This window comes from Burkholderia sp. ABCPW 11 (assembly GCF_001523445.1).
In the GTDB taxonomy this organism is placed as follows: domain Bacteria; phylum Pseudomonadota; class Gammaproteobacteria; order Burkholderiales; family Burkholderiaceae; genus Burkholderia.
Map to the genome: position 1 here is coordinate 229,426 of NZ_LOVM01000033.1, position 43,312 is coordinate 272,737.

Genomic DNA, 43,312 nt, shown 5'->3' on the forward strand with positions numbered 1-43,312 from the left:
TTCGTCCATGCGCTCGGCGAGCGAGCGCTGCAGGTCGTTGAGCATGTGCCGCACTTCGTTCATCGACGCGAGCATGCCGGCGTCGAGATCGTCGGCGTACTGCTCGTACATCAGGTCGAGCGAACGGGCCGCGTCGCGCTGCGCGCGCTTCACGCGCAGCATCGATTCGGCGAACGGCTTGAGCCAGCGCGATTCGACCAGCGATTCGCCGGACAGGCTCAACAGCCGGTTCAGCGTATCGGCGCGCACGCGGCGCATCGCACCGGCGCCCGCCACGCGGCCGGCCTGGACCGGATCGGGCGCCGTGCCCGACACGGCGAGCGGCGGCACCGCGGCACTTGCCCCGACCGGCTCGTTCGCGGCGCCGTCGTGTTCGCGATACGGCACCAACGACGGCGGCACCGGCGGCGGCACGGCGGCCGGCGCCTGCATCGTCTGCGCGCCGTCGGCGCCTGTCAGCGCCGCCGCGAACCCGTCGATCTCGGTCTGGGACACGGGCTGCCCCTGCGGATCGCCGACGCGCACCAGCAAATCGACACCGGCCAGCAGCACGTCGACGTGCGTGGCCGTCAGCGCGATCGTGCCGGCCTGCGCGGCGACGAAGCATTCCTCCATCCGCCCGGCGATCTCGACGCCGAGCGGCACGCCGACGATGCGCGCGGCGCCCTTCAGCGAATGCGCGGCGCGCATGCACGCTTCGAGCGCGACGGAATCGGGCTCGCCCGATTCGAGCGCGAGCAGCCGCTCCGACAGCGCCTGGGTCTGCGTGCGCGTCTCCTCGCGATACAGCTCGAGCAGCGACAGGTGGCTCAGGTCGTCATCGCCGCTCATCGCATGCTCCGTGTCACGGCGTCGAACAGACGATCGTCGTCGAGCAGCCCCACCGACTTGCCGCGCCACGACAGCACGCCGCGCGACAGGCCGGCGCTCGCGCGCCCGACCGTGGCAGGCACCGGCACCCAGTCGGAGGCGCCGAAGCGCAGCACGCCCTCGACTTCGTCGACCGGAAACACGACCGGTTCGCCCTGGTGCGCGGCCACCAGCAGCCGCGTGAAACGGCCGTCGCCGCCACTGCCGCTGCCGGTCTTGCCGGCATCGAGGCCGAGCAGCGCACCGATCGAGATCGCGATGCGCAGCGTGCCGCGGATGTTGACCACCCCGCGCACGGCCGAATGGCGGCGATGCGGCAGGGAATGGATCGGGCGCGTGCCGGCGATCTCGCGCAGCACGCCGATCGGCAGCGCGAGCCATTCGTCGGCCACCCGGAACGCGAGCGCCGCATGGCGCGTATCGCCGTCGTCGTCGCGCGCATGCGCGGTGCCGAACGCGCTCATCCGGCGCGTGACGTCCGTCATCTCGGCGACGTCGAGCGGACGCTCGAGCAGCTTCGCCGCGTGACTGGCGTAGACCGGGCAGTTCAGGCAGCGCAGGCAGTCGTTCAGCCGCTCGCACGAGCGGTCGCCGCGCGTGCCGATCCGGTTCCAGCAATCGTCGACGTCGAGCGTCGCGTCGTCAGTGGCAGCGGCGGCGCGGTTCATGAATTCCTCTGGTCATCGCGGTGTCGGTCCCATTCCCGTCGTCGTGTCAGCCGGCCGAACGCCGGGCGCGTTCGAGCAGCCATTGCGCGCCCGCACGATCGCCGCCGACGTCGAGCAGCGTCGCAAGATGCGTCAGCGCCTCGTGATGCGTGGGGCGCAGGTACAGCGCCTTCCGGTAGAAGTCGCTCGCCTCCGCGGCGCGCCCGCGCGCATCCGCGATCAGTCCGTTCAGGTAGAACGCGTCGGCATGCGGGCCGACGCGCGCCGAGAACTGCGCGAGCACGCGCTCGGCCTCGTCGAACGCACCCGCGTTCGCCAGGGCCTGTGCATCCTCCAGCGTCGGCGCGTCCTCCCGCGTCGGCGCGTCGTCGATCGTCGGCGCGATGCCGTCGTAGGCCGGCGCGGCCGCCACGGCGGTTGCCACGGCAAGCTCGGCCCGTGCGTCGATTGCGGCCGTCGGCACGGCCGGCGCCGCCGCGAACGGCTGACGCACGTCGCCAAGCCAGGCGGGCGGCTCGACGGCCGCCACCGGCTGCAGCGCGGCGAGCGATGCGACCGTGACGCGCTCCGCGCGCCGGTACGGCACCGCCGCGGACAGCGACGCTGCCGGCCGGGCCGCGCATGCATCGGCCGCCGCCGCGCCGGCCGACTCGCGATGAAACGCGAACGCCAGCGGCACGCGCGCCGAGCGCATCCCGTGCCGCATCGCGACGCCCGTCTCCGCCGGCCCGACGAACAGCATGCCGTCGTCGGCGAGACGCGCGTCGAGCGAGCGGATCACGCGATCCTGCGCGTCGCGGTCGAAATAGATCAGCACGTTGCGGCAGAACACGAAGTCGTAGCGAATGCCGTTGTCGGCAACCGGTTCGACGAGGTTCGCGTGACTGAACTGCACGCACGCGCGCACGCGCTCGTCGAGCAGCCAGCCGTCGCGGGTCGGCGTGAAATACCGCGTACGAAACTCCGTCGCCGTCCCGCGAAACGCATTGCGTCCGTAACAGCCGAGCCGCGCCTGCTCGATCGCGCGCGCGCTCAGGTCGATCGCGTCGATCGCGAAGCTGGACGGCTCGAGCCCCGCATCCAGCAACGCCATCGCCGCCGAATACGGCTCCTCGCCCGTCGAGCACGGCGCGCTCAGCACGCGGATCACGCGGCCCGGCATCGCGGCGAGCCGTTCGGCGGCCTGCCGCGCGAGCGTGGCGAAGGCTTCGCGGTCGCGGAAGAACCACGTCTCCGGGACGACGAACAGCTCGATCAGCGCGCGCCGTTCGTCAGCCGACGCGTTGAGGTGCTGCCAGTACGCGTCGAGCGCTTCCGGCGTCACGGTCGGCCGCGCCGCCGACGGCACGCGTTCGCCGTCCGCCTGCAACGCATGCACGCGATCCGTCAGCGCCCGCATCAGGAAATCGTTGCCGAGCGAATCGGGGTCGATGCCGGTCTCGCGCAGCAGCCAGCCGCGAAATCGCGATTCGGACGCGTTCATGCGGATTCCTCCCCGTGGCCCGACAGGCCGTCGAACAGATACAGGCGGGCAACGTCGTCGATCAGGTCGGACACGGAGATCTGCTGCACGACGCCGTCGGGCGTGTTCGCGACCTGCCCGAGCCAGCGCGTGCGCGCGGTCGAGACACCGCTGGCGCGGAACGCCGCGCGGTCGATCCGCATCGTCTGCGTCGCACGCTCGACGATCAGGCCGATCGTGCGCTCGCCATCGGCGTGACCGGCGCGATGGCGGACCATCACGAGCCGCGTCGAGCGCAGCGCCTGCGCGCGCCGCCCGAGCGCCAGCATCGGCACGTCGATCACCGGCACCGGCTGGCCGCCGCGCATCAGCAGCCCGGCGATCCAGTCGGGCGCGCCGGGCACCGCCTTCGTGACGGCGAGCGGCAGCACCTCTTCGATGCCGGCCGCGTCGAGCGCATAACGCTCGCCGTCGAGCTCGAACATCAGGAACAGCGCATGGGCGCCGTGCTGCGGATCGGCGCGCGTCACGCGTCGACCTTGAAGCGCGACACGCTGGTGCGCAACTGGTTCGCGACGAGCGTCAGGTCGTCGATCGCCTGCGACGACTGGCGCAGCGACTCGGCCGTCTGCTGCGCGGCCTCCGACAGTTGCGACAGCGCCTGCGTGATCTGCTCGGCGCCGTTCGCCTGCGTCTGCATCCCTTCGTTGACCATCTGGAAGCGCGGCGCGAGCGTCTGCACCTCGGCGATGATCTGCGACAGCTGCCCGCCGACCTGCTGCACGTCGAGCATCCCGCGGCGCACTTCCTCGGAGAACTTGTCCATCCCCATCACGCCCGCCGACACCGCCGACTGGATCTCCTTCACCGTCTGCTCGATGTCGTAGGTCGCCACCGCCGTCTGGTCGGCCAGGCGGCGGATCTCGGTTGCGACGACCGCGAAGCCGCGGCCGTATTCGCCGGCCTTCTCGGCCTCGATCGCCGCGTTCAGCGACAGCAGGTTGGTCTGGTCGGCCACCTTGGTGATCGTCGCGACCACCTGGTTGATGTTCAGCGCCTTCTCGTTGAGGATCGCGAGCTTCGCGTTCACCGAGCCGGCCGCGTCCATCACGCTGCGCATCGTCTCGCCCATCCGCGTGAGCCCGCTCTGGCTCACGCCCGCGAGCGTCGCCGACTGCTCGGCCACGCCGGCCACCTCGTTCATCGTGCGCAGCAGGTCGCGCGACGTCGCGAAGATCTCGCGCGAGGTCGCGCCGATCTCGGTGGTCGTCGCCGCGGTCTCGTTCGCGGTGGCCTGCTGCTCGCGCGACGTCGCGGCGATCTCGGCCACCGACGTCGTCACCTGCATCGACGACTGCTGCGCGCGCGCGACCAGCTCGGTCAACTCGTCGGCCATCCGGTTGAAGCCCGTCTCGAGCGTGCCGAATTCGTCGCGACGGCGCAGGTCGAGGCGACGCGTCAGGTTGCCGGTGCGCATCACGTCGTGCACTTCGACGAGCCGCGCCATCGGTACGGTGACCGAACGGTACAGCACGTAGCCGAGCCCGAGCGCGGACAGCAGCACGAACGCCAGCGCGGTCGCGAGCACGATCTCGGTATCCTGCACCGATTCGCGGATCAGCTTCGCGGATTGCTCGGCGAACTTGCGGTTCTCCTGCACCAGCACGTTCGCGTTGCGCACGACCTCGGTCCACGCGGGCTGCACCTTCGCGTAGGCGGCGACCGCTTCGTCTCGCGACGCGCGGCTCTTCCGTACCGCTTCGTTCAGCAGCGGCACGTAGTGATCGTAGGCGCCGCGGAACGCCGCGAAGCGCTGCCGGTCGTCGTCGCGGAACGTCGTGTTCTGGTAGTCCACCGACAGCGATTCGATGTCCTTCAGCACGTCGGGAATCCTGGCGAGATCGCGCTGCACGGCTTCGGGTTCGGTATCGACGAAGGTCGCCTGCTGCAGCAGCGTGAACGATTCGTTGACCGAGCCGCGCAGCGTCGACGCGAGGTAGACGCCGGGCAGCGAGTCGCGCTCGATGCTGACGGCTTCGGCGTTGATCGCGCGCAGTCGCTCGTACGACACGCCGGCTGTCACCAGCATCAGCACGAACAGCACGCCGAAGCTGAGCAGGATGCGATTGCCGAGCGTCAGCCGGGCAGCGCCGATCGTCGGATGCAGGCTTTCATTGGTCGTGCGGGGCGTCACGGTGGCCATGTTCGTTATGGGCTTTCTAAATTCAGCGTTGAAAAAATCCGCGCCCGCCTGCGCGCCGGGTGGCGCGCCACGAGCGCATCGGGGTCTCGCGGGCGGCGCGGCGCCGGCAGGCCGCGCCGCGAAATCACCGCTCCGCTTGCGCCGGCAGCCGAAGCGCGACCATGAAGCCGCGCGCCGTATTGCGCATCAGGATCTGGCCGCGATGCCGCGCCGCCGTCGCGCGGACGAACGCGAGGCCGAGGCCGAAACCGCTGCGCGCCGCGCCGTGCGCGGATTCGAGCTGCACGAACGACTCGGTCGCGGCCGTGCGCTGTTCCGGCGCGATGCCGGCGCCGGCATCCTCGACGCCGATCAGCCAGGCGCCGTCGTCGCCGCTCAGCGTGCAATGTACGTCCATCCCGGCCGGGCCGTACTTCAGCCCGTTGTCGATCAGGTTCGCAACCGCGCGCGTCAGCATCATGCGGTCGCCCATCGTCACGCACTCGGTATCGGGCACGTGCGCGATCACCCGGCAGCCGAGCCCGGCCGCCTTCTCCCACAGCTGGTCGACGGCGTCGAGCACGATCTCGTTGAGACTCACGACCTCGGGCGCGCGGCGCTCGGACTGCGCGCGGGTGAGGTGGATGAAGCCGTCGGCGAGCGCGAGCGCGCGCCGCGCGTGGCCGGCGATGCGCTCCATGATCGCCGGCATGTCGCCGTGTTCGGCCCGGTAGACGTCGAGCAGCGCGAGGATCGACGTCTGCGGCGAGCGCATGTCGTGCGACAGGAAATCGAGCGCCTCGTCACGCTGCCGCGACATCAGGTACGAATTCGAGTGATAGCGGATGCGCGCGGTCAGCTCCATCGCGTCGGGAAGCTTCACCAGATAGTCGTTCGCGCCGGCGATGAACGCCTCGCGCTTGACGATCGGCTCCTCCTTCGCGGACAGCACGATGATCGGCACGCGTGCGGTGCCGGCGTCCGCGCGCCACGCGCGCACGAGATCGAGGCCGTCGATCTCCGGCATCACGAGATCCTGCAGGATGACCGTCGGCTTCACGTCGCGCGCGACCGCCATCGCCCGATGTGCGTCGGTGCACACGTGCAGGTCGATGTCGTGCTCGCTGCGCAACGCGCGACGGATCACCTCGCCGACGAACGGCTGGTCGTCGACGAGGAGGACCGATAACCCCGATTCGAGGCAATCCGAGGCATTATCACTGCTCGATTCTTTCATAAATACAGTTTCAAACGCCGAATCTCCAATCGATTCTTTCATAGGAGTTGTTTATCCGACTTGGACACTATCTTATATTGGCAGTTGTAAAACCCGCCTGATTTCGCCGATTTGGCCTGTCGGCACTGCCTTGCAGGGCTTCGGACGCCGCTTGTTTCCCCGTCGACGACCGTATTACCTCTGCATTCTTTCTCTCAATAAACATAACCGGCTGATTCTAAATGAAATTAGAACACAGCATCTATCTCCTTCCGGTTTAGTTTTGCCAAATATGCAGAAAGAGACGGAAACAGATAAATCAGATCATTTCCGGATTCGAAAGACGATAACGTTTGCGTGACCGCCACGACGAGGTTTGCATGCGCTGCAAGGCTCGGAGTCGGTCATATTGAGGGCCGGATTCGGGTGCACCGAATCGGCGGACGGGAGGGAAAAATCGCGCGACGGGTGGCTCGACCCGCGCGTTTCGGGGCCGGCACAACGCCGACTCGTGCGATGCGTGAGCTGGCCGCCCTAGCCGCGCGCGTGCTGCGCGGACACTTCCTGCAGGTCGAGATCGCGTTCGAGCGTGTGCAGCATCTCGTCGTGGATGCGCCCGGATCGGTGCAGGCGCAACAGTTCGGCGCGCCCGGCCCGGATCGCGGCCAGCACCACGTCGTAGTGCGCGGCGCGCACTTCCGCCGGATACGCGGGCTCGTTCTTCGTGCGTTCGGTCAGCTCGGCGCGATACGTGTATTGCTCGAGCAGGCGCGGATGGATCACGACCCCGTTCTCGTCGCGCACGAGCGGCTGGATCGCCGCGAGTTGCGCGGCCTCGACGTACGCCCACGTCTGCGGCTCGCTCAGGTGGTGCGCGGCACGCTCGTCGCGCTGCGGCATGCGCAGCAGCCGGATCAGCGGCCCGATCGTCGTGCCCTGCAGCAGCACGGTGACGAGAATCACCGCGAACGATGCGACCAGGATCACGTCGCGGCCGGGCAGCGCCTCGGGCAGCGACAACGCGATCGCCAGCGTCACCACGCCGCGCATGCCGGCCCAGCTCATGACCGTCGCGGCCTTCCAGTCGGGCGCCGGCCCGCGCCGTGCGAGGCCGCGCACCGGCCACTTCAGCGCCTCGACCGCATAGATCCACACGAAGCGCGACACGATCACCGCCGCCAGCACCGCGAGCACGGGCGGCACCATCGTGCCGAGCACCTGCTCGAAGCCGCCGAGCCGATGGATCGCGCCGCGCAGCGACAGCCCGATCAGCACGAACACCATCGCCTCGAGCAGGAACACGATGACCTGCCAGAACGCGGTGCCGCGCGTGCGCACGGCCGCCGAGAACACCTCGTGCTGATGCCAGCCGACGATCATGCCGGCCGTCACCGTCGCGATCACGCCCGACACCTCGACCATTTCGCCCGCGATGTACGCGATCCATCCGGCAATCACCGCGACGGTGATCACGAGGTAGTCGTCATCGAGCAGCTTCAGGAACCACACGACGAGCTTGCCGATCACGAAGCCGACCACCACGCCGCCGAGCCCGAGCTCCGCGAAGCGCACGACCGCGTGCTCGAGGCTGAACGCGCCGGTGAGCGCGGCCGCGACCGCGAAGCGGAACAGCACGAGGCCGGCCGCGTCGTTCAGCAGGCTTTCGCCTTCGAGCAGCACCATCAGCCGGCGCGGCAGCGCGACGCGTTCGAGCACGGCCTTCGCGGCGACCGCGTCGGGCGGCGACACGATCGCGCCGAGCGCGAAGCACGCGGCCCACGGCAGCGCCGGCACCACCCAGTGCACGGCGAAGCCGACCGCGAACGTCGTGAACACGACCGCGCCGATCGCCAGCATCAGAATGCCGCCGACGTTGCACTTGAATTCTTCCCACACGGAGAAGTACGCACCGTCCATCAACAGCGGCGGCAGGAACACCAGCAGCACCAGTTCCGGATCGAGGTTGATCGGCGGCAGACCGGGGATGAACGCGATGCCGATGCCGCCGATCAGCAGCGCGGCCGCGGGCGGCAGCCGCAGCCGCTTGGCGATGCATTCGAGCGCGACGATCGCGAGGAATGACAACAGAACCAGCTTGAATGCCGAGACGGGGGACATGAATCGACCTCGTGAAGAATGAATTCGCGCGTTCCGGCGTCGTACCCCGGTCGGCAGTTTCGCGCGATTACATCACGAGGCGACGCCCGTAGTCGAGCCTGTTTCCGGCGAACGCGCAGGGTACGCGGACGACACGCGCGGCGCCGTGCCGCCCCGCGCGCCGCCATGAAAAACGGCACGCGGGCCGGCCCGATCGCCCGCCCGCGTGCCGTCGCGGCGCCGCGCCGCCTGCCGCGCGTTACCGACGCCGCACCACCATCAGCCGCGGCTCGGTCATGTCTTCGATCGCGTAGCGGACGCCTTCGCGGCCGAGGCCCGAATCCTTCACGCCGCCGTACGGCATGTTGTCGACGCGGAACGACGGCACGTCGTTGATCACGACGCCGCCGACCTCCAGTTCGTCCCACGCGCGCTGCGCATGCGTGAGCGAATCGGTGAACACGCCGGCCTGCAGCCCGAAGTCGCTGTCGTTCACGCGTGCCAGCGCGTCGTCGAAGCGGTCGAACTTCTCGAGGATCGCGACCGGGCCGAACGCCTCCTTCCGGTACAGGTCCTGCTCGCGGCCGACGTTTTCCAGCAGCGTCGCCTCGAACATCGCGCCGTCGACCTTGCCGCCCGCGACGATCTTCGCCCCCGCCGCGACGGCCGCGTCCATCCAGCCCGACAGCCGGCGCGACTCGGATTCGGAGATCATCGGGCCGACGAACGTCGACGGATCCTTCGGATCGCCCATCTTCAGCGAACGCGTCTTCGCGATCAGCTTCTCGCGCAACGCGTCGTAAAGGTCGGCATGCACGAGGATCCGCTGCACGCCGATGCAGCTCTGGCCCGACTGGTAGTACGCGCCGAACGCGAGCCGCTCGACCACGTAGTCGAGCCGCTCGCGCTGGTCGGCATCGACGATCGCGGCCGCGTTGCCGCCGAGCTCCAGCACGACTTTCTTCTTGCCGGCCTTCTCCTTCAGCGCCCAGCCGACGGCAGGCGAACCGGTGAACGACAGCAGCTTGAAGCGCTCGTCGGTCGTGAACAGGTCGGCGCCGTCGCGATGCGCGGGCAGCACCGAGAACGCGCCCTTCGGCAGGTCGGTTTCCGCGAGCACCTCGCCGATGATCAGCGCGCCGATCGGCGTGCGGCTCGCCGGCTTCAGCACGAACGGACAGCCGGCCGCGAGCGCGGGCGCGACCTTGTGCGCGGCGAGGTTCAACGGGAAGTTGAACGGCGAGATGAACGAGCACGGGCCGATCGGCACGCGCTTCGTGTAGCCCGTATAGCCCTGCGCACGCGCGGAGATCTCGAGGTTGACGATCTCGCCGTCGATGCGCACCGATTCCTCGGACGCGACGCGGAACGTATCGATCAGCCGCGTGACTTCGCCCTTCGAATCGTTGATCGGCTTGCCGGCCTCGATGCACAGCGCCTCGGCCAGCTCGTCGAAACGTTCGCGAAACCGCGCGACGCAATGATCGAGCACGGCCTGCCGCCGGTAGGCGGGCATCTCGCGCATCGGCTTCGTGGCGTCGACGGCCGCGGCGATCGCCGCATCGATCGCCTTCGCGTCGGCCAGCGCGACGCGCGTGGCGACCTTGCCGCTGAACTTGTCGGTCACCTCCAGATCGGTGTTCGCGTAGACGGCTTCGTTGGCGAGGTAGTACGGATACGTTTCCTTCAACATGGAACGACTCCTTCCTGTGAACGGGGCATTCAGAGTTGCGCCGACAGGCGCTTGATCTCGCGGTTCAGCACGCGCTCGTTGTCGGAGTAGTCGATCGGCACGTCGATCACGTGCACGCCCGGCGACGAGAAGCACTCGCGCAGCAACGGCTCGAGATCGTCGGCCGACTCGACGCGATGCCCGTGCGCGCCGTAGCTCTGCGCGTACGACACGAAGTCGGGATTCTTCAGCGTCATCGCGAAATCGGGGAAATTCATGTTCTCCTGCTTCCAGCGGATCATCCCGAACGCATCGTCGCGCAGGATCATCACGACGATGTCGAGCTTCAGCCGCACGGCCGTTTCGAGCTCCTGCGAATTCATCATGAAGCCGCCGTCGCCGCACACGGCGATCACCTTGCGCTGCGGATGCACGATCTTCGTCGCGATCGCCGACGGCAGGCCCGCGCCCATCGACGCGAGCGCGTTGTCGAGCAGCAGCGAATTCGGCTCGTGCGCACGCCAGTAACGCGCGAACCAGATCTTGTACATCCCGTTGTCGAGGCAGACGATGCCGTCGAGCGGCAGCGCGTTGTACAGGTCGTTCACGATCCGCACCGGATACATCGGAAAGCGCGGATCGTGCTGGCCCTTTTCCAGATGCGCGTCGAAATGCGTCTTGATCATCGCGAAGCGCTCGAAATCCCAATGCGGCTGCGGCCTCACCGCTTCCTTCATCTGCCACACCGCGTTCGCGATGTCGCCGACCACCTCGATCTGCGGAAAATAGACGGGGTCGACCTGCGCGCCGAGGAAGTTCACGTGGATCACGGTCTTGTCGTCGGTGCGCATGAAGAACGGCGGCTTCTCGATCACGTCGTGGCCGACGTTGATGATGCAATCCGCATGCTCGATCGCGCGATGCACGAAGTCGCCGTCGGACAGCGTCGCGTTGCCGAGCCACAGCGGGTGCGTCTCGTCGATCACGCCCTTGCCCATCTGCGTCGTGAAGAACGGGATGCCCGTCTTGTCGACGAATTCGAGCAGCATCTTGCAGGTGGTCTTGCGGTTGCCGCCCGCGCCGATCATCAGCAGCGGATGGCGCGCGGCCTGGATCGCGTCGACCGCGTGCGCGACCGCCTTCTCCTCCGCCACCGGCCGCCGGCTGTAGCTGCGCGGAATCGGCTTGCCGTCGCCCTCTTCGTGCGCGATGTCTTCGGGCAGCTCGAGGTGCGCGGCGCCCGGGCGCTCTTCCTCCGCGCGGCGGAACGCTTCGCGCACGGCCGACGGAATGTTGCCGATCGACACGATTTGCCGCGTGAACTTCGTGAGCGGCTGCATCATGTCGACCACGTCGACGATCTGGAAATGGCCCTGCTTGCTGGACTTGATCGGCTTCTGCCCGGTGATCATCAGCATCGGCATCCCGCCGAGCTGCGCATACGCGGCAGCCGTCACGAAGTTCGTCGCGCCCGGCCCGAGCGTCGCGAGACACACGCCGGTGCGGCCCGTGAGGCGGCCGTAGGTGGCGGCCATGAACCCGGCGGCTTGCTCGTGCCTGGTCAGCACGAGCTTGATCTTCGATCGCCGCAGCGATTCGAGCAGATCGAGGTTTTCTTCGCCTGGAATGCCGAACACGTACTCGACGCCTTCGGCTTCCAGCGCCTTCACGAACAGATCCGATGCTTTCATGGGGACTCTCGGTTATGCCGCCTGCCCGGCCTACGGACACGCGGCGTTCAGGACGCGCGCCGGCCTACGGCACGCGGACGCCTTACCTACTGGACACTGACCACGGCACTGCTCGCCGCGCAAGACGCAATACCAGATGCGTGCTGCGCGGCGGCGCCTCCGGATGCCGGAGGACGAACGGACCCGCCCGCGCGCGGCAAGCACGCACGGGCGGCAAAGACGTTTTCGATTGTAGACGGATTCGCGAAATTCCGGCTTCGGCCGGATGGCCGGCTCCGGCAGCGGAAAGATCGGCCGGACGGCCGGGAAACGTCCGGCGATGCCCCCGGCCGGGCTGTAATGGCAACGATGTTCAATTCGACAGACATGTGAACCATGGTTGACACATTGCCATTCATGCCCTACAGTTGCCCGGCATTCAGCATCCGGACCACCGACGCCTTCGACGCCTGGTTTGCCGGCCTTCCCGATCGCATCGCCAAGCGCCGCATCCAGGCGCGCATCGACCGCCTGTCGATGGGCAATCCCGGCGACTGGAAATCCGCCGGCGCGCCCGTCGTCGAAATGCGCATCGATCATGGGCCCGGCTACCGCGTCTACTACGTCCGGCGCGCGACGATCCGGGTCATCCTGCTTGGCGGCGGCGATAAATCGACGCAACAGGCCGACATACGCGCCGCGCACGCAATGCTCGCGCACCTCGACATGGAGTGATCGATGGACAAGATCAAGACGCGGCCATGGGATTCGGCCGAACACCTGAAAACCGAAGACGACATGGCCGACTACTTCGACGCATGCCTGCAGGAAGCCGGCGACGATCCGGCCTTCATCGCGCACGCGCTCGGCGTGATCGCCCGCGCACGCGGCATGTCGCAGGTCGCGCGCGATGCGGGCCTGTCGCGCGAAGGGCTGTACAAGGCGCTGTCGCACGACGGCAATCCGAGCTTCGGCACGATCCTGAAAGTCATCAAGGCGCTCGGCCTGCAATTGCACGGCGCCAAGGCTGCCGCGTGACCCGGCGGCGCACGGCGTCGTGCTGCCCGCGCAACGTCCGTGCCCGCGTCAATGCAGCCAGCCGGCCGCCCAGCGCGGCGCGAGCGACACCCGATACGACCCTTGCCCGATCAGCCCGCCGGCCTGCGTGCCGTCGATGCGTCCGGTCGTCCGAATGGCATATCGGCCCCTTAAAGGCATCGAACGCCTCCATACTCGTCGGAACGACAGAAACCGGGGGGCACGCATCGGCTACGCCTGTCGTCATGCGTCGACCTCCATTGATTTCCAATCTGGTAGGTCTCCTGTTGTTCATCTCACGCGACAACGCTTCGGCGCGCGCATCGCCGAAGTCATTTCATTCCCATTGACGTATTACGCTAAACGTAATACCCTGACCGTAATGATCGATTCGTTCCGATGCAAAGACACGCAGTTGCTTTTCGCAGGAGAAACGCCCAAGCGCTTCCGCGCGATCGAAACGGTTGCCACCCGGAAACTGCAAATGATTGCCGCAGCGAAGGAACTGCGCGATTTGCGGGCGCCTCCCGGCAACAGGCTCGAGGCGTTGCAAGGCGATCGGGAAGGTCAGCACAGCATCCGCATCAACGAGCGATGGCGGATTTGTTTCGTATGGAGCGACGATGGCCCCGCCCAGGTCGAGATCGTCGACTATCACTGACTGGAGCTTCGCATGCTCAAGAACGGAATGCGCCCGATTCATCCGGGCGAAATCCTTCGGGAAGAATTCCTCGTTCCGCTGGAACTGAGCGTCAACGCGCTGGCGCTCGCGTTGAACGTGCCGGCAACGCGGTTGCACGAAATCGTCAAGGAACGGCGCGGAATCACGGCCGATACGGCCTACCGGCTCGGGCGCTACTTCGATACGTCGCCGGAATTCTGGCTGAACCTGCAAGCCACGTACGACCTCAAGACGCTGCCGACGCGCAGCGAGATCGACCGCAAGGTCGAACCGCGCGAACGCACGCACGCGTAGGCACGCAGTCCGCCGTTCGTTCGCGTGGCCGCGTCAATGCAGCCACCCGGCCGCCCAGCGCGGCGCGAGCGACACCAGATACAACCCGAGCCCGATCAGCCCGCCGACCAGCGTGCCGTTGATGCGGATGTACTGGAGATCCTTGCCGATGTTCAGCTCGATCTGCCGCGACATCTCGCGCGCATCCCAGTTGCGCACCGTGTCGCGAATGTGACGCATCAGGAAATCGGCGAAATCGGGCGCCATCTCGTGCACGGCCTTCTCGACGTGCTCGTTCAGCGACGCACGCAGCACCGGGCTCTCGGCGAGCCGCGCGCCGAGCCAGCCGCCAAGCGTCGCGGCCTGCCGGTGCAGCGCCGAATCGGGGCGCGCGAGATCGGCCTTCAGCCACGCGCGCAACTGGTCCCACAAGTCGCGCACATACTCGTTGAACGCATCGCCGTCGCGAATATAGCGCTTGATCTCCTCGCCCTTCGCGATGAACGCGGGGTCGTGCTTCAGCCGTTCGGTCAGCCGCACGACCGTCCGGTCGAAGCGCTGCCGCAGCTCGTGCTCGGGGTCGGCCGCGACGCCTTCGAGCACGCGGCTCACCGCGCTCGCGAGCATTCGCGCGCCGTTCTCGCCGAACCACTGCGTCGGCATGATCTTCTCGACCTTCGGGTATTGCGTCTTCAGCCATTCGACGATGAAGCCCGCGATCACCTCGCGGTTCTCTTCCTTGTCGAGCACGTCGACCACCTGTTCGATCGCGTCGTCGAGCAGCGCCTGGTGACGGCCGTCCTTCGTCAGCGTGTCGAGGATCGCGCCGGCGGATTGCGACAGGTCGACCCGGTCGATCACCGCGCGGAACGCATCGTGGACGAACGACTGGATCCGCGCGTCGTCGGTCATGTCGAGCGCGAAGCTCGTCAGCTTCGTCACGTAGCCGCCGAGCGCGTCGGTATTCGCCGGCTCGCCGAGCCACGCGCCGAGCTTCTGCGCGGGATCGTGCTGGCGGATCTGCGCGGCGAGCGCGTCGGGGCCGAGGAATTTCTCGCGCACGAACACCGCGAGGTTGTCGGCGATCTTGTCCTTGTTCTTCGGAATGATTTCGGTATGGCGCGACACGAACGGGATCGGCACGCGGCGGAACAACGCGACGACCGCGAACCAGTCGGCGAGCGCGCCGACCATCGCGGCTTCGGCCACCGCCTTGAAGCCGTCGACCCACGAGCCGCGCGGCAGCAGGATGGTGGCGACGAACACCGCGACGGCCGCCAGCAGCAGCCACAGCGCACGGCGCTTGCTTCGTTTCAGTTCGAGGGCTTTGTCTGGCGTCATGGAGGACGGGCGAATCGGCGATGCCGCTAATATCCCCGATTTCGCCGCAACCGACAAACCCGCCGCCGCGCCCGGCGCACCCAGCGCACACGCGCCGCGCGCGCCGCCGCTACATGAACGTCTTCAGATTGACCGCCGGATCGGCCAGCTTCGCCGGATCGGGCACCGCGCCTGCCGCGATCAACCGCCGCGACGCGCCGATGTCGCGCCCGAGGTTCGCCGCGGCTACCGCGACGATCCTGCCGTCGTCGCCGAGCCCGAACACCGTGAACGGCCCGCTCGCGGGATCGCCGCGCACGACGGTCGTGCGTTCGCTGCCGAACAGCCCGAGCATCTGCAGGTTGCAATCGTACTGATCGGACCACAGCCACGGTAGCTCGGCATAGCGCTCGTCGGCGCCGAGCAGGTTCGCGGCCGCGACGGCCGGCTGGTTTTCGGCCACCTGCCACGATTCGATCCGTACGTGGCGCCCAAGCAGCGGATTGAAGTGCATCGTCACCTCGCCCGCCGCGAAGATCGCGGCATCGGCCGTGCGGCAGCCCGCGTCGACGCGTATCCCGTTGTCGACGTCGAGCCCGGCGGCCTGCGCCAGCTCGACGTTGGGCACGACGCCGATACCGACCACGACGATGTCGGCCGGCACGTCGCCGCGATCGGTTTCGACGACGGCGCCGCGGTCCGGCGCGCGGCGAATCGCGCGCGGCAGCGTCGCCATCCGGAAACGCACGCCGCGCGCATCGTGCAATTGCCGCGCATACGCGCCAACGGCTTCCGGTAACGCACGCTGCAGCAGGCGCGCGGCCGGGTCGATCACCGTCACGTCGCAGCCGAGCTGGCGTGCGGCCGCCGCGACCTCGAGGCCGATGAAGCCGCCGCCGAGCACCGCCACGCGGCGTCCGGGCGCAAGTTGCGCACGCAACGCACGCGCATCCGCCACGGTACGTACGTAATGCGGCACGATACCTGCGTCGACCGGGCCGCCGAACGTCCGCACGCGCGAGCCCGTCGCGAGCACGAGCTTCGCGTACGGCAACGTCGCACCGTCGTCGAGCCGCACGCGCCGTGCGTCCCGCTCGATCGCTTCGACGCGCGCGCCGAGCCGCAGCTCGATGCGCTGCGCGTCGTACCACGCGGCATCGCGAATGAACGCACGCTGCTCGCCGCCGTCGTTCAGCAGCGCATCCTTCGACAGCGCCGGCCGGTCGTACGGCAACTCGCGCTCCGCGCCGATCATCACGATGCGCGCCGCGGCGTCGCGCTCGCGCAGCGCCTCGGCCGTGCGCCGCGCCGCATGGCCGGCGCCGACGATCACGATCGGATCAGCCGACATTGACTTCCACCTGTCCGTCGACGATCCGGATCGGATAGGTCCGCACCGGCTCGGTGATCGGCGCGCATTTCGGCGCGCCGGTGCGAATGTCGATCAGCCCCTGGTGCAGCGGGCATTCGACGCAGCCGTCCTCCACATAGCCTTCGGACAGCCGCGCATGCCCGTGCGTGCAGAGGTCGTGCATCGCGAACAGTTCGTCGCCGATCCGGAACACGGCGATCGGCTTCTGGCCGGCGACGCGCGCCGCCGGTTCGTCTTCGGAGAATTCGTCGAAAGCGCCGAGCGGATGCCACTCGGCCAGCGTTGCGTCGGTCATGTCGATTCCTTGCTTCTTCAGATCGGTCGGATCGGTCAGATCGGTGTCGCGAGCAGCGTCTGCACGCGCGACGTGTCGTAGATCACGCGCTTGGTCTTGTAGCGCAACCCATCGGGCGTGCGCACGACCGTGTCGTAGTACTTGCCGGCCTGGTACACGTTCGATTCGCCGTTGCTGCGAGTCTGCACGACCACGTAGTTGCTCTCGGTGTCGATTTCGCCGTCGCGTTCGGCAACGATCGTCAGGCCCGACGTCATGTGCCGGTACGTATGCGCTTCGTAGATGTTCGCGTGCCGCAGCGACACCACGCGGTCGCGCAGCATCCGCTGGTTCGTGCAGTGCACGATCCCGACCGGCAGCCCGAGATCGGCGTTCTCCTTCGGCACGATTTCGTACGTGCAGTCCTCGGTGAACATTTCCGGCCAGTGTTCGAGCCGATCATTGTCGAGATGCCCGATGTAGCGGTTCTGGAGCATGTAAATCTCGAACCACGTCTTCATGTCTTCCGTCATTTTTCTGCCCCTGCCTCAATAACCCATCAGCTTCTGGTAGCCGACCCAGAACTTGCGGATCAGGCTCTCGGTGATCACCGTGTCCTGCTGGTCCGGATTGCCGCGCGACATCTCGATCACCGACGTCGCATCCGCGTCGCGCACCGTGCCGCGCTGCACGAGCTCGGTCGCTTCCGTGTCCTCCATCGAGATATAGCCGGCCGGCCCGACGAGGTTCGCCTGCTTGATGCGCAGCGCGCGCAGCTCGGGCGTGTCGTCCGTATAACCGAAGAAGTGGAAGATCAGCTCGAAGTTGTCCGGCCCCTTCGGCAGGATCTGGCGCGCGACCAGCGTGTTGTGGATCTGCTGGATCACGAGCTGCGGGAAGATCGGCTGGATATGGTTCGTGCAGTCCTCGTCGTATTCCGACACGAGATCGAGAATCGATTCGTCCTCCAGATGAAAGCCCTCGTCGAACGAACGGATGTTCTGCTGCTTGTACGCCGCCGACGTATCGTCGCCCGTCTTCGTCACCGTGATGATGCTGTGCAGCCCGTGGTTCGCATCCGGAATCGAGCGCGCCTTCATCCCGACGCGGAAGATGTTGAAGGTCGTATGGAACAGGTGCAGCATGCTCGCGTGATACGGGTCCTTCACGTTCTCCATGTACAGCTTCCAGTTCGACTTCGAATACTGGCGCGTGCAGCCGAGATACTCGATCGGCTTGTGGAAGATCCGGTCGATCCACGGGCGCATCTGCTCGCCGAGATACTCGGGCAGCGGCGCGACCTCGTCGCTGAAGGTCGCGAACACGAGCCCGCGATAGCTGTCGACGCGCAGCTTGCGCAGCCCGTGCCGTTTCGGATCGAAATCGGCCGGCATCCCGGTCATGCCCTTCTGGCCGCGCCGGAACGGCACGCCGAGCAGGTTGCCCTGGTTGTCGAAGCTCCACTGGTGATAGACGCACGTGTGCGAACTCGCGTTGCCGCGCGACTTGCGGCACACCTGCGCGCCGCGGTGCGCACAGCGGTTCACCCACGCGGACAGCGCGCCGTCCTCGGTGCGGGTGACGACCACCGGCGTATCGCCGACGAACGTGCTCTTGAAGTCGCCCGCGTTCGGGATTTCCGCTTCGAGCGCGACGAAATTCCACGTCGGCCCGCGGAAGATGCGTTCCTGCTCGCGTTCGTAGACCGCCTGCGAGCTGAACACCTTGTACGGCACGCGCGAGCCGTCGTCGTGCGGGAAGGTCACGTCGGATGCGTCGCCGCGCGCGGCGAAAACGACGGGCGATTCTGTCTGCTCCATGTCGGACTCCTTGTCGATCCGTTGCGTTGAATGCATGGAGCCGATTTTTGAAACGCTAATATTCGGCGTCTATCCGGAAAGTGCGATTGCGGCGGCGCAATATCCACTTTCGGCGGATTTCTGCGCTAGCATGACGGCACACGCGACCGGCGCACGAGCGCGGCCCATTCGTCGGATCGAAGCGCGCGTCGTCCATACCAAGGCTGAGGCCCATGTCCCCAACGTCGTTCGAGCCGCTCGCGCTGCGTGCGCACCGGCTGTTCGAATCCCGCGATCTCGACGAGACGCGCGAGCGGATCTCGCGTGTGATGCAGCCGCACGCGCTGCTGCCGAACGGCCGCGTGCACGGTGCGTCGCACATGGATTTCGTCAGGCTGGGCGGCCTCGGGATCGGCACGATCGCGTTCGGCGACGCGATGCGCGTGCAGGTCGACGCCGTCGACGGCTACTACCTGCTGATGTTTTGCCTGTCCGGTCAGGCACAAGTGCGCGCGATGGGGCGGCAGCTCGGCGTCGACGGGCAGACCGGCGTGCTGTGCGCGCCCGGCGAGCGCTTCGACGCGATGCTGTCGGCCGATTGCGAGCAGTTCGTGCTGCGCATCGACGCGGCGACCGTCGGTTCGCTGACCGGCGATCCGCGCGCGACGCTCGACCCCGTGCTGCACATCAGCGACGCCGCGCTCGCCGCGTGGCGCCAGCAACTGATGCTCGTCGCGCGGTCGCCCGAGCTGCTCGAACGCGCGAACGCGAACCCGCGGGTCGCATCGCAGCTCGAGCATCTGCTGATCGACCTGCTGATCGAAGGTCATCCGCCGTCCGCGCTGCAGGCGTCGCATCGCGACCCGGCGCCGGGCTTCGTCCGGCGCGCGCAGGAATTCGTCGATGCGCACTATGCGCAGCCGCTGCAGCTCGCCGATATCGTCCAGGCCGCCAACGTGCCCGAACGAACGCTGCGCGACGCGTTCCTGCAATTCCGCGGCATGAGCCCGATGCAATACCTGCGCGCGACGCGGCTCGCGCACGCGCGCGAACTGCTGCGCGGCGCGGCGTCCGACCGGCGGATCGCCGATATCGCGCTCGATTGCGGATTTACGCACCTCGGCCGGTTCGCCATGGCGTATCGGGAGAAGTTCGGCGAATCGCCGTCGGACACGCTCGACGGGAAGCGGTAGCCCGGACGCGCGGGCATGCCGATCTTCCCGATCTGCCTGCCCTGCCCGGGCCGCCCGATCTCCCCGGCCGTCCCGACTTTCCCGACTTTCCCGACTTTCCCGACTTTCCCGACTTTCCCGACTTTCCCGACTTTCCCGACTTTCCCGACCTTCCCGACCTTCCCGACCTTCCCGACCTTCCCGACCTTCCCGACCTTCCCGACCTTCCCGACCTTCCCGACCTTCCAGACCTTCCAGACCTTCCAGACCTTCCAGACCTTCCAGACCTTCCGATCTGCCTGCCGCCTCGCCCGCGGTAGCCGCATGCCGATGCCCACCGACATCGCCCCGCAACGGACCTCGCACATGCGTCCGCTCGCCGCCGCCGGGCCGGACCGTTAGTTGCAGTCGGGAGGCGGGCGGCTTCGCTATGCGGCCGGCACGATCATCTCCCGCGCAATCGCGCAGAACGCCGCCGTGGCAGCGCTTTCGCCGTGCAGCCGGCGGCTCATGATGATCGGCGACGTTGCGCCCGGCTCCGGCAGCCGCCGATAGACGACGCCCTTCACGCGCACGCCCTCCACGCTCTCCGGCACCAGCGACACGCCCACCTGGGCGGCGACGAGCCCGAGCGCCGTCTGCAGTTCGCGCACCTCGTGCACGGCCGCCGGCACGACCGCCCCGTCGCGCAGCGCCGACAACTGCTGATCGGCGAAGCTCGGCCGCGGCGTGCTCGGATAGACGATCATCGTCTCGTTCGCGAGATCCGCGAGCGTCAGCGGCCGGGCCGGATCGGCGAGCCGATGCCCGACCGGCAGCGCCGCGATCAGCTTCTCCTCGACCAGCGCCTCGCGCACCAGTTGGTCGTCGTCGAAGCGCAAGCGGCCGAACCCCACGTCGATCCGCCCGCCCTTCAGCGCGCCCAGTTGTTCGAGCGTGAACATCTCGATCAGCGACAACTCGACGTCCGGCTGCGCCTCGCGAAACGCACGGATCACGTCCGGCAGCGCGCCGTACAGCGTCGACGGCACGAAACCGATCACGATCCGCTCCGACAGTTGCGCGAGCCGCCGCGTCAGCGGCCCGAGCTCGTCGGCCTAGTCGACCAGACGTTTCGCCTGGGCATAGAACACGCGCCCGGCATCGGTCAGTTTCAGCGGCCGCGCGCCGCGCTCGAACAGCGGCAACCCGATCTCGTCCTCGATCGCCTGGAGCTGGCGGCTCAGCGGCGGCTGCGTCATGTGCAGCCGCTCCGCGGCCCGCGTGATGTTCATTTCCTCGGCGACGGCGATGAAGTAACGGAGCTGACGCAATTCCATTTCATGCCTCAAAGGTATGGAAGTAGTCGGAAAGAGTGTTGGACGACGCGGGGCGGGAATTCCTACCATGTGCACCAACAGGAGGAATCGCATGATAGCAACCGCCGCCACCATCGAGCGCATCGAGACGTTGCTGGTCGATGTGCCGACGATCAGGCCCCACAAATTGTCGGTCGCCACGATGAATTGCCAGACGCTCGTATTGGTCCGAATTCGATGCACGGACGGTATCGAAGGCGTCGGCGAGGCGACGACCATCGGCGGCCTCGCCTATGGCGAGGAAAGCCCCGAAAGCATCAAGGTCAACCTCGACACCTATTTCGCGCCGCTGCTGCAAGGCATGGACGCGACGCGCCCCGGCGCCGCGATGGCGCGGGTGCGCAAGCTGTTCCAGGGCAACCGCTTCGCGAAGTGCGCGATCGAGACCGCGCTGTTCGACGCGCAGGCGCAGCGTCTGGGCGTGCCGCTGTCCGAGCTGTTTGGCGGGCGGCGGACCGATGCGGTCGATGTCGCATGGACGCTCGCGAGCGGCGACACGCAGCGCGACATCGCGGAAGCCGAAGCGATGCTCGAAGCCCGCCGCCATCGTGCGTTCAAGCTGAAGATCGGCTCGAACGCGGTCGCCGACGACGTGGCGCACGTCGTCGCGATCAAGCGCGCGCTCGGCGAGCGCGGCGACGTGCGGGTCGACGTGAACCAGGCCTGGAGCGAAACCGAGGCGATCTGGGCCGGCGCGCGGCTCGCCGACGCCGGCGTGAGCCTCGTCGAGCAGCCGATCGCCGCGACCAACCGTGCGGGGCTGAAACGCCTCACGCAGCTCGCGCAGGTGCCGATCATGGCCGACGAGGCGCTGCACGGCCCCGTCGACGCGTTCGCGCTCGCGCAGGATCGCGCGGCCGACGTGTTCGCGGTGAAGATCGCGCAATCGGGCGGCCTGCAGGGCGCGGCGAGCGTCGCGTCGATCGCCGCGGCGGCCGGCATCGAACTGTACGGCGGCACGATGCTCGAAGGCGCGGCCGGGACGATGGCGTCCGCGCAACTGTTCAGCACGTTCGACTCGCTGAAATGGGGCACCGAACTGTTCGGCCCGCTGCTGCTCACCGAGGAGATCCTCGTCGAGCCGCTGCGCTACCAGGACTTCAAGCTGCATCTGCCGGCAGCGCCCGGCCTCGGCCTCACCTTCGACTGGGCCCGCATCGAACGGATGCGGCGCGACGCCCGCTGATCCCCACACGACAACCGAAACCGGAGACACAGATGAACAAGCAAACCATCGACGCACTGCTGAAGACCTTCGACGACGCCGCCGAGAAGCCCGGCAACCCGCGCGTGCGCGCGATCGTCAACCGGATCGTGAAGGACATCTGCTACACGATCGAGGACTTCGACGTGCAGCCGAGCGAATTCTGGACGGCCCTGAACTTCCTGAACGAAGCCGGCCGTGAATTCGGGCTGATCGCCGCGGGCCTCGGCCTCGAACGCTTCCTCGACGTGCGGATGGACGAAGCCGAGGAAAAGGCCGGCATCCACGGCGGCACGCCGCGCACGATCGAAGGGCCGCTGTATGTCGCCGGCGCGCCGGAATCGGTCGGCCATGCACGGCTCGACGACGGCACCGATCCGGGCCAGACGCTGATCATGCGCGGCCGGGTGCTCGGCGAGGACGGCGCGCCGCTCGCGAACGCGCTGGTCGAGGTGTGGCATGCGAACCACCTGGGCAATTACTCGTACTTCGACCCGTCGCAGCCCGCGTTCAATCTGCGCCGCTCGATCCGCACCGATGCCGAAGGCCGTTACAGCTTCCGCAGCGTGCTGCCGGTCGGCTACAGCGTGCCGCCGGGCAGCAAGACCGAGCAACTGCTCGACCAGCTCGGCCGCCATGGCCATCGTCCGGCGCACATCCATTTCTTCGTTTCCGCGGACGGGTATCGTAAGCTGACGACGCAGATCAACATCGATGGCGATCCGCATCTGTGGGACGACTTCGCGTTCGCGACGCGCGACGGGCTGATCCCGCCGGTCAGGCAGGCGGAGGGCGCGGAAGGCAAGCCGTACGGCGTCGACGGGCAGTTCGCGCTGATCGACTTCGATTTCTCGCTGCTCAAGGACAAGCAGGACGTGCCGGGGAGCGAAGTCGAGCGGCCCCGCGCGCAGGCGTGAGCGCCCGTCCCGTTCGACGAATCGACAACGCAAGGAGTGCAGGATGCTGTTTCATGTGGAAATGACCGTTCGCCTGCCGGCGGACATGGATCCGGTCAAGGCGGCGACGCTGAAGGCGGAAGAAAAGGCGATGTGCCAGCGGTTGATGAACGAAGGCGTGTGGCGGCATCTGTGGCGGATCGCCGGGCAGTATGCGAACGTCAGTATCTTCGACGTCGAAAGCGTGCAGCAACTGCACGACGTGCTGAGTCAGTTGCCGCTGTTTCCGTATATGGAGATGGAGGTGCGGGCGCTGTGCCGGCATCCTTCGTCGGTGCGGGAAGACGATCAGTAAGCAACGATGCAGCGCGACCGTGACCGACGGCCGCGAGATGCACGCCCCGGGCGGCCGGCGATGTCACGCAGGCCGCGCGGGGCGTTTTGCATTCGGCGACGGTGACCCGCATCGCCGCGCGTCGACGTGCGCAGCTCCTGTCACGCGGCCAGATGCGCGGCGAACCCCACCGTCCCCGGCGCGATCTCCTCTTTCAACGTCAGCGCCGGAATCTCGTAGTCGCCCGCGTTCTGGCGGCGGAACGGAATCGGCGGCGTGGTCCACAGATCGTCGAGACGCTGGCCGAGCGCCGTACACGTTTCGTCGAAGCGCGCGGCGTTCATCTTGCCCGTCCGATAGATCACGAACGGCGGCAGCACGTCGAACCCCGGGTAATACAGCACGCCGTGCTGGATCGGGAACAGCAAGTCGTCGATCGGCCCGTTGATGCCGCGCGGGCTGTAGTGCGGCTCCCATCCGCCCGTCGTGACGACGATCATCGCCCGCTTGCCGGCCAGCGAGCCTTCGCCGTAGCGATCGCCCCAGTGCGTATCGGAATGCTCGCCGACGCCGTACGCAAAACCGTACGCGTACACGCGCTCGAACCAGCCCTTCATGATCGCCGGCATCGAGAACCACCACAGCGGAAACTGCAGGATCACCGCGTCGGCCCACTTCAGCTTGTCCTGCTCCCGCGCGATGTCTTCGCTTTGCGTACCTGCCGCGAACGCGCGCTTCGAATCGAGCGACGGATCGAACCGCGCGTCATGCGTGCGATCGGTCACGTCATTCGCATCGAGTACCGCCTTCCAGTTCATCGCATACAGGTCGCTCACCTGCACCGCGTGACCGGCCGCTTCGAGATGGCCGACGGCGAAGTCGCGCAGCGCGCCGTTCAGCGACCGCGGTTCGGGATGGGCATACACGATCAGCACATTCATGCTCGTCACTCCGTGGATTGAATGACTGCAGGATGCCGCCTTAGACGGTATATTTGAAATGAATTTCGGATATTCCAGCTATAGCCATGAATAATCTCAGAAGGCTCGACCTGAACCTGCTCGTCACGCTGGACGTGCTGCTCGCCGAGCACAACGTCACGCGCGCGGCCGAGCGGCTGAACATGTCGCAGCCGTCGGTCAGCGTGCAGCTGCAGAAACTGCGCGACGTGTTCGGCGATCCGCTGCTGCTGCCGGGGCCGCGCGGGATGCGGCCGACCGCACGCGCGGAAGCGCTGCGCGAGCCGTTGCGCGACGCGCTCGAAGCGGTCGAGCGCACGGTGCTCCCGGCCGCGCCGTTCGATCCCGCGACCGCGACGAACACGTGGCGCGTGGCCGCGACCGACTACGGCGAATCGACGATCGTGCTGCCCGCGCTGCACACGCTGCGGTCGACCGCGCCCGGCACGCGGCTGGCCGTCATCGAGCTCGTACCGCCGCGCATCGAGCAGGATGCCGAACGAAACGGTGTCGACCTCGCGTTCCATACGACCGAAGGGTCGCCGCCCGGCATGCGGCGCCTGCCGCTGTTCGTCGAGCGCTACGTGCTGATCGGCCGTGCCGGCCACCCGAAGCTGAAGCGGCGCCCCACGCTCGCGCAGTTCGGCACGCTCGAGCACGTGATCGTGTCGCCCGACGGCGGCGGCTTTTTCGGCGTGACCGACGAAGCGCTCGCGAAAGTCGGCGCCGCACGGCGCGTCGTGCTGTCGGTACCGCACTTCCTGTTCGTGATGTCGGCCGTCGCGAGCACCGACCTCGTCGCGATGCTGCCCGAGCGGCTGGTGCGCGGCGTGCCCGCGCTGCGCGTGGTGGACGCACCGGTCGAGGTGCCCGGCTATGAAATGTCGATGCTGTGGCACGAGCGCATGCATCGCGATCCGGCGCATCGATGGCTGCGGGAAACGATCGCGGCGGCGGTGTAGATCGTTCGCCCGATCGACGCGATTCGCCGCGTCGATCGCCGACGCACGGAATCCTGCATTCGGGACTTGAAACCGCATCGAACACTGTATATATTTACAGTGCTTTTGCACCATTTGACCCGAATTCCGTCATCCACAGACGAACGGACTTTTGTGAGGCGACCATGTTCCAGGCTTCCGCATTCGATCCCGAGCAACCCGGCTTCAATCCCGTCCACTTCGAGCGCGCCGCGCAGCGAGCGGTCGTCGATCTGCAGCGTGTCGTCGGCGGCCCCGCGCAGCGGGCGCTCGGCCTGCGCCGCCGCACCCACCCGGCGGCCGTGCGCACGATGAGCTGGCAGGCGCTGCTGAACGTCGAAGAGCTGGCGTTCTCGAATCCCGGTTTCCTGAACCGCAACGATCCGGCCGTCGTCGACGCGTTCATCCGGCTGCGCGACAGCCGGCTGGTCGCCGCGGACGTCGAGGAGCCTGTCGACTGGCGCCGCGACGACGACGATCTGCCGGCCGTCTATCTGATCGTCAAGGCAATGCTCGAAGCGGAAGAGGAAGAGCGGGCCGAAGCTGCCTGAGCCGCGCCGGCGATCGCGGCCACCGTCGGCCGAGCTCGCGTCGCCGCCTTGCGCGGCCGTGCGGTCGGCACTGCGGCTCGCCGCAGTTCCGCACCGGCGAATCGGCGCATCGGGCGGCAAGCCGCGAACCGTCGCGCAGGCTGATCGTCGCCATGCGACGTACGCCGGAGCGACCGTCGCAGTGGCAACCCGTTACAGCCGCGCCGCCAGCCGCGCGCCCTGATCGATCGCGCGCTTCGCGTCGAGTTCGGCCGCCAGTTCCGCGCCGCCGATCAGGTGCACCGAGCGCCCGGCGGCCTGCAACGGCGCGAGCAACGCACGTTGCGGCTCCTGCCCCGTGCAGAGCACGATCGTGTCGGCTTCGATCAGTTCGTGATCGGTGCGCTGCTCGCCGTACGACACATGCAGCCCGCGCGCATCGATCAGCTCGTAGTTCACGCCGCCGATCATCTTCACCTGCTTCATCTTCAGCGTCGCACGGTGAATCCAGCCGGTCGTCTTGCCGAGCCCCTTGCCGAGCGGGGCGGCCTTGCGCTGCAGCAGCGTCACTTCACGCGCCGGCGCCGACGCCTGTGCCCGCGTCACGCCGCCGCGCGTCGCGGCCGGGTCGGTCACGCCCCACTCCGCTTTCCATTCGTCGAGATCGAGCGTCGGCGACTCGCCGTCCTGCACCAGATATTCGGCGACATCGAAACCGATCCCGCCCGCGCCCACCACCGCGACCCGCCGGCCCACCGGCTGCCTGCCCGCGAGCACGTCGATATAGCTGAGCACGTTCGGCCCGTCCTGCCCCGGAATCTTCGGGTCGCGCGGCGCGACGCCGGTCGCCAGCACGATCTCGTCGTAGCCGCCCGCGATCAGGTCGCTCGCGTCGACGCGGCGGTTCAGGTGCAGCTTCACGCCGGTCAGTTCGACCTGCCGGCCGAAATAGCGCAGCGCTTCATGAAACTCTTCCTTGCCCGGAATCCGCTTCGCCATGTTGAACTGGCCGCCGATCTCGGCCGCGCCGTCGAACAGGTCGACCCGATGGCCGCGCTGCGCGAGCACCGTCGAGCAGGCGAGCCCGGCCGGCCCCGCGCCGACCACCGCGATTCGCTTCGGCTGCGGCGCGGGCGTGTATTTCAGTTCGGTCTCGTGGCACGCGCGCGGGTTCAGCAGGCACGATGCGATCTGGTTCTTGAACGCGTGATCGAGGCATGCCTGATTGCAGCCGATGCAGGTATTGATCTCGTCGGCGCGGCCCTGCGCGGCCTTGACGACGAACTCGGCATCCGCAAGCAGCGGGCGCGCCATCGACACCATGTCCGCGCAGCCGTCCGCGAGAATCTGCTCGGCCACTTCGGGCCGGTTGATCCGGTTGGTCGTCACGAGCGGAATGCCGACCTCGCCCTTCATCTTCTTCGTCACCCACGCGAACGCGCCGCGCGGCACCGACGTCGCGATCGTCGGCACGCGCGCCTCGTGCCAGCCGATCCCCGTGTTGATGATGGTCGCGCCCGCGCGCTCGACCGCCTTCGCGAGCTGCACGGTTTCGCTCCAGTCGCTGCCGTCCGGAATCAGGTCGAGCATCGACAGCCGGTAGATCAGGATGAAATCGCGGCCGACCGCTTCGCGCGTGCGCTCGACGATCTCGATCGGCAAGCGCATGCGGTTCTCGTACGAACCGCCCCACCGGTCGGTGCGCTTGTTCGTGTGCATCGAGATGAACTGGTTGATCAGGTAGCCCTCGGAGCCCATGATCTCGACGCCGTCGTAACCGGCTTCGCGTGCCAGCGTCGCGCAGCGCACGAACGCGCGGATCTGCCGCTCGACGCCGCGCGCGCTCAGCTCGTGCGGCGCGAACGGCGAGATCGGCGATTTGATCTTCGACGGTGCGACCGCGAACGGGTGATAACCGTAGCGACCCGTATGCAAGATCTGCAGCGCGATCTTGCCGTCCTCTGCATGCACGGCGCCGGTGATCTCGCGATGCCGGCGCGCGGCGGCCGACGTCGTCAGCATGCCGCCGAACGGCTTGGTCCAGCCGGCCACGTTCGGCGCGAAGCCGCCCGTCACGATCAGGCCGACTCCGCCGCGCGCACGCTCGGCGAAATATTCGGCGAGGCGCGGCAGCGTCTTGCGGCTGTCCTCGAGGCCCGTATGCATCGAGCCCATCAGCACGCGATTCTTCAGCGTCGTGAAGCCGAGATCGAGCGGTGCGAGCAGGTGGGGAAAGGGAGTCGTCATGATGATCCGGCCAATAAGCGATGCCTGCCATCGTAGGCGCGCGCCGTCTTGAACGTGAGGGGCCAAACAGCCATAATGCTTGTCATTTACGGCCAAATCGACATGACTTCCCCGTCTCGCAAGGATCGCCTCGGGCTGCGCCGGCCGACGATTCCGGTCGCCTATACGCGCCTGCTGCTGCAGGCGCTGGCCGCACGCGGCGTCGACCTGGCCGCCGTGCGTGCGGGCACGGGCCTGCGCGACGCGGTGCTGGCCGAACCGGACGCACGCGTCGCGCCGTCGCAATGGGGACGGCTCGTACTCAACGCGATCGAAATCGGTGGCGATCCCGGCATCGGGCTCGCATTCGGGCTGCTGCTGAAGCCGACCGTGCACGGCTTTCTCGGCTACGCGACGCTGACCGCGCGGGACATCCGCGAAGCGCTGTCGGTCACGCAGCGCTACTTCCGGATGCGCAATCGCCAATACCGGCTGACCTATGCGGAAGACGAACGCGGCGCGACGCTCGAACTGCACGGCGTGCAGGCGAACCCCGTGCTGCAGCACCACGTGATGTTCGAATTCGTGCTCACGGGGCTCGCGCAGAACATCTCGCAGTGGTCGGGGCGCGCGTCACCGCCGATCCGGCTGCAATTCGCGTGGCCGGAGCCCGCATATTTCGCGCGCTATCGCGATACGCTGCCGCCGGTGGCATTCGGCTGCGCGGCCAATGCGCTGTGGATCGCACGCGACGCGCTCGACTGGCCGCTGCCGCTCGCCGACGAAGTCGCGCACCGGCAGGCGCTCGTGCAGGTCGAGCGAGAGTATGCGCAGGTGCGGCAGGAGGAAGGCGATCTGGTCGGGCGCGTGCGGGCGGAACTGGCGCGCGCGACCGGCGATTATCCGGGGCCGGACACGCTCGCCGACGCGCTGCTCGTGTCGACGCGCACGCTGCGGCGCCGGCTCGAGGAAGCCGGATCGAGCTATCGGCAATTGCTCGACGAAGCACGGTTTCGCGACGCCAAGCAGTTGCTCGCCGCGTCGGATCTCGACCTGAAGACGATCGCCGAACGGCTGCAATTCACCGACCCGGCGAATTTCACGCGTGCGTTCCGGCGTTGGGCCGGGCAGACGCCGAGCGCGTATCGGGAGGCGGCGGGGGTGGCACGCGACTGATGCGAAACACGCGCGCAGCGCGTCAGCGGCCGATATGAATCCGCGCGCCGCCGTCCCCCTCGCCCGCTTCGATCCGCACGTCGCCCGTAGCGGCGGCGATCGCGTCGTACACATCGTCGCTCACGCACACCACCGGCACCGCGATCGCATACAGCTCGGCGGCCACGATCGCGCCGATCGAGATGATCAGGTCGCGCTCCTTCAGCACGATCGCAACCGGCCCCGTGCCGTTGCGCACGGCTTCCGCGAGCACGCTGCTGCTCGAACTCGAGCCCTTCGCGTGCGGCATCACCATCACCTTGCCGGCAAGGCTCGCGCCGGCCTGCGGATGCCCGCGATCGACGATCCGGCCCGCGCCCGAGTCGTAGCCGCCCCAGAAGCTCAGCGGCTTGTCGAGAACGAACGGGCGCGCACACGCGCTGCCCGGCACGAGCGTGTCGCCCGTCAAGAATTGTCCCGTCGCTTCAGTCATCGAATCGCACCTTGCCTTCGTATGCGGACCGCACGCATTCGCGCATGCTGCCGTACGCGACCGTCACGCCGATGTTCGCGGGCGCATACGACGCCCATTTCCCCGAGTTGGTCATCACCAGCCCCGACAACTGCTTCATCACCGGCGTGATGTACGTGCAGGTATCGACAACGATCTGGACGCCGCGCGCGGCAAATTTCTCCGCGAGACCGGCTTGCTCCAGCTCCCACAAAATGAAGCGGCTCGTGTTCACGTAGAAATCGCAGGCCGGCTGGCCGTCGAACGCGTCGAGCAACGTGTCGAGCGTGCGGAATTCGGCCAGCGAAAAATGCGGCGTACCGAGCGCGACCGCGACGAGCGCGTCGCCGGCCGCGCCGTGATTCAGCGTGCGGCGAATCTCGTCGAGATCGGCCATCGTGATGTCGATCGTGCGTTGCGCCGCCTGCCCGTGCAACGCGGCATCGAGCGTCGGCGCCTCGGGCGTCACGCCGACCGCATGGAACAGCGCGACGGCACCGCTCGACGCGGCGGCCGAGCCGAGCGCCTTGAGCTCGTCCTCGGTGGTGTCCGCCGGCAGCCCGACGATCGCCGGCACGACGGCGCCCGCGAACTTGCCGACCGCCAAACCGAGCGCGGCGAAATAGATGTCGCGCGACGGCAGGCGGCTGAAGTCCGGCGCATTGAACACGATCCGCGCGGCGCGGTTCGCGTCGACATGCAGCCCCGCATACGGCGCACGCCCGGTGATCGCGGCGGCCAGGTCGAGAAAATCGCCGTAGCGGCTCGTGCGCGCGCCGAGCACCGAGTTCGCGAACACGATCGCATTCGATTCGGCCCACGCGATCTGCTCACCCATCGCGGGGCGATTCTTCAGTTGATACGGCGCACACGTGAAGCTCGATTCGCAGCCGAGCAGCACATGCGCGTCCATCAGGCGCTGCGCATCGCGCTGGATCGTGCGGTCGCCGTGGTACAGCTCGGGATGGATCAGGTCGAGCGACCCGACGTTCAGCGTGGTCGGCACCGCGACCTTCGCGCCCGTCTCGACGAAATAGTCGACGAAGTCGAGGCTCGCCTGGCCGTGATACAGACAGCCGTCGATGTGGGCGGATGTAATGTCGATCAGGTGCGGCGCGGACATCACGTGCGCCGTACGCGCAACGATTCGCATCGCGCGGGCGACGCCGTCGCCGAAATCCCCGCGCAACATCGCGTCGTCGCGGTCACTCAACTGCAGCATCGATTGCTCCTCTGACTCGTGCCGGCGGCGCCGGCCCTGAAATCGGTCAGAGGACTCTACAACTGGAAACAAAAACTGTCCAGATCGCTCGAAAACCGGACACCATTAAAACCAATCTTCACAACCAAACGCATCCGGCCGTACCAATGGCTCGGTTTTCGCACCAGTCGATCGCCACAGCGAGCCGCCAGCCGCGCCTAGCGTTCCGCCGTCAGGCTGAACAACTCGTTGCGCAACGCCTTCGCGCGATCGCGGCCGAACTGCGCGTCGAATTCGTCCTGAGCGGCCTGCCACGCGATTTTCGCTCGTGCGAACGTGCGCTCGCCCAGCTTCGTGAGATGGAGCGCATGGGCACGCGCATCGTGCTCGGACGCAGCCGTCGCGACGAAGCCGTCGCGTTGCAACGGCTTCAGCGCACGCAGCAAGGTCGTGCGGTCCATCACGAGCGTATCGGCGAGTTCGCTCATCACCAGGCCGGGCCGGTGCGTGAGGTTCGCCATGATCGAGAACTGCGCGGGCGTGACGCCGACCGGGGCCAGATGGCGCTCGTACAGTTGCGTGACGAAGCGCGCCGCCTGGCGCAGCGCGAGGCAGTTGCAGGTCTGAGCAATCGAGGTGTCGTTCATGTTTCGCAATCTATATGTGCATATGCATAAAGTCAATGTACACTCCGTCGTAACACTGGCCGGCGGCCGGCCATCGCGTCAAGGAGACGGACATGGACTACATCGACAAGCTGCGGATCTTCCGGTCGGTGGTGGAAATGCGCAGCTTCACGCGCGCCGCGGACATGCACGGCCTTGCGCGGCCGGTCGTGTCGCGCGCGGTCGCGGATCTGGAGGCGCGCTTCGGCAGCCGGCTGCTGCACCGGACCACGCGCCAGGTGTCGCTGACCGAAACGGCCGAGCGGATCTACGAGCGTTGCGCGGCCGTACTCGACGAGCTCGATGCCCTCGAAGCGCAAGCGCAGACGCACACGCGCGAGCCCGAGGGGCTGCTGCGCCTCGTCGCGCATACGACGGCCGCGCTGAACCGCCTCGTGCCGCTGATCGCCGGCTTCAAGACCGCGCATCCGAACGTGCGCCTCGACGTCACGCTGACCGAGCGCCCGGTCGATCTGGTCGGCGAAGGCTACGACATCGGCATCGTCGTGCCGTACATGCTGACGAGCGAATCGACCGTCGTGCGGCTGATCGAGCGCATTCCGGTCGTGATCGTCGCGACGCCTGCGTATCTGCACGCGCATGCGCGCCCCGAGACGCCGGCCGACCTCGCCCTTCATCCGTTCGTGCCGATCTCGCCGTCGCTGCGCCGCCCCGCGCTGTCGTTCCGCGTCGACGGCGACACGCTCACCGTGCCGTTCCGTTTCGACATCTCGTCGAACAGCCCCGTGTTCAACCGCGAAATGGTGATGCACGACTTCGGCATCGGCATCGTCCCGAAAACGCTCGTCGAGGCCGAACTCGCATCGGGCGCGCTCGTGCAGTTGCTGGAAGGCGCCGATCTCGTCGATGCGTTCGTCGACATCAAGCTCGCCTACGCGAACCGCGCGCTGCTGCCCGCGAAGGTGAAGGCGTTCATCGACTACACGGCCGCGTATTGCGACCGCGAAGGCTGGAGCGTGCCCGCGGCGGCTTGACCCGGCGCGCGAACGCGCGTTGCCGGCGCCGATTGGTACAGCCACGACACCAATCTGATCCCGCCGCGCCGCTCGCTTCGCGCCGCCCTGCCACCTAACATGTGCACATGCACAAGACCACGCTCACCGACGACGATTGCTTCGCAGTCCGGCAAGCCGCCCGGCGGATCTCGCAGTTCTACGAGCGTTACCTGTCGCGGGCGGGCGTCACGCCGTCGCAGTACAGCATCCTCGCGCTGCTGCGCGACCGGCCCGGCCTGACGATGGCGACGTTGTCGAATGTGCTGGTGATCGAACGCACCGCGCTGCTGCGCGCGCTCAAGCCGCTCGTCGGCGCGGCGTTGGTGACGGGGCGCATCGAGCCGCCCTGCCGTGGCCAGACGTTCGCGCTGACCGCGGACGGCGAAACGAAGGTGGCCGATGCGCACGTGCACTGGCTCGCCGCACAGGAAGCGTTCGAGCGGTGCTTCGGGCCGACGCAGGCGGCCCGCCTGAGAGACGAATTGTTCCGGATCACGCACAACCTGCCGGAACGCTGACCCCTTCCCCGATCGACGTCGTGCCGTCGATCGCTTTGAACAGTGCATATACATAGGTGAATCGATGGATACGACCCAAGCCGCTGCCTCGTCGCGCGAAGCAGCCACAACCGAGCGGCCGGCGAAGCAGCAACGCCGCGTGCCGTGGATGCGCATCGCGGTGGGCGCCGTCGTCGTCGTGGTCGCGGCCGCCGTGCTCGACTGGCTGTTCGTGCTGCGCTTCCAGGAAAGCACCGACGACGCGTATGTCGGCGGCGACGTGACGGTGCTCGCGCCGAAGGTCAACGGCTTCGTCGACAGGATTCTCGTGACCGACAACCAGCGCGTGAAGGCCGGCGACGTGCTCGTGCAACTCGATGCACGCGACTACGACGCGAAGCTCGCGCAGGCCGGCGCCGAAGTCGACAGCGCGCGCGCCGCCGTGACCGAACTCGAGGCGAAGCAGCAACTGCAATACGCGGTGATCGGCCAGCACGCGGCGGACAAGAACGCGTCGTCGGCCGAACTGACGCGCGCCGCGTCGGACCGCGTGCGCTATCGCGAACTCGTGAAGTCGGACGCCGTATCGAACCAGATCGTCGAACGCGCGGATGCCGATTACTCGAAGGCCGGCGCGGCCGTCGAGCGCAGCGACGCCGCGCTGCTCGCCTCGAAGCGGCAGCTCGACGTGCTCGGCGCGCAACTCGCCGATGCGCGCGCCCGCGTGAACACCGCGCTCGCCGCGCAGCGCGTCGCGGCGCTCAACGTCGAATACACGACGATCCGCTCGCCGGTCGACGGCTACGTCGGCAACCGCACGGGCCGCGTCGGGATGCTCGCGAACGTCGGCGTGCCGCTGTTGACCGTCGTGCCCGCGTCCGGCCTGTGGATCGACGCGAACTTCAAGGAAGACCAGTTGCGCAAGATGCGCGCGGGCGATCGCGTCGACGTCGCGCTCGATGCGTCGAGCACGCGCCTGCACGGCCGCGTCGACAGCCTGGCGCCCGCGACCGGCGCGACCTTCAGCGTACTGCCGCCCGAGAACGCGACCGGCAACTTCACGAAGATCGTCCAGCGCGTGCCCGTCCGCGTGCATCTCGATCCGCAGCCCGGCATCGAGCAGGTGCTGCGCCCCGGCCTGTCCGCGGTCGTGACCGTGCATACCGACCACAAGCACTGAGCGGGAGCAGACGATGACCACCGCGTTTTCCGGCGACCCCGCGTCGCAACCGACGAAGCAGCGCGTGTTCGCGTTCGCGCTGATGTGCGTCGGCTTCTTCATGGCGACCCTCGACATCCAGATCGTCGCGTCGTCGCTGCGCGACATCGGCGGCGGGCTGTCCGCGAGCCAGGACGAATTGTCGTGGGTGCAGACCGCGTACCTGATCGCCGAGATCATCGTGATCCCGATGTCGGGCTGGCTGTCGAAGGTGATGTCGACGCGCTGGCTGTTCGTCGCATCGGCCGTCGGTTTCACGATCACCAGCATGCTGTGCGGGCTCGCGTGGGACATCGACTCGATGATCCTGTTCCGCGGGATGCAGGGCGCGCTCGGCGCCGCGATGATCCCGACCGTGTTCACCACCGCGTTCGTGCTGTTCCCCGGCAAGCAGCGACTGATCGCGTCGACGACCATCGGCGCGCTCGCATCGCTCGCGCCGGCGATCGGCCCGGTGATCGGCGGCTGGATCACCGACCAATGGTCGTGGCACTGGCTGTTCTACCTGAACCTCGTGCCGGGCATCGCGGTGGCCGCGCTCGTACCGCGCTACGTGCATATCGACGAGCCCGACCTCAGCCTGATCAAGCGCGGCGACTATCTCGGCATCGCGCTGATGTCCGGCTTCCTCGGCTGCCTCGAATACGTGCTCGAGGAAGGCCCGCGCAAGAACTGGTTCGGCGACGACGCGATCGTCATCTGCGCGTGGATCTCCGGCATCTGCGGCTTCCTGTTCATCGTGCACGCACTGACCGCCGAGGATCCGATCGTCGACCTGCGCGCGCTCGCCGTGCGCAACTTCGGGATCGGCAGCCTGCTGTCGTTCGTGACCGGAATCGGGATCTTCGTGACCGTGTTCCTGACGCCGCTGTTCCTCGCGCAGGTGCGTGCGTTCAGCTCGCTGCAGATCGGCATCGCGCTGCTGTCGGTCGGCGCGTTCCAGTTGATCGCGCTGTGCGCGTATGCGTTCGCCGCGCGCTACTTCAGCATGCGTGCGCTGCTCGTGTTCGGGTTGATCTGCTTCGGCCTCGGCTGCTACCTGTACACGCCGATCACGCACGACTGGGGCTGGCGGGAATTGCTGCTGCCGCAGGCGCTGCGCGGCATCGGCCAGCAGTTCAGCGTGCCGCCGATCGTGACGATGGCGCTCGGCTCGCTGCCGCAGTCTCGACTGAAATCGGCGAGCGGGTTGTTCAACCTGATGCGTAACCTCGGCGGCGCGATCGGCATCGCGGTGAGCGCGACGATGCTCAACGACCGGCTGAATTTTCATTACCTGCGGCTGAACGAGCACGTGAGCGCCGGCGAACCGCAGGTCGCATCGCTGCTCGATCGCCAGGCCGCGTACTGGGGATCGGTGGCCGGCAATACGTTGAATACCGCGCAGGCCGGCCTCGCGAACCTGCATCGGCTGATCTATCGCGAAGCGCTGACGCTCACCTATGCGGATGCGTACTACGCACTGTCGCTGTGCTTCGTCGTCGCGCTGCTTGCCGTCGTGTTTTCCAGACCCATTACGTTGAATGCGCCGCCGCCGGACGCGCACTGAGGCCAAAGGATCATCATGAAGAAGCTACTCGTCGCGCTGGCCGTCAGCGCATTCGCCGCCGGGTGTGCGGTGCAGCCCGCGCAACATCCGGCGTTGAACGAATCGGTTCGGACGCTCGCGCCCACCGCATGGGATACCGACGTGCCGCGCGCGGACATCGACGCCGCCGCCTGGTGGGCACAATTCCACGACCCCGTGCTCGACCGGTTGATCGCGACCGTGCTCGACGGCAATCTCGATCTGCAAGCCGCCGCCGAACGCGTGAAGCAGGCGCAGGCGCTGACCGTTCAGAAGCGCGCGGCGCTGCTGCCCGAACTCGACGCGACCGCCCATGCGGCCGACGCGCGGCAGAACACACCGCCGCCGCTCGGCTACGTGCGGCAGGCGGGTGCGGGGCTCGCACTGAGCTGGTCGCCCGACGTGTTCGGCGGCGAACGGCTCGATTTGCTGGCCGCTCGAGCGGAGCTGGTCGGGCAGAAGCATGCAGAAGATGCGATGCGGCTCGCGCTCGCGGCCGATGCGGCATCCGCGTATGTCGACCTGCGCTGGGCGCAGCAGGAATTGAAAATCCTGCAGGACAACGCGAGGATTCGGCAGCATGCGCTCGAACTCACGCGCAAGCGACAGGCGTTCGGACTGTCGACGGAACTCGACGTGACCCGTGCACAGAACCAGCTCGATGCGCTCGAAGCCAGGATTCCGCCGACGCAGGCGCAGATATCGCATCAGCTCAATCTGATCGCCGTGTATTCGGGGCGGACGCCGGAATCGGTCGATCGGCTCGTGCTGGCGCAGGCCGGGGAGATTCCGGCGCCACCGGTCGGTGTGCCGGGGACGTTGCCATCGCAAGCGTTGTTGCGGCGGCCCGATGTGCTGACTGCCTACGCTCAAGTCGAGCGGCGTGCGGCACAAGTGGGCGTGGCGAAGGCCGAACGCTATCCGAAGTTTTCGTTGAACCTGACGGACGGCATTCTGGCGGCTTCGTATCTCGGGTTGCCGACGTTGACCGATAACCTCTTCAGCGCGGCGCTGAGTGCGACGAGCCCGATCTTCAACGCGGGACGGATTACCGCCGATATCTCGCAGAGCGAAAGCCGGATGCGCGAGTCGGAACTCGGGTTACGGCAGACGATGCTGCAAGCGTTGCGGGAAGTCGAGGATGCGCGCGCGAATCTCATCAGTTCCGATGAGGCGACGCGGAGGCTGGGTAGCGCATTGGCGGCTTCCGATAAAGCGCTTGGGTTGGCGAATCAGCTTTACAAGGGCGGTGCGACGGACTTTCTCGATGTGCTGTCGGCGCAGGAGGTCTATCTAAGGGATTCGGATTCGCTCAATCAGGTCAAGCGCGAGCATGCGCTCGCAGCAGTTGCGTTGTATCGGTCGCTTGGGGGTGGGTGGAGCAGGAATGAGGGGGCGGGTGGGACGGAGGTGGAAACTCAGGCTGTGGCGAAAAACTAGGAGGAGTCGCGATGCGGCGCCGACTTCAATACTTGCCGGCGCCCACTATTCAGTCGCACGATCCGAGACATTGGACCGTCGTCAACGCAATCGAGTAAGCCACGGTCACCGCAATATCCAGCCCCACGATAACGGCGACGATACGCGTGATGAGCATGTGCCAGAATCGGATCGCAACGAACATACCTGCCGGGCTGTTCCAGGCGATACGGTAAAGTATCGCCTTCGCGAGGGGCATACGCTGAGAGAGCAGCGCCCTTGCTCGATCAGGAAAAATTAAATGAGTGAAAACCGCTACACCTAGGGCACTTGGCAGAATCTACGACCCGTCGACGTTTTTGCCCTGGTGGCGTTCGATGAGACGCGCAAGCAACTGGGTTTGGACGATCTGGCAGCCGCGTCGGCAATGCTGCTTGGTCAGGCTGACGTCCCTGTCCCCGGCAATTCTCAGGGGCTACGCCAGGCACCTCCGTCGCCTCACTTGCTGCCCGCAAGCTGTTCCCGCAGACGCTACCGTTTCGCCTGCCGATGATCATGGGCGTTGGATTGTCCGGTGTTCGAATCGCCTTCACTCACCGCCTCGGCGCATGGGTCGGCCGGACGATTCCGGTCGTAGGCGAGGTGTTTCTGGCTCGCGATGCCTTTCTGATCATGCGCAACACCGTGACGACCTACAACCGACTCGTGAAACCCGAAGATCGAGTGCTCTGAGCCATGAAAGACGACACCTGGGAACGTTTCGAAGCCTTCGCCCGTAAGGAGCTTGGCCGGCCGCTGTTCGGCGGCAAGCTGAACCTTCAGCCGCAATCACGGCTTGAGGAGGATCTCGGCGTCACCGGCCTCGACGGGATCGAATTTATCGACAAGTGGGCCGAGACATTCAACGTGGACGCCAAGGGGTTCCCGTACCGGCGATACTTCGGCCCTGAAGGTCAGGAACTGCTGTCGTCACTCATTGGGCTATTCGTGAAGCGGCTCCGACCGCCAAAGCGCTACCCGCTGACGCTTGGCATGCTGGCCGAGGCGACGCGACGCGGGAAGTGGGACACGGATGCGATCGAGGCCACTGCAAGAGAGGGATCGTAATTGGCCAGGCCGGTCAGCTGTCCTGACCGGCCTTCCATTGGCGGAAATATCACTACACCACGTGAGATTTTCACACTACCCATTTATCTCGCCTGAGCCTGTACATTCGTCGCACCCGGCTTCAACAGGAGCCTGTATTGCGCATCAGCGTAGAGACGAAGATTGCCGGTCTGCGCTGCGGGTTCCTTGGGGGTACGGAAATCGGCGACTGCGGGTTAGCGCGCCGACAGGCTCCGGGGTGGGCCAATGCGGCACGCTCGACAGATTAGCAGCGGCGGGAAAGGTGTTGTTCGGTGTTTTGTTTGCGCTGCCGCTGCGCGATCATTCGGTGGCCGGCCAACGGTACCCGATTACTTCATGCAACGGGTACGCAAGCTCGCGAACCTCTTCCAATTGATTGCCGCCGAACAGATGCACATGTTCCGCATCGTGGCGCAGGTAGAAACCAACGTGCCCTTTCCAGCTCGCCGGATCATCGCGCGTCAGGATCGCGATGCAGCCGTAGACCGGGCGCTCCAGCGGTTTGCCCCATTCGAGCCACGAGCGCGCCAACGCCGAGCCTGTACCGCGGAATCCGGCGTGCACCATGCACCAGTTCACGAACGACGAGCACCAAGAGATTTTGTCGTCGTAGCCGACCAGGTTCGTCTGATTGTTGTACTCGACGATGCGCGGGTTGATGCTACCCGGCGGATGGCGGCGGATGCCGAGTTCGGCCAGCGCGACGGGCATCCAGGGCGGGTGGGCGTCGGCCGCTTTCACTTTGCTCTCAGGGTTCGATAGGGTCACGTCGTTCTCGGGCACGTGTCGGTGTCGTTTCGCGCAATCTTCGCACGAATAGAACGAATCCACAGCGCCCTTTGCAGGTTGCGATTTTCGTCCAGTGCACCCGTATCATGTCGGCAGCGCCATCGACTCCGCCAACCGCCATGCGCATCACGCCTCTGCCGCCCCTTCAGTGCCTCATCGCGTTCGAAGCCGCCGTGCGGCACGCGAGTTTCACGAAAGCCGCCGCCGAACTGCACCTGACCCAAAGCGCGATCAGCCGCCAGATCCAGCAACTCGAGGAATTCCTCGGCCGCTCGCTGTTCGTTCGCGAACACCGTTCGCTGCGGCTGACGATCGCCGGCGAGCAATACGCGGCGCAAGTCCACCACCTGCTCACGCAATGCGCGCAAGCCACGCACGACGTGATGAAACCGTACGGCGATCTCGAACTGACGATTGCGTGCTCGTCCGGCGTCGCGCTGCTTTGGCTCACGCCGCGGCTGCCGCACTTTCGTGCCACGTATCCCAACATCAAGCTGCGCCTGATCGTGCGCGACGGCCTTGCCTCGATGTCGCCCGCTGAATTCGACGTGGGCGTCTACTACGTGCGCCAGCAGGCGCCGGCCGAATACACCGCACGCCGGCTGTTCGACGAAGAAGTGTTCCCCGTCTGCGCGCCCGGCTATCTGGCCGGCCGCACGCTCGACGCAGCCGATCTCGCGAACGAAACGCTGCTGCGCCTCGAAGACGGCCAGCGCCAATGGATGTCGTGGTCCGAATGGTTCGACTTGAACGACGTCGACCGGCAGAAGGCGCAGCCGCAGGACATCACGATCAACTCCTATCCGCAGATCGTGCAGATGACGATTCTCGGTCAAGGCGTGTCGCTCGGCTGGCGCTACATGATCGACGCATGCATCGAAGCCGGTCTGCTCGTGCGCGTGACGGACGCGTCCGCGAGCCACGGCGGCGGCTATTACGTGATCTCGCCGAACGACCGCGCGCAGAACCAGGCCGCCCGCTTGTTCACCCGCTGGTTGTTCGAACAGGCGGAGAAGCAGATCGCGTCCTGAATACCGAGCGCGACGCATGCGTGCAGCGCATGCCTGCATGCGAATCTTTCGTTTCAGAAAAAAATCCGGCGTTCCTTAGCATGGGATTCGTGCGGGGCAGCCGTCCCGTCTTCTGACCAAGGAAGAGACCATGCAAGGAACGCTTTCTCCGCGCGCCGCGCCTGCCGTCGATGCGGCGGTGCAACAGCGCCGCCGCGCCATCGTCGCGACCGTGATCGGCAACGGTCTCGAATGGTTCGACTTCACCGTCTACAGCTTCTTCGCGGTGATCATCGCGAAGCTGTTCTTCCCGACCGGCAACGAACTGACGTCCGTGCTGCTCACCGTCGCGACCTTCGGCGTGGGCTTCTTCATGCGGCCGGTGGGCGGCATCGTGCTCGGCGTCTATGCCGACAAGGCAGGCCGCAAGGCCGCGCTGTCGCTGACGATCCTGCTGATGGCGGCCGGCACCGCGCTGATCGGGATCGCGCCCACCTACGAACAGGCCGGCATCGCCGCGCCGCTGTTGATCGTCGTCGCGCGGCTGCTCCAAGGCTTCTCGGCCGGCGGCGAGATGGGCGGCGCCACCGCGTTCCTCACCGAATACGCGCCACCGGAGAAACGCGCGTATTACTCCAGCTGGATCCAGTCGAGCATCGGCTTCGCGGTGCTGCTGGGTGCGGCGACCGGCACGTTCGTCACGACCTCGCTCGACACGCAGGCGCTGCATAGCTGGGGCTGGCGGCTGCCGTTCCTGCTCGGGATCATCGTCGGGCCGGTCGGTTACTTCATTCGCAGCCATATCGACGAGACGCCCGCGTTCAGCGCCGTCGAATCGCAGGCGAAGGAAAGCTCACCGCTGAAGGAGGTGCTGTCCACCTACCCGCGCGAGACGTTCGCGAGTTTCTCGATGGTCATTCTGTGGACCGTCTGCACCTACGTGCTGCTGTTCTACATGCCGACCTATTCCGTGCGCACGCTGCATCTGCCGCAATCGACCGGCTTCACGGCCGGCATGATCGGCGGGCTGATGATCATGTGCTGCTCGCCGATCGTCGGGCGACTCGCCGACGCATGGGGACGGCGCGTGTTCCTGTCCGGCTCGGCGCTCGCGATCCTCGTGCTGGCGTGGCCGATGTTCTCGTGGATCAACCACGCGCCCGGGTTCGCGTCGTTGATCGTGTTCCAGGCCGTGTTCGGCGTGCTGATCGCGAGCTATACGGGGCCGATCCTCGCGGCGTTCGCGGAGCTGTTTCCGACCAAGGTGCTGTCGACCGGGTTATCCGTTGCGTACAACTTCGCGGTGACGATCTTCGGCGGGTTCGCGCCGTTCCTGATCACGTGGCTCATCGCCCGCACCGGCAGCAACATGGCGCCCGCGTTCTACGTGATGCTCGCGGCGGCCGTCAGCTTCGTCGGCACGCGCTTCGTGAGGGATGCGAAGCGTGCGGCCGCAACGAATCGATAAGGATTTTTCTCCATGACCATTACCGTGCTTCAAGGCGGCAACGTGCTCGACCTCGAACGAGGCGTGTTGCTCGAACATCATCATGTCGTGATCGAAGGCGAACGGATCGTCGAAGTCACCGATCGGCCGGTGGATTTGCCGAATGCGCAGGTGATCGATGCGCGCGGCAAGACCGTGATGCCGGGGTTCATCGATTGCCACGTGCATGTGCTGGCGTCGAATGCGAACCTGGGCGCGAATGCGACGCAGCCGAATATTCTCGCGGCGATTCGGTCGCTGCCGATTCTCGATGCGATGTTGTCGCGTGGGTTCACCAGCGTGCGGGACGCCGGGGGCGCAGATTGGAGCCTGATGCAGGCGGTCGAGACGGGGCTGATTCCGGGGCCGCGGATTTTTCCGTCGGGGAAAGCGTTGTCGCAGACCGGCGGACATGGGGATTTTCGGCCTCGGGGGGATTTGCTGGAGCCTTGTTCGTGCTGCTTTCGGACGGGGGCGATTGCGCGGGTGGTTGACGGCGTTGAAGGTGTGCGGCTCGCGGTGCGTGAAGAAATTCAGAAAGGCGCGACGCAGATCAAGATCATGGCTTCTGGTGGCGTGGCTTCGCCGACCGATCCGATTGCGAATACGCAGTATTCGGAGGACGAGATTCGGGCGATCGTCGACGAGGCCGAAGCTGCGAATACTTATGTGATGGCCCATGCGTATACGGGGTGGGCGATTGCGCGGGCCGTAAGATGCGGCGTGCGGACGATCGAGCACGGGAATCTCGTGGATGAAGCGGCTGCGGCGCTCATGCATGAGCGGGGGGCATTCGTGGTGCCTACGCTCGTGACTTATGACGCGCTGGCTAAACATGGGGCTGAGTTTGGGATGCCGGCGGACTCCATCGCGAAAGTGGCTTCCGTGCAGCAGAAAGGGCGTGAATCGCTTGAGATCTATGCAAAGGCCGGCGTGAAGATGGGATTCGGGTCGGATCTGCTCGGCGAGATGCATGCGTTCCAGTCCGGTGAGTTTCGGATTCGGGCGGAGGTGCTTGGGAATCTGGAAGCGCTCAGGTCGGCGACGACGGTGGCGGCGGAGATCGTCAATATGACGGGGCAGCTTGGGGTGGTTGCGGTGGGGGCGATCGCTGATCTTGTCGTGCTCGATGGCAATCCGCTCGAGGATATCGGGGTCGTGGCTGATGAAGGCGCGCGGGTCGAGTATGTGTTGCAGCGGGGAACGGTTGTGAGGCAGCGGGCTGGCGCGCGGTGATGTGAGGCCGTTCGTTCGGCTATTTCGGCAGGCGCGGTGCAGACGGAACGGCACGTGTTCCGCGCCGTTTCCAATACTAAATTGCGGTGGACTAGACTAAATCTGACAGTGGTTGGTTTTTCATGCTGGCGCGCATTGGCGCGAAGGGTGTAGCCCGTA

General features: G+C 66.8%; 41 protein-coding genes and 2 pseudogenes (1 of these 43 cut by a window edge). 22 read left to right on the forward strand and 21 right to left on the reverse strand.

Annotated features, from left to right (window positions below; translation table 11 throughout):
* From WS61_RS15695 to WS61_RS15735, 9 genes are all read right to left on the reverse strand, one after another.
* Window positions 1–831, reverse strand: partial view of a hybrid sensor histidine kinase/response regulator gene (locus WS61_RS15695; RefSeq protein WP_034205306.1) — the beginning only. Its footprint begins 1,479 nt before the window's first position; the window shows 831 of its 2,310 coding nt (coding positions 1–831); the start codon lies at window positions 829–831; its stop codon lies beyond the left edge, outside the window.
* On the reverse strand, window positions 828–1,538 hold the full coding sequence (locus tag WS61_RS15700) for a chemotaxis protein CheW (RefSeq protein ID WP_059501291.1): 711 nt from the start codon (window positions 1,536–1,538) through the stop codon (window positions 828–830). Before WS61_RS15700 ends, WS61_RS15695 begins: the two co-directional genes overlap by 4 nt.
* A 46-nt stretch (window positions 1,539–1,584) precedes the next feature.
* Window positions 1,585–3,021: a protein-glutamate O-methyltransferase CheR gene (locus WS61_RS15705; protein ID WP_059501292.1), complete on the reverse strand. Its 1,437-nt coding sequence runs from the start codon at window positions 3,019–3,021 to the stop codon at window positions 1,585–1,587.
* Window positions 3,018–3,530: a chemotaxis protein CheW gene (locus tag WS61_RS15710; RefSeq protein ID WP_059501295.1), complete on the reverse strand. Its 513-nt coding sequence runs from the start codon at window positions 3,528–3,530 to the stop codon at window positions 3,018–3,020. The genes WS61_RS15705 and WS61_RS15710 overlap by 4 nt, the downstream gene beginning before the upstream one ends.
* Window positions 3,527–5,203 (reverse strand): methyl-accepting chemotaxis protein, encoded by a 1,677-nt coding sequence (locus WS61_RS15715; protein WP_059501297.1) that lies wholly within the window; start codon window positions 5,201–5,203, stop codon window positions 3,527–3,529. The genes WS61_RS15710 and WS61_RS15715 overlap by 4 nt, the downstream gene beginning before the upstream one ends.
* Window positions 5,204–5,327: 124 nt before the next feature.
* Entirely contained in the window at window positions 5,328–6,461 is a 1,134-nt protein-coding gene (locus WS61_RS15720; protein ID WP_059501299.1) for a hybrid sensor histidine kinase/response regulator, read from the reverse strand.
* A 471-nt stretch (window positions 6,462–6,932) separates the two neighbouring features.
* The gene (locus WS61_RS15725; protein WP_059501301.1) at window positions 6,933–8,516 is read right to left on the reverse strand and encodes a Na+/H+ antiporter; all 1,584 of its coding nucleotides are present in this window, start codon (window positions 8,514–8,516) and stop codon (window positions 6,933–6,935) included.
* Between the two features lie 238 nt (window positions 8,517–8,754).
* Entirely contained in the window at window positions 8,755–10,188 is a 1,434-nt protein-coding gene (locus tag WS61_RS15730; RefSeq protein ID WP_034205313.1) for an aldehyde dehydrogenase family protein, read from the reverse strand.
* Window positions 10,189–10,217: 29 nt separating this feature from the next.
* Window positions 10,218–11,858, reverse strand: a complete 1,641-nt coding sequence (locus tag WS61_RS15735; protein ID WP_034205314.1) for an acetolactate synthase large subunit — start codon at window positions 11,856–11,858, stop codon at window positions 10,218–10,220.
* 396 nt (window positions 11,859–12,254) lie between these two features.
* Here WS61_RS15735 and WS61_RS15740 point away from each other — a divergent pair, with 396 nt between their 5' ends.
* The 4 genes from WS61_RS15740 to WS61_RS15755 all read left to right on the forward strand — a co-directional run bounded on the left by WS61_RS15740 (window position 12,255) and on the right by WS61_RS15755 (window position 13,851).
* Entirely contained in the window at window positions 12,255–12,572 is a 318-nt protein-coding gene (locus tag WS61_RS15740; RefSeq protein ID WP_373557122.1) for a type II toxin-antitoxin system RelE/ParE family toxin, read from the forward strand.
* A gap of 3 nt (window positions 12,573–12,575) precedes the next feature.
* Window positions 12,576–12,875 carry an addiction module antidote protein gene (locus WS61_RS15745; protein WP_006490972.1) on the forward strand — a complete coding sequence of 100 codons (300 nt, stop codon included), beginning with the start codon at window positions 12,576–12,578 and terminating at the stop codon, window positions 12,873–12,875.
* A gap of 382 nt (window positions 12,876–13,257) precedes the next feature.
* Window positions 13,258–13,536: a type II toxin-antitoxin system RelE/ParE family toxin gene (locus WS61_RS15750; RefSeq protein ID WP_059501305.1), complete on the forward strand. Its 279-nt coding sequence runs from the start codon at window positions 13,258–13,260 to the stop codon at window positions 13,534–13,536.
* Window positions 13,537–13,548: 12 nt separating this feature from the next.
* Window positions 13,549–13,851: a HigA family addiction module antitoxin gene (locus WS61_RS15755; protein ID WP_059501307.1), complete on the forward strand. Its 303-nt coding sequence runs from the start codon at window positions 13,549–13,551 to the stop codon at window positions 13,849–13,851.
* Window positions 13,852–13,884: 33 nt separating this feature from the next.
* Here the strand turns inward: WS61_RS15755 and WS61_RS15760 are convergent, their stop codons facing one another.
* The 5 genes from WS61_RS15760 to andAc all read right to left on the reverse strand — a co-directional run bounded on the left by WS61_RS15760 (window position 13,885) and on the right by andAc (window position 18,616).
* On the reverse strand, window positions 13,885–15,171 hold the full coding sequence (locus WS61_RS15760; RefSeq protein ID WP_059501310.1) for a DUF445 domain-containing protein: 1,287 nt from the start codon (window positions 15,169–15,171) through the stop codon (window positions 13,885–13,887).
* Between the two features lie 109 nt (window positions 15,172–15,280).
* Window positions 15,281–16,501: an anthranilate 1,2-dioxygenase system ferredoxin--NAD(+) reductase gene (gene andAa, locus WS61_RS15765; protein WP_059501312.1), complete on the reverse strand. Its 1,221-nt coding sequence runs from the start codon at window positions 16,499–16,501 to the stop codon at window positions 15,281–15,283.
* A complete protein-coding gene (gene andAb / locus WS61_RS15770) occupies window positions 16,491–16,817 on the reverse strand; it encodes an anthranilate 1,2-dioxygenase ferredoxin subunit AndAb (RefSeq protein WP_059501314.1) in 327 nt (108 codons plus the stop codon). The genes andAa and andAb overlap by 11 nt, the downstream gene beginning before the upstream one ends.
* 35 nt (window positions 16,818–16,852) lie before the next feature.
* On the reverse strand, window positions 16,853–17,329 hold the full coding sequence (andAd, locus tag WS61_RS15775) for an anthranilate 1,2-dioxygenase small subunit AndAd (protein ID WP_059501316.1): 477 nt from the start codon (window positions 17,327–17,329) through the stop codon (window positions 16,853–16,855).
* A gap of 15 nt (window positions 17,330–17,344) precedes the next feature.
* On the reverse strand, window positions 17,345–18,616 hold the full coding sequence (gene andAc / locus WS61_RS15780; protein WP_059501397.1) for an anthranilate 1,2-dioxygenase large subunit AndAc: 1,272 nt from the start codon (window positions 18,614–18,616) through the stop codon (window positions 17,345–17,347).
* 212 nt (window positions 18,617–18,828) lie between these two features.
* Between andAc and andR the strand changes: the two genes are divergently transcribed.
* Together andR and WS61_RS35405 are read left to right on the forward strand one after the other, a co-directional pair.
* Window positions 18,829–19,788, forward strand: coding sequence for an anthranilate 1,2-dioxygenase regulatory protein AndR (andR, locus tag WS61_RS15785; protein WP_059501317.1), 960 nt, complete (start codon window positions 18,829–18,831; stop codon window positions 19,786–19,788).
* Window positions 19,789–19,803: 15 nt separating this feature from the next.
* A complete protein-coding gene (locus tag WS61_RS35405) occupies window positions 19,804–20,169 on the forward strand; it encodes a hypothetical protein (protein WP_059501319.1) in 366 nt (121 codons plus the stop codon).
* A gap of 26 nt (window positions 20,170–20,195) precedes the next feature.
* Here WS61_RS35405 and WS61_RS15795 read toward each other — a convergent pair.
* A pseudogene (locus WS61_RS15795) lies at window positions 20,196–21,086 on the reverse strand (LysR family transcriptional regulator).
* Between the two features lie 91 nt (window positions 21,087–21,177).
* On the opposite strand from WS61_RS15795, the gene WS61_RS15800 reads away from it, so the two are divergent.
* The 3 genes from WS61_RS15800 to catC are packed head-to-tail and all read left to right on the forward strand — an operon-like array spanning window position 21,178 to window position 23,580.
* Entirely contained in the window at window positions 21,178–22,311 is a 1,134-nt protein-coding gene (locus WS61_RS15800; protein WP_059501321.1) for a muconate/chloromuconate family cycloisomerase, read from the forward strand.
* A gap of 32 nt (window positions 22,312–22,343) precedes the next feature.
* Window positions 22,344–23,246, forward strand: a complete 903-nt coding sequence (gene catA / locus WS61_RS15805) for a catechol 1,2-dioxygenase (RefSeq protein ID WP_059501324.1) — start codon at window positions 22,344–22,346, stop codon at window positions 23,244–23,246.
* Window positions 23,247–23,289: 43 nt separating this feature from the next.
* On the forward strand, window positions 23,290–23,580 hold the full coding sequence (gene catC / locus WS61_RS15810) for a muconolactone Delta-isomerase (protein WP_059501326.1): 291 nt from the start codon (window positions 23,290–23,292) through the stop codon (window positions 23,578–23,580).
* A gap of 140 nt (window positions 23,581–23,720) precedes the next feature.
* Here the strand turns inward: catC and WS61_RS15815 are convergent, their stop codons facing one another.
* On the reverse strand, window positions 23,721–24,500 hold the full coding sequence (locus tag WS61_RS15815) for an NAD(P)H-dependent oxidoreductase (RefSeq protein ID WP_059501327.1): 780 nt from the start codon (window positions 24,498–24,500) through the stop codon (window positions 23,721–23,723).
* An 86-nt stretch (window positions 24,501–24,586) separates the two neighbouring features.
* Here WS61_RS15815 and WS61_RS15820 point away from each other — a divergent pair, with 86 nt between their 5' ends.
* Window positions 24,587–25,480: a LysR family transcriptional regulator gene (locus WS61_RS15820; RefSeq protein ID WP_059501329.1), complete on the forward strand. Its 894-nt coding sequence runs from the start codon at window positions 24,587–24,589 to the stop codon at window positions 25,478–25,480.
* Window positions 25,481–25,644: 164 nt separating this feature from the next.
* On the forward strand, window positions 25,645–26,049 hold the full coding sequence (locus tag WS61_RS15825; protein ID WP_034205328.1) for a DUF2471 family protein: 405 nt from the start codon (window positions 25,645–25,647) through the stop codon (window positions 26,047–26,049).
* A 192-nt stretch (window positions 26,050–26,241) separates the two neighbouring features.
* Here the strand turns inward: WS61_RS15825 and WS61_RS15830 are convergent, their stop codons facing one another.
* Window positions 26,242–28,275, reverse strand: a complete 2,034-nt coding sequence (locus WS61_RS15830; RefSeq protein ID WP_059501331.1) for an NADPH-dependent 2,4-dienoyl-CoA reductase — start codon at window positions 28,273–28,275, stop codon at window positions 26,242–26,244.
* Between the two features lie 75 nt (window positions 28,276–28,350).
* On the opposite strand from WS61_RS15830, the gene WS61_RS15835 reads away from it, so the two are divergent.
* Window positions 28,351–29,430, forward strand: a complete 1,080-nt coding sequence (locus WS61_RS15835; RefSeq protein ID WP_059501334.1) for an AraC family transcriptional regulator — start codon at window positions 28,351–28,353, stop codon at window positions 29,428–29,430.
* A 22-nt stretch (window positions 29,431–29,452) separates the two neighbouring features.
* Here WS61_RS15835 and WS61_RS15840 read toward each other — a convergent pair whose 3' ends face one another.
* From WS61_RS15840 to WS61_RS15850, 3 genes are all read right to left on the reverse strand, one after another.
* A complete protein-coding gene (locus WS61_RS15840) occupies window positions 29,453–29,902 on the reverse strand; it encodes an aconitase X swivel domain-containing protein (protein ID WP_059501336.1) in 450 nt (149 codons plus the stop codon).
* Window positions 29,895–31,142, reverse strand: a complete 1,248-nt coding sequence (locus WS61_RS15845; RefSeq protein WP_059501338.1) for an aconitase X — start codon at window positions 31,140–31,142, stop codon at window positions 29,895–29,897. Before WS61_RS15845 ends, WS61_RS15840 begins: the two co-directional genes overlap by 8 nt.
* A 197-nt stretch (window positions 31,143–31,339) precedes the next feature.
* On the reverse strand, window positions 31,340–31,768 hold the full coding sequence (locus WS61_RS15850) for a MarR family winged helix-turn-helix transcriptional regulator (RefSeq protein ID WP_059501340.1): 429 nt from the start codon (window positions 31,766–31,768) through the stop codon (window positions 31,340–31,342).
* A gap of 92 nt (window positions 31,769–31,860) precedes the next feature.
* Here WS61_RS15850 and WS61_RS15855 point away from each other — a divergent pair, with 92 nt between their 5' ends.
* The 7 genes and pseudogenes from WS61_RS15855 to WS61_RS15890 all read left to right on the forward strand — a co-directional run bounded on the left by WS61_RS15855 (window position 31,861) and on the right by WS61_RS15890 (window position 38,611).
* Entirely contained in the window at window positions 31,861–32,781 is a 921-nt protein-coding gene (locus WS61_RS15855; protein ID WP_034205335.1) for a LysR family transcriptional regulator, read from the forward strand.
* A 107-nt stretch (window positions 32,782–32,888) separates the two neighbouring features.
* Window positions 32,889–33,320 (forward strand): MarR family winged helix-turn-helix transcriptional regulator, encoded by a 432-nt coding sequence (locus WS61_RS15860; protein WP_059501342.1) that lies wholly within the window; start codon window positions 32,889–32,891, stop codon window positions 33,318–33,320.
* 64 nt (window positions 33,321–33,384) lie between these two features.
* Window positions 33,385–34,479 carry an HlyD family secretion protein gene (locus tag WS61_RS15865; RefSeq protein ID WP_059501343.1) on the forward strand — a complete coding sequence of 365 codons (1,095 nt, stop codon included), beginning with the start codon at window positions 33,385–33,387 and terminating at the stop codon, window positions 34,477–34,479.
* Window positions 34,480–34,492: 13 nt separating this feature from the next.
* On the forward strand, window positions 34,493–36,067 hold the full coding sequence (locus WS61_RS15870; RefSeq protein WP_059501345.1) for a DHA2 family efflux MFS transporter permease subunit: 1,575 nt from the start codon (window positions 34,493–34,495) through the stop codon (window positions 36,065–36,067).
* A gap of 15 nt (window positions 36,068–36,082) precedes the next feature.
* Entirely contained in the window at window positions 36,083–37,525 is a 1,443-nt protein-coding gene (locus WS61_RS15875; protein WP_059501347.1) for an efflux transporter outer membrane subunit, read from the forward strand.
* Window positions 37,526–37,805: 280 nt separating this feature from the next.
* A pseudogene (locus WS61_RS36070) lies at window positions 37,806–38,236 on the forward strand (STM2901 family protein).
* 3 nt (window positions 38,237–38,239) lie between these two features.
* The gene (locus WS61_RS15890) at window positions 38,240–38,611 is read left to right on the forward strand and encodes a DUF1493 family protein (protein WP_059501353.1); all 372 of its coding nucleotides are present in this window, start codon (window positions 38,240–38,242) and stop codon (window positions 38,609–38,611) included.
* A gap of 321 nt (window positions 38,612–38,932) precedes the next feature.
* On the opposite strand, the gene WS61_RS15895 is transcribed toward WS61_RS15890, so the two are convergent.
* A complete protein-coding gene (locus WS61_RS15895; RefSeq protein WP_059501399.1) occupies window positions 38,933–39,343 on the reverse strand; it encodes a TIGR02594 family protein in 411 nt (136 codons plus the stop codon).
* 197 nt (window positions 39,344–39,540) lie between these two features.
* Between WS61_RS15895 and WS61_RS15900 the strand changes: the two genes are divergently transcribed.
* The 3 genes from WS61_RS15900 (at window position 39,541) to WS61_RS15910 (ending at window position 43,153) form a co-directional block, all read left to right on the forward strand.
* Window positions 39,541–40,452, forward strand: coding sequence for a LysR substrate-binding domain-containing protein (locus WS61_RS15900; protein WP_059501355.1), 912 nt, complete (start codon window positions 39,541–39,543; stop codon window positions 40,450–40,452).
* Window positions 40,453–40,582: 130 nt separating this feature from the next.
* Window positions 40,583–41,899 carry an MFS transporter gene (locus WS61_RS15905; RefSeq protein WP_059501357.1) on the forward strand — a complete coding sequence of 439 codons (1,317 nt, stop codon included), beginning with the start codon at window positions 40,583–40,585 and terminating at the stop codon, window positions 41,897–41,899.
* 12 nt (window positions 41,900–41,911) lie between these two features.
* Window positions 41,912–43,153: an amidohydrolase family protein gene (locus tag WS61_RS15910; RefSeq protein WP_059501359.1), complete on the forward strand. Its 1,242-nt coding sequence runs from the start codon at window positions 41,912–41,914 to the stop codon at window positions 43,151–43,153.
* Window positions 43,154–43,312: the final 159 nt, after the last annotated feature.

Excerpts from the sequence above, each read along its gene's own strand:
- WS61_RS15700 (WP_059501291.1), bottom strand. The coding sequence starts at position 1,538 with ATGAACCGCGCCGCCGCTGCCACTGACGACGCGACGCTCGACGTCGAC.
- WS61_RS15705 (WP_059501292.1), bottom strand. The coding sequence starts at position 3,021 with ATGAACGCGTCCGAATCGCGATTTCGCGGCTGGCTGCTGCGCGAGACC.
- WS61_RS15715 (WP_059501297.1), bottom strand. The coding sequence starts at position 5,203 with ATGGCCACCGTGACGCCCCGCACGACCAATGAAAGCCTGCATCCGACG.
- WS61_RS15720 (WP_059501299.1), bottom strand. The coding sequence starts at position 6,461 with ATGAAAGAATCGATTGGAGATTCGGCGTTTGAAACTGTATTTATGAAA.
- WS61_RS15725 (WP_059501301.1), bottom strand. The coding sequence starts at position 8,516 with ATGTCCCCCGTCTCGGCATTCAAGCTGGTTCTGTTGTCATTCCTCGCG.
- WS61_RS15730 (WP_034205313.1), bottom strand. The coding sequence starts at position 10,188 with ATGTTGAAGGAAACGTATCCGTACTACCTCGCCAACGAAGCCGTCTAC.
- WS61_RS15735 (WP_034205314.1), bottom strand. The coding sequence starts at position 11,858 with ATGAAAGCATCGGATCTGTTCGTGAAGGCGCTGGAAGCCGAAGGCGTC.
- WS61_RS15740 (WP_373557122.1), top strand. The coding sequence starts at position 12,255 with ATGCCCTACAGTTGCCCGGCATTCAGCATCCGGACCACCGACGCCTTC.
- WS61_RS15745 (WP_006490972.1), top strand. The coding sequence starts at position 12,576 with ATGGACAAGATCAAGACGCGGCCATGGGATTCGGCCGAACACCTGAAA.
- WS61_RS15750 (WP_059501305.1), top strand. The coding sequence starts at position 13,258 with ATGATCGATTCGTTCCGATGCAAAGACACGCAGTTGCTTTTCGCAGGA.
- WS61_RS15755 (WP_059501307.1), top strand. The coding sequence starts at position 13,549 with ATGCTCAAGAACGGAATGCGCCCGATTCATCCGGGCGAAATCCTTCGG.
- WS61_RS15760 (WP_059501310.1), bottom strand. The coding sequence starts at position 15,171 with ATGACGCCAGACAAAGCCCTCGAACTGAAACGAAGCAAGCGCCGTGCG.
- andAa (WP_059501312.1), bottom strand. The coding sequence starts at position 16,501 with ATGTCGGCTGATCCGATCGTGATCGTCGGCGCCGGCCATGCGGCGCGG.
- andAb (WP_059501314.1), bottom strand. The coding sequence starts at position 16,817 with ATGACCGACGCAACGCTGGCCGAGTGGCATCCGCTCGGCGCTTTCGAC.
- andAd (WP_059501316.1), bottom strand. The coding sequence starts at position 17,329 with ATGACGGAAGACATGAAGACGTGGTTCGAGATTTACATGCTCCAGAAC.
- andAc (WP_059501397.1), bottom strand. The coding sequence starts at position 18,616 with ATGGAGCAGACAGAATCGCCCGTCGTTTTCGCCGCGCGCGGCGACGCA.
- andR (WP_059501317.1), top strand. The coding sequence starts at position 18,829 with ATGTCCCCAACGTCGTTCGAGCCGCTCGCGCTGCGTGCGCACCGGCTG.
- WS61_RS35405 (WP_059501319.1), top strand. The coding sequence starts at position 19,804 with ATGCCGATCTTCCCGATCTGCCTGCCCTGCCCGGGCCGCCCGATCTCC.
- WS61_RS15800 (WP_059501321.1), top strand. The coding sequence starts at position 21,178 with ATGATAGCAACCGCCGCCACCATCGAGCGCATCGAGACGTTGCTGGTC.
- catA (WP_059501324.1), top strand. The coding sequence starts at position 22,344 with ATGAACAAGCAAACCATCGACGCACTGCTGAAGACCTTCGACGACGCC.
- catC (WP_059501326.1), top strand. The coding sequence starts at position 23,290 with ATGCTGTTTCATGTGGAAATGACCGTTCGCCTGCCGGCGGACATGGAT.
- WS61_RS15815 (WP_059501327.1), bottom strand. The coding sequence starts at position 24,500 with ATGAATGTGCTGATCGTGTATGCCCATCCCGAACCGCGGTCGCTGAAC.
- WS61_RS15820 (WP_059501329.1), top strand. The coding sequence starts at position 24,587 with ATGAATAATCTCAGAAGGCTCGACCTGAACCTGCTCGTCACGCTGGAC.
- WS61_RS15825 (WP_034205328.1), top strand. The coding sequence starts at position 25,645 with ATGTTCCAGGCTTCCGCATTCGATCCCGAGCAACCCGGCTTCAATCCC.
- WS61_RS15830 (WP_059501331.1), bottom strand. The coding sequence starts at position 28,275 with ATGACGACTCCCTTTCCCCACCTGCTCGCACCGCTCGATCTCGGCTTC.
- WS61_RS15835 (WP_059501334.1), top strand. The coding sequence starts at position 28,351 with ATGCTTGTCATTTACGGCCAAATCGACATGACTTCCCCGTCTCGCAAG.
- WS61_RS15840 (WP_059501336.1), bottom strand. The coding sequence starts at position 29,902 with ATGACTGAAGCGACGGGACAATTCTTGACGGGCGACACGCTCGTGCCG.
- WS61_RS15845 (WP_059501338.1), bottom strand. The coding sequence starts at position 31,142 with ATGCTGCAGTTGAGTGACCGCGACGACGCGATGTTGCGCGGGGATTTC.
- WS61_RS15850 (WP_059501340.1), bottom strand. The coding sequence starts at position 31,768 with ATGAACGACACCTCGATTGCTCAGACCTGCAACTGCCTCGCGCTGCGC.
- WS61_RS15855 (WP_034205335.1), top strand. The coding sequence starts at position 31,861 with ATGGACTACATCGACAAGCTGCGGATCTTCCGGTCGGTGGTGGAAATG.
- WS61_RS15860 (WP_059501342.1), top strand. The coding sequence starts at position 32,889 with ATGCACAAGACCACGCTCACCGACGACGATTGCTTCGCAGTCCGGCAA.
- WS61_RS15865 (WP_059501343.1), top strand. The coding sequence starts at position 33,385 with ATGGATACGACCCAAGCCGCTGCCTCGTCGCGCGAAGCAGCCACAACC.
- WS61_RS15870 (WP_059501345.1), top strand. The coding sequence starts at position 34,493 with ATGACCACCGCGTTTTCCGGCGACCCCGCGTCGCAACCGACGAAGCAG.
- WS61_RS15875 (WP_059501347.1), top strand. The coding sequence starts at position 36,083 with ATGAAGAAGCTACTCGTCGCGCTGGCCGTCAGCGCATTCGCCGCCGGG.
- WS61_RS15890 (WP_059501353.1), top strand. The coding sequence starts at position 38,240 with ATGAAAGACGACACCTGGGAACGTTTCGAAGCCTTCGCCCGTAAGGAG.
- WS61_RS15895 (WP_059501399.1), bottom strand. The coding sequence starts at position 39,343 with ATGCCCGTCGCGCTGGCCGAACTCGGCATCCGCCGCCATCCGCCGGGT.
- WS61_RS15900 (WP_059501355.1), top strand. The coding sequence starts at position 39,541 with ATGCGCATCACGCCTCTGCCGCCCCTTCAGTGCCTCATCGCGTTCGAA.
- WS61_RS15905 (WP_059501357.1), top strand. The coding sequence starts at position 40,583 with ATGCAAGGAACGCTTTCTCCGCGCGCCGCGCCTGCCGTCGATGCGGCG.
- WS61_RS15910 (WP_059501359.1), top strand. The coding sequence starts at position 41,912 with ATGACCATTACCGTGCTTCAAGGCGGCAACGTGCTCGACCTCGAACGA.